The sequence below is a fragment of the Candidatus Poribacteria bacterium genome (assembly GCA_026702755.1).
Taxonomy (GTDB): domain Bacteria; phylum Poribacteria; class WGA-4E; order WGA-4E; family WGA-3G; genus WGA-3G.
Map to the genome: position 1 here is coordinate 1 of JAPPBX010000102.1, position 57,671 is coordinate 57,671.

Below are 57,671 nucleotides of genomic sequence, written 5' to 3' on the forward strand. Positions count from 1 at the left end.
TGAAGGATACCCAGTATCCTGACTTTTGGCAACTATTATTTATGAAACACCCTCAATTAATTGTAGGAGGGATTTGTAATCCCGATCAGGCACACGCCACAGAATTACCCGATTAAATTCTTAATCTTCATCCGTGTGCCGTAGCCGTCTAAGGCAATGGAGAAAATATGAAGAGATTTTGCCTAATCATCTGTCTATTGATGTTAATCTTGAGCCAACAGTTTCTATATGCACAACAACTGCAAGTTAAAGAGGAATCTGTTGAAGATTTTGTTAAATTAGAAATGCCTTTAGAAGAAGCACTCATCAAAACTACGTTTGTCGTTCGGTGGTTAAGTGGAGATGGAAGTACTGAAGTAAATTTTCAAGGTGAGAACGTAATCCGCACCCCTGATTACATAGAACTCCGCATACCGTATGAAGATGATAGCGGCAGGTACAGTTCTTATAAGATTCTAACTGAGTATGCAGTTGAAACGAATCGGTACATTTTTGTCCCTTTAGACGACTGGGGTGGGGGTTCGGGAATCTTTAGGAGTCTCCACGCGATTGACAAAAAAACGCTCAGAACTGTTGAGGAAATCGCGTTAGGGGGTCGATCCGGGATCTGGGGACTGACTGCCGCCGATCCAGCCACGAACACGATCGCTATGACTTATATAAGAGAAGAGGATTGGCGCGGTAACCTTACAGATTCCCTCGATAAAGCAATCACAGGACATCTGAGAATGATAGAGGGTAAACTTCGAGATGTGGCAGGTCCGCGAAGTCCGATCCCACCTGATATGGCGTTCTTTAGGGCAGGCAGATTTTTTAGGATGGGAAGCGACAAGCGGGAAAAAGATGCCGAAACAGATGAGAAGCCACATCACAACGTCCACCTCGATGCGTTCTATATGGACAAATACGAAACGACAAATGCACAATATAAGGAATTTATTGATGCGAACCCACAGTGGCAGAAAAATCGTATCCCAAAAAAATATCACGATGGAGATTATCTGAAGCATTGGAATGGAAATGATTATCCACCCGACAAAGGCAACCACCCCGTTGTTTATGTGAGTTGGTACGCAGCAATGGCTTATGCAGAATGGCGCGGGAAACGCCTGCCGACAGAAGCAGAATGGGAGCGCGCAGCACGGAGTTCTTGGCATTGGCGTGCCATTAATGCGGACACAGCAAACTATGGTGAAAATGTCGGCGATACGACACCCGTCGGAATGTATCCTCTGGACGCAAGCGGGTTATACGATATGGCAGGCAACGTCTGGGAATGGTGCCTTGATGAATACAATCCCGACTTTTATTCTGTTTCTCCACCTCATAATCCTGTTTCCGGTGGCACTGTGGATACTATCGTATCTGATTGGATGAATATTAAAAGCGTTCGTGTGTTGCGCGGCGGCTCTTGGGTTAGTGATGCGAAGTTTGTGCGGGTTTCTGATCGGACAAGGTTCACGCCGAAAATCACGAACAAGGCTCGTGGATTCCGTTGCGTTAAGCCTGTAACACATTAGTGAGGAGTTGGCGAATTGCGAAGAAACCAACATCTTGCAATTAACTGTCCAGTAGAGTATAATTCAATTCTATAAGGAGGATGCAACATAATGGATGTTAAAGACGCGATTCTTTCACGACGGACTATTTTTAAGTTCAAACCGGAACCGGTGCCGAACGATGTCATTGAACAGGTTTTCAGTTTCGGAATATGGGCACCCAATCACCATGTTACGGAACCGTGGCGTTTCACTGTGATCGGTGAGGAGACAAAACTAATCCTTGCAGACCGCTACCGAGAGATTAAAATGGAGGATACACCCGACCACGTTGATGCTGAGAATCTCGCCAAAATCGGTGAACTGGCTTACGAGAAGTTTATGTCTAAGCCGACGATTATTGCGGTATCATGTATACAAGAGGGCGATGAACAACGCCGCCGCGAAGACTACGCCGCTGCCTGTTGTGCGATGCAGAACGTGCAACTCGCTGCATGGGATGCTGGGGTCGGGATGCAGTGGAGCACCGGTAGAATCACATTTGAAGAACAGACGTATCAGTTGTTAGGCATTGATTCGTCACAGGAGTATATCATCGGCTTCTTCTACACGGGTTACCCCGCCGACATTGGGCAACCGAAACGGCAACCGGCGGGCGAGTTTATCCGCTGGGTCGCATAATGTGTTACCGCAGTTGACATTATGTTTCAACGTATTAGAGACACTCTCAAAAGAGAGCGAGAACTTAAAGCCCAAGTCAGCGCGGAAGCCAGAGCGGAAGGTAGAGCCGAAGGCAGAGCGGAGGCTTACCGAGAGATGGCTGAGTGGAATAGCCGAAGGTTGGCAGCGGAGGCGCGCGGTGAGAAATTCACGGAGCCGCCTCCCGGGGCACCTTAAATCACTAACTGGTACGCTGCCTTAGCATTCTGCCAAAAATACTTGGCTTTCACTGCGTCGCCTTTCGCGCTGAAATAGTCGTTCACAATCTGTTGCACGACTTTATATGGGGCGAAGCGTTCGGATACGGGCCAATTGCTTCCGTAGATGAGTCTATCCTCACCAAACGCCTCCCATAAGACATCGATTATTGGGGTGTAATAGGCGACATCTGTCGGTGCGGGGATTTGTCCGGTATTTTCTGCCAGAGCCGAAACTTTGCAGTAGATGTTTGGATAGCGAGCGACTTCGTTGATTGCGGAGACCCACCCCGGATCGGGTGGCTCTTCTGATATGCGCGCACCAGCAATGTGGTTGATAACGAGGCGCATCTCCGGTGTATGTTCAACCAGTGTCGGCAGTGTTGATAACATTCCGGGATTAATCAGTAGATCCAGGGTGAGTTCTTTGGCTGCCAGTTTCTCAATATTCGCTAAGAACGTGCTGTCACCGATCGCCTGTAGATGTCCGCCACCGAGGCGTATCCCGCGGAAAAGTGGATTTGCAGAAAACCGATTCAAGTTATCCTCAAAGTCTGGGTCGTCGGGTTCTAAGTGTCCAACGAATCCGACGATGAAAGGCTCGTCTGCAGCGAGATCCAGAATCCACTGGTTATCCTCAAGCCATTTGCTTGCCTCAACAACGACGGTGCCTGTCGCTCCTTCAGGAACTGCGAGTGCTTTGTAATCGTCTGGCATGACGCGTCGGTAAAGCACATCGTCATCCGGATTGGGCCATGGCACACCTTCAGGTCGTGTTGGATCGTAGAAATGTGTATGTGTATCAATAATCATAGATATTCCTCGGAAAGTTTGCAAATGTGTGAAAGTTTGGAAGTTTGCAAGTTGCAAGGGTTAAAGGATTGGAAGATTGGAGGACAGCGTCTGCCCATCCTTCCAACGAAGTTCTTTCCATCTTTTCGCCCTTCCAATTTTTTCCTTTCTTGTTTTTGCGACTTTGTACCTTTGGTAATCCTTTTAATAGGTTTGCTGTTCGGCTGTAATCCGTCTGATCAGACGCAGCAGCAGAGACGGGAACTTCAACGTGATGCCTTAAAACTCAGAATGGGGCAGGCACTTAATCCGACAGATGCGGAGGGACATATTCAACTCGGCAATGTCTACCGTGAGTTGGGTGAATATGAGAAAGCGATAGAATCTTTTCAAAACGCTATCGCGCTTGATGACGAACATCCGCACGCCTATAACAACCTCGGTTTGGTCTATACCGATACCCGCCTATTTGCGCTTGCGATTGATATGTTCCTCGCTGCACTTGAGTTGTCTCCCGGAAATCCCGCCTTCTACAACAATCTCGGCTATGCTTACGACCTAACAGATCAGTTCGAGGAAGCACTCGATGCCTTTCATAACGCCCTTGAATCAGAACCGACCTTTGTTGATGCCTATTACAACCTCGCGGATGCCTATCTGCACCGCGAGATGTATCAGGACGCTATTAAGACTTATGAGGCAGGACTCGAAATAGAAGAGGGCGATGCTGATGTCTATTTTAACCTCGGACTCGCTTACGAGGAGAACGAGGAATCTCTTTCCGCTATCCAATCCTACGAAAAAGGTTTATCTCTTGATGACAGTGACGCGGAGGCTTACTATCGTCTCGCGCAGGCATATCAAAAAAATGGCGATCCACTTATGATGCGTCGTTATTTAGAGATATTCTTGGAGCGGGCAGAGGGTCTTCCTCATCTTGAAGAGCAGGTCCGCACTGCTGAGCAGCTGGTTGATAAGTAGCATCCCTCCTTAAAATCAGCAAAAATTCCGACTTCATTCCGTCCGGGTTCTTATTCTTCCGTGCGCCGAAGAGTTTCCGGGTTTTAATCCTGTCCTCATAAACTTTCTCGAACACAAATCCACGCTCCGTGAAATACTCCGCCAATATTCGCCAGAGTTCAACCGTTATGCCATCAATCCGTGGGTTGCCGACAAAGATGCAAGCAGCTGCGTTTGGTTTCAATTGATTCATCGAATTTTCAAGGGCATTGATTGTATGGCAGAAATAGGAGTCAAGCCGTTTGTGGAGGTCGTCCCGAGTGAGCATTTCTCTGACTTTGTCCAACGTTTCGGTCTGAATCATCCTATCTGCCTTCCGATACGGAATCTCAAGCCGTGATAATTCTTGAATCTCCTCCTCAGTATGCCCTAACCAAAAGAGGTCCATCTTCGTAGAGCGGATATATTCTTGTGCTTGGAGGTAGGGCGGTGATGTGATTAGCGCGTCACATTCTCTTGGCACAGTGGCATAAGATGAATCAACGCCTCCCTGCCAGTGTACCTCTGGGGATCCCTCGTTTTGATGTTGCTGCGTGTGCATCACGAAGTCGTTAAGGCTTTTTAATGTTTTCAGGGAGAGGCTGTAAAGCATCTCATCTAACTTTTCTCTCCAATTTTCCTTGAGCAGTTCTTCTATGGCACTTAACTTACGCTTGGATTTGGCAAGTTTCGGTGTTCTGTCCTCTGTATAGGAGAAACGTTTGCTCGCCTTTAACAGTGCTGATTTGATAATGGTAGAATAGACCCCACCGTCCGTGTTATTGATGAAACCCCAATAGCATGACAAGACCTCTAACATTTCAGGGGCGTACCAGTAGGCAACATTTGACCAAGCAGGTGTGAATTGGTGACGACTCTCTTGCATTCCCTCTAACAGTTTGCACAAATCCGCTTCATTTAACCTATCTGTCCCGCGATAAATTTTCAGTGGCATGATATGATTTAAAAGTAGGTTGAGATCGAGTAGAACGGCGTTGCGTTTGCACAGATACGCCTCGACACCCACTGTTCCTGAACCTGCGAACGGATCAACAATCCAATCCCCTTCTTTTGTATAGGTTTTAATCGCGTACCGAACGATCTGTGGGATAAATTTCGCAGGATATGCGAAAATAGCGTGTGTCAAGTAGCCGGTATCGTTGATTTCAGGGACGAGTTCTCGGAACGAAACCAACTCTACCCCGTCAGAGGTCGTTTCCTCTTTTGAGGTTTCAAACTCGGTATCTATGGGAAAGAGCGTGAATTGTTCTTCCAAGTTTCGGTTTTTCATGTGCAAACGCATCAAAAAGTTATTGCGATTCTCCCACTTCTCTTGCGCCTTCAATTTCTTCCTCTGTCAGTTGGAAGTCAAACACCTCCTCCGCTTCTTCCGTTCCCTCAATTTCTTCTTCTGTCAATTGAAAATCAAAGACTTCTTCCGCTTCCTCAACCGCTTCCGTAGGCACAGTGTTTTCGATTTCGGCTGTGGGTTGTGGTGCTTCTTGTGTTTCAAGTTTCGGTGAACTCGCACCGAGGATTGTCAGTCCTACAATTGCCACAACAGAGACACTTGTGACCGTCAACGCGATTGGGCGTTTCCAGAGGACAGCGCGCTCGCTTCTGTCTAAGAACGGGAGGAGGAGCAGTAGGACCATACCGACCGTCGGAATTACAAATGTTCCAATGATTTCAAGGGGACCTTGGAAGTACTTCAGCAGTTGGAATAGGAACAGAAAATACCATTCGGGGCGCGGGTCGTAATCAGCGTTTGTCGGATCGGCGACATCTTCAAGTGGAACAGGGACGAACAGCGCGACGCATGCTAATACCACAAAGAGAATGAGCATTCCAACAACGTCTTCAAAGACCTGATGCGGATAGAAGGGTTTCCCCTCCTCTATAGGTTGAGAAGGCATTTCTTCTGGCGTATTCTGGGGTATGCCTGAGGAGCCGTAATATCGGACGAAGAAGAGATGCACGCCGACCAAACCAAAGGCTAACCACGGCAACCAGATCGTGTGGAGTGCGTAAAACCGGGACAGTGTCACCGCGCCTATCTCCGCTCCGCCGCGTAAAACCTTCGCTACGAAATCGCCGAGGACTGGGGCAGTACTGGCGATTTCGACCCCTACGACCGTCGCCCAATACGCTTTCTCATCCCATGGAAGAAGATAGCCGGTGAACCCAAAGCCGAGTACGACCAATAGCAGCAGAACACCGAAGATCCATGTGAGTTCACGCGGTGCCTTATATGAACCGTAGAGAACAACACGGAGCAGATGCAGAAAGACGATAATGACCATCGCGCTGGCACCCCAATGGTGCAAGCCACGCACGAACGCGCCGAACGGAACCTCTTCGCTGATGTAAGTTACCGCGTTATGGGCATGCTCCGGTGAGGGCGAGTAGTATAGTGCTAAAAACGCGCCCGTAGCCGCCTGAAGTAGCAGCAGAAACATCGCCAAGCTACCCAGTGAGAAGAGCAGGTTGATGTGTTTCGGTAAAGGTTTGCGTAAATGCTCGGAGAACTCCGTTAGCGGGAGGCGTTCTTTGAGAAATTCCCTCATTACGTTTCCTTTACATATAAAATGCCTGCTTCGACTTTGGTTTCGAGTTTCTGCAAGGGTTCCGGCGGCGGACCAGCGACAACTGCTCCATTCTTATCAAATATGGCACCGTGACATGGACAGAGAAAGGAATCCTGTTTTTCGTCCCATCGGACGAGGCAACCGAGATGTGAGCAGGTTCGCGAGAAAACGCTCCACTCCCCGTTACCAGTATCGGTTACGTAGACGGAGCGTTTCTTCGTTGCTTGGACCCAGCCGTCTTTCGCAGTGAAGGTATAGTCTACCTTTTTAAAGCGGCTGTTTTTGAGCCGATCGGCGAGACCCAAGTCAACCCATTTTGACTCCCCTTTTTTGAAAGCGGGCGAAATCGCAAAGCCGATGAGGGGAATGCCTGCTGCGAGGCTTAGCACTCCCCCGATAATAGCACTTGCGATTCCTAAGAATGAGCGTCGGTTTCCCCGTTTCTCCATCCGTTTCCTCCTTTTGATTAAACATCTCGGATGTGTTGCGAGCTCCATTTGCACACGCTAAAGACAAGGATAATAGCACAAACTTTGCGGATGTTGCACATCTGGCACAAACTATAAAGTTTGCGCTACATTTATCAAACTCACGTTACTTCGCTTTTTTAGGCTTTTGCCACGTTTGCCCTTCAAATGGTCTACGCAGATCGTATTTGCCTTCGACTAAGACGGGGAGCGTGCCGTCGTTAACCATGAGTTCAAGGGGTAACTCTTTCGTTTCCATCGGCATTGTAACGACATTTTTGATGCGCAACGATTCATAGATAGCCATCATGATTTCAAGCGTGTAGCGTGCTTGAACGCCGCTGCCGCGATGGTCAGAAATGTCCCCTTCGATCCACTCGATGAGTTCATCGTACTGATTTTTCATTTGTGGAGGTGGTGTAACGCTTTGCCAACCCTTCGCGTCTCCGTTTTGGAGCAGAATTGTGCCGTCAGGTCCGTTACGAATTTGTCCCTCTGTTCCAGCGATTCTGGGCATGGAGACTGACGGTTCCGGCAGATCGCCTTCGTAGATACCGCGTGCGCCGCCTTCAAAACAGACCAAGCCCATACAGAGGTCCTCACAAATCGTGCGACGTTCCCACCGATCGCTCTCGCGGGAGGTCTGTCCGATGACCCACAGTGTTTCAGGATCAGACAGAATGAATCGCCACCCATCGATGGCGTGTGTGCCTGTATTCAACAGTCCTGCGTGCCTTTTGGCACTGTGGTGGACAGTTGTTGGTTCACCAATCGCTCCGGCAGCGACGAGTCTGCGTGTCTCTATATTTCCAGGCGCGAACCTGCCTTGGTGACCGATGACAAGCTTGACATCGTTCTCTTCACAGGCAGCAATCATAGCGTCAGCTTGCCCGAGTGAAGCTGCCATGGGCTTCTCACCGATAATCCCTTTCACACCTGCTTTCGCTGCGGCGACCGTGGCTTCCGCCCTCGGTCCCTGCCATGTTGTAACGCTGACGATGTCCAAATCCTCTTTTGCTAACATTTCGTCAACGTCGGTGTAGACAGCGGATACATCGTACTCGTCTGTGATGCGTTTTGTTGCCTCTTCGTAGATGTCCATTATTGCTACGACTTCTGCCCTGGGATGTGCCGTCCATGCTCTGGTGTGGGACCTGCCCATTCCGCCGCAGCCAATGATTCCGACACGGTATGTCTGATTTGCCATCTGTTAATCTCCTTATTTTGGTATTCAAGCAAATTCCTAAAACCGTGCTGACTATTCTATCACTCCCTCACTGTTTTTGTCAAATTTTTCCCTAAGATTCCCGAGACATCCATGTTTTTATCTCTTAGCCTTGTCCCTATTTTGTAGGCGAAGGATCAGCCGCTACCCGTTATTGGGAACGGGTGGCTACTAATACCATATCTGATTGACTATTTCTCATCAATATGTTATTCTCTGCTACATGATTTCTAAAGGAGTGAAGCGTCGATGAATAAAAAATTGCCAGACATTGGGGAAATCCGCAAAAGCTCCCTCGCCAGCGGCGGTGGGGTGTTTGTTCCCTGACGACCTGTAAACATATTTTCGGATTTTACTATAAAAACGATAACACTTTTCGCCAATGCTCGTTAAGAACAATGGCGAATAAGTTTCAATCCCCATATATTTTTTGGGAAGTAATTTATCGAAAATTTTGACGGTTTTTCGGAGGAGTGCCTATGAATCGAAAAAAAATTGCGGTTATTGATTTGACGACTAACAAGAGTCGTCATTCTTTATACGGACGTGTTATGTATCCGAACTTTGCAAGTATTATGCCTCAAGCAATAGCGGTCTGGTGTAGGGCAGAAGGACACGATGTTACATTTGTATGTTATACGGGTCATGAAGATTTAATTGAAGATTTGCCAGATGACCTGGACCTCGCAATTATCGGGACCTTTACGCTCGGTGCACAACTTGCTTATGCCTTAAGCAACCGCCTTAGGTCGGAAGGTGTCATCACTGTATTAGGGGGTCCACACGCGCGATGCTACCCGGAGGATGCACAGCAATACTTTGATTACGTGCTGGGTTTTACGGATAAAACCGTCATTAGAGAAGTCTTATCTGATTGTTCAAAATATCGTCCGATTGGTGCCTATATGGCTGCGAAACAACAACCGGTGGAACTTCCGAGCGTCCGTGAGCGTTGGTCGTTTATTGAACCGATATTGCAAAAAGCATGGCTTTTCAAGGGCATCCCGATGTTAGGAAGTCTTGGATGCCCGTATACTTGTGCTTTCTGTATTGATGCGGATATCCCGTATCAACCGCTCGATTTTGATGTTATCAAGGAGGATCTCCGTTTTCTTTTGGCTCAAGTCAAGCATCCTATAGTCGGCTGGCATGATCCGAATTTCGGGGTTCGATTTGATGACTATATGGGTGCGATTGAAGAGGCGATACCGCCAAATAGCATCCGTTTCATTGCCGAAAGTAGTTTGTCGCTGTTGCCTGAGCGACATCTCAAACGTCTCCAGAAGAATGGGTTTAAAGCGATCCTACCGGGTATTGAGTCGTGGTTTGACCTCGGCAACAAATCAAAAACAGGTTCAATGATGGGGATGGAGAAGGTCCGAAAGATCTCTCATGAGGTCAATACTATCTTGAGATATATCCCTTATGTTCAAGCTAATTTTGTGTTCGGACTCGATACCGATGAAGGTGCGGAACCTTTTGAATTGACGAAACGATTTGTAGATATGACTCCCGGCATATATCCAGCCTACAATATCGTTACCGCTTATGGAAGGGCCGCAGTACTGAATCTCGATTACCAACGTGCGAATCGTGTTATACCGATACCGTTTCATTTCATGAACAATTTATGCACGAACGTAAAACCGAGTAATTATTCATGGACCGAATTCTACACATATATGATTGATTTAAACGATCACGCGTTCTCATGGAAATCGATTGTAAATCGTTGCAGAGTCAATAAGGAGCCGATTCCACGATGGACGAATGTTGTAAGAGGTATAGAGGCGCGAGCTGGTAAAATGAAGATGCATAGAGAAATGCTTCGGCAATTTGATACCGATCCGAAGTTTCGCGCTTACTTTGAACAGGAAACAACAGAACTCCCGCAGTTCTATGTAGATCGCATACGAAATGACCTGGGTCCGTTATGGGAGTGGCTTCCAGAGGGTGCTTTGCATTACGATCCGAACGCTTATCTCAAATCGGAGCAGAGCAGGGCTTTAACTATAGCAGACAGCCCGACGGGGCAAAATCGGAAGGAGATATGAGGAGAATGGTTGTCGGTTTTCAGAAGAATAGCCGTCAGCGGTCAGTAAGGGAACGCGGTATAGACTTATAGACTACACGGAAAGAGAGGACATCATCAAATGGCAGACTATGAAGATAAGGGTTCACAGATTCGAGTGACAAACCTTGAGGCTTTCCCGATGGGTGTGAAAGCCTACGTCAAGATTGAAACGAACATGGGTGTTACGGGGTGGGGCGAGATCAATAATATGGAGACAACCGTCACCTGTGCGTTGGCGCGTTCGTTGTCGGAAATGATTATTGGTGAGAACCCGACGCGTATTGAACATCACTGGCAACGTCTGTTCCGCGCGCATCGCAACATCCGGGGTGGTGGGTTGATGGTGCATACGATCTCCGCTATTGATATGGCGTTGTGGGATATTGCCGGAAAACTCTGGGGTGTGCCGGTCTATCGCCTACTTGGAGGTCCCTGCCGCGATAAAATTTGGAAGTATCCGAGTCCGAAAGCGATTAAAACGGGACCGGGAGGTTCTAAGCCGTTTGCAGGTTCCCCTGATGAGATCGCGGATCTCGTTCAGCGGGTGCGGGACGCGCGGGAGAGGGTCGGTTCCGACGGTGCTGTTATGTTTGATGCGCATAGCTGCTTGCCACCACCTATCGTCAAACAGTTCGCGAGTTGCTTACAGCCCGATGACCTCCTCTTTTTAGAGGAAGCGTGGGTTCCGGGCAATATCGAAGTGATGCGCAAAATCAGGGAGTCCGTTCCTGTACCACTGGCGACAGGGGAGCGCGACCGCACAATATGGGAGGTTCGTGAAATCCTTGAGGCGCAGGTGATTGACATCCTTCAACCCGATGTTGGACACGGTGGGGGCATTACACAGGTTAAAAAGGTCGCGGCACTCGCGGAAGCGCATCACGTCCCGATCGCACCGCACTGCACGATGTCCTACCTCGGTCTCACTGCGAGTTTTCACTTATCCGCTGCTGTGCCGTTTTTCCTTATCCACGAAGGCTATGAGAACGTCCTTCCAGAGGGTGTTGCTCGCAAGACGTGGGAGATGGACGAGGAGGGCTATGTGTCGCTTCCTGAAGGCCCCGGTTTAGGGGTCGAGGTGGATGAGGCAAAGGTTATTGAAGTCGGACAGGAGGAGGGTAGACGTTTCACTTGGCCGAACAGTCGATTGGCGGATGGCTCCATCGCCGATTATTAGAAGCGTAAACGCTTCTTCTTTGCTGGCGAGGTTTCCTGTAGAGGCACCCCTTGTGGGTGCCCGTAAACTTGCTCCACTACAATTTTTTTTATATACCTAAGTTGCCACCTGTTTGTGCACATAGCACTCCGCTGGAGTGCAAGAAGTTGTGGATCCCGATTTCTATAGATATACCACCCCGCTGGGGTGAGGAAAATACCTAAAACCGTCGTTGGAACGTTCAGAATTTGTTAGTAGCAACTTAGGTTTTTATATAAGCACTTCCTTCCATTTTCTCCACAATAACAAAAAATTTTTGCATAAAATGCATTTTATGCAACCTTTCCTTCCTTAAAATACGACATAACGTCACAAGGCAATTTCGGCGAAACTTGCAAGTCGAAACTTGTTATCAGATGGCTTTGGAGGATTGTTATGAAAAATGAAGACGTTACGCTGATTCAACGCGTCTTGTCGGGTGATGAAGGTGCGTTCACCGTGCTGATGGAAAGACATCGGAAGTGGATTCATTCGCTTGCATGGCGTGAGATCGGTGATTTCCACGCGGCACAAGAAATTACGCAGGACACATTCATTCAGGCTTTTAAGTCACTTCCAAATTTAAGAGACACCAATCGTTTTTTAGGATGGTTATATGTAATAGCAAAACGTCAGTGTATTGAATGGCTGCGGCGGAAGCCGATTACCATGCAATCACTGGATGCGATGCCGAAAGCCGAGTTAGAAACGGTATTCTATACGCAGTATCTTGAGAAGGAGCAGACGCAAGCATCAACGGATGGATTGCGTGAAGTTGTGGAACGCCTTCTTCAGAAGTTACCAGAAGCAGAACGTTCAGTGATGGTATTGCACTATTTCAACGGCTTGACATGTGAGGAGGTAAGTACGCGTTTGGATGTAACTCTGAACACAGTGAAAAGTCGACTATATCGTGCACGAAAACGGTTGGAGCAGGAGGAGTCGATGCTTCGAGAAAACTTAAGTCCAAATTTATTGAAAAGCGAACCGCGATACATTGGTGTTCAAGCCACCGCGGCAACCGAAACCGGTCAACATTTAGCGGAAGGCGGTTTCGACCTCAGTCAAACCGATAAGGTTTTCACATCTATCGGTTCTCGTACGACAGGACTCAGAGGTGACTACCCGCTACCAATGTACATGTTGCTACACTATATTAACCATCGTCGTAATGAGATAAACCTCTTTAAATTCCCTTTGGTTATTGGAAGTCGTTGGGAGCAGGAAGGTCCTCACCAATCGAAGGCAACAATAACCTTGGAAGGGTATGAAGATGTCGAAATCTCTGCTGGGAGTTTCGCATCGTGTCTGAAACATAAAACTGTCTTCGCAGACGCTGACGTGGAAGACCCCGATGCTGAAGACGGGAACGCATATATAAACGGCACGCGTTATCTGTGGTTTGCCGAGGGCGTTGGACTCGTGAAGATGCGCTATGAGCATTCCAGTGGTGTTATTACAGAAGCCGAGTTGCTTGAATATGAAATGCCTGTCCAAGAACAAGAATATCTACCTTCGCAAATTGGCACGCAGTGGACATACAAATGGCACAACGATTATCGCGATGAAGCGATCGTTGAAGAGTGGCACGTCATCCGGAATTTCAGTCATCCCGCGAATCTTGATAACCCAATGGAGCTTGCTTCAGCGAGATATGAGGTTAAAATAGAAGCCGCTGAACGACGCGTGGCGGATGTCAAGTGTGTACTAACACCGAAAGTTAACAACGGCGCAAGAGAGGACCAAAAGCCGTTGCTGTTATCTATGAGTCGCTTTGGGGCGGAGTGGGTATATGATGGATATGGTCGGTATCTTCGAGATTTGACCGTTACCGATGCAAAAGGTGAGAGGTTACCGGTAGAGGAGATCGGCAAAACACAGTGGTTAGTTGAAACACGAGATGAATCCCCTGTAACGTTGCGTTACAAAGTGTTGCTGAATCACGATGAACGGGAGTGGGCACCGGGTCCAGATGAAGCCCCTTATGTCCAAGAGGACTGTATTTTCTGTCCGGGGTATGCGCTGTTTGTTGTCAGTGAGGTGAGCGATATTGAACTGTACCTTGATGTTCCTAATAATTGGCATGTCTCAACGCCTTGGGAGCGGATTGAGTCTGATGGACACCGTTTCGTTTGCAAGGATCAGGACGACTTGATGTTTGCGTATCTCGTGATTGGTGAACACTGTGAGCATCTGGCGAAGGTTGGGGATACCGAGATTGTGCTGGCGGCTGGTGCACACTTCAAAGCGTCTATGAATGAAGTCCAGGGTACTGTTGAGGCACTGCTGAACGCATATTCAGGGATATTTGGTGGCACCCCGAGCGGTAAGCTGTTATTTGTCGCAAACCCATATCACGAAAAGGGAAGCATGAGTGGCGGTGCGTCCGGACGCAGCATCAGCGTGTTGATCGGTGGTGAATTGGATGAAGCGAGCAGACGTTTTTGGTTACCGCTGGTGGGATACATGGTTTCCTCTCTCTGGATTGGCGGGCAGATTCTCAATTTTAAGGAGCAGGAATATTGGTTGGGCGCGGGTTTCCCGAGATATTATTCAGATATTGTTTCTGTCCGTCTTGGACTTACTTCTGAAAGCGAATTTCTCAGGAGTTTTGAACGCAGGTGGGAAGCGTATCTATTCCAACAGGGGGAGTTGTCTATCCGAGAGGCAGGGAAAGATAAATCTGCTAACCGAGAACTCGTTTATGATGGCGGTAGTTTAGTCGCTGCGGCTTTGGACTTGCAAATTCGCAATCTCACGGAAAACCGAAGCAGCTTAGACGATGTGATGAAGCAGATGTATCGAAAATTCGGTCTTACCGACAGCACGTACACGATGAACGATGTCATCAGGATCGTCAGCCAGATTACGGGTAAAGATTTTAAACCCTTCTTCCACAAATATGTGGCAGGGACAGAGCGGTTGCCGTTAGAGGCGTATCTTAAGGATGCCGGTATGGATGTTGAGATAGACTTTGGTGAAAGACTTCCGAGCCTTGGATATATTCTTTTTGAGATGCTTCAGATTAATTCTCTTGGGGGGCCAACAGATGGTGGTATGTTCATCCACCATTCACCGCAGTACCAAGATGACGATGAATTGATAGGTATCAACGGCACACCGGTGAAGACATTTGACGACATCAGGAAGGTTGCCAAAGGTTGGAAATCCGGTGATGTGGTGGATTTAACCATTGGGCGAGGAGGCAAAGAGATTATCCTGCCTATAACATTAGCAGGTGATGCTTCTAAAAAACCGCCTGTAGAGACGGGAGTTATTGATGTTACGATCACGAAAAGTGAAGATAGCACGGAATCGCAACGCGCCATCTGGTTGGAGATGTTAGGCAAGGAGAATTCTAACTGATGAAAAAAACGGTTAAATCCAAACGCAATATTGTCCTGGGTGCCAGTGCCGCTACGGAAAGTGGTGAGCATTTGGCAGAAGGGACTCTCAGTTTCAAGAAAACCGATACCGCTTTGGCATCTACCGGTTCTCACACGAGAGGAAACAGTGGCGGCTATCCGCTGCCGATGTACATGTTGCTACACTATGTTAGTTATGGTGGTAATGTTAACCTCTTTAGATTTCCTTTAGTTACTGGAAATGGTTGGGAGCGGGAGGGTCCTGGTGGATCAAAAGCAGCCGCGAGTTTGGAAGGGTATGAGACGGTCGAAACCTCCACTGGGAGTTTCGCATCGTGTCTGAAACATAAAACTGTGTTCACAGACGCTGACGTTTCGGGTCCCAATGCTGAACTGGGGAAGGCGTACTTAGACGGCACGCGCTATCTATGGTTTGCCGAGGGCGTTGGACTCGTGAAGATGCGTTATGAACATTCCAACGGTGTTGTAACAGAAGCCGAGCTGCTTGAATATCAAATTCCTGCCGAAGCACAAGAATATCTTCCCTCGCAAATCGGTAATACATGGACCTACAAATGGCAGAACGATTATCGCGACGAAGCGATTGTTGAGAAGTGGCACGTCATCAGAAATTTCAGTGCGCCTGAAAATCTTGATAATCCCATGGAACTTGTGTCGGCGCGGTATAAAGTTAAAATAGATGCTACTGAACGGCGCGTAGCACACGTCAAGTGTGTCTTAACGCCGAAAGTAAGTGGTGATCTAAACGGAGATAGAAAGCCGTTACTCTTGTCCATGAGCCATTTTGGTGCTGGGAACTTATACGATGGATATGGCAGATATCTCCGCGATTTAAGAGCTACCAATACCAATGGCGAAAAAATACCGGTCACAGAGATTGGCAAAACACAGTGGATGGTTGAAACTGAGAATGACGCACCTGTGACACTGGACTACAAAGTATTGCTAAATCATGATGAGCGGGAGTGGCAATTCGGTAAGCCTGAAACCCCTTATCTCCAAGAGGACTGTATTTTCTTGCCCGGATATGCGGTGTTCATTGTCGCGGAAGTGGGGAATATCGAACTTTATCTTGATGTTCCTGAGCATTGGCGTGTCTCAACGTCATGGCAGCGTATTGGAAACGAAGGACACCGTTTTGCTATCACGGACGAGAACAATTTGATGTCTGCTTATCTCTTACTTGGAACGCATTCCGAAAGGATAGCACGTTTATCAAAGGAGGCGGATGGGACAGAAATTGTGCTTGCACTGGGTGGACGCTTCAAAGCATCTATGGATGAAGTTCAAAAAACTGTTGAATCACTCCTACACACGTATTCCGGAGTTTTCGAGGGCACGCCAAAGGATCGTATGCTGTTTGTGGCAAACCCCGATGAGAAACACCGCGGAGGTGGTGTTTCTGGACGCAGTATCAGTGTTCTGACGAGTGGATCTTTGAGTGAAACGGATAGGAGTTTTTGGGGGCCGCTGGTTGCGCATGAGGTTTTCCATATCTGGCTCGGAAAAACGATCGGTTTTAAATGGCAGGAATACTGGTTTAGCGAAGGTTTCACCGAATACTATTCAAGAATTGTCTGTACCCGCCTCGGATTAACTTCTGAGAGTGATTTTCTCAGAGATCTTGAAAGCAAGTGGGAATCGTATCTATCCCGACAGGGTGAGTTCTCTATCCGAGAGGCGGGCGAGGACAAGTCCGCCAACCGAGAACTCGTCTATCAAGGAGGGAATCTGATTGCTGCGGCTTTGGACTTACAGATTCGCAGTCTCACGCAAAACCGGAAAAGCTTGGACGATGTGATGAAGCAGATGTATCGGAAATTCGGTCTCACCGGAAGCAAATACACAATGCGTGATGTCATCAGAATTGTCAACCAAGTTGCGGGTGAGAATTTTGAACCCTTCTTCTGCAAGTATGTGGCAGGGACAGATCAATTGCCTCTGGAAAAATATCTCAGGGATGCAGGTGTGGATGCAAATGTGGAATTTAGCGAAGAGCTGCCACGTTTTAGCTATATCGTTCATGAGATGCTTGGTATCAGTTCAATCGGGGGCCCGACGGGCGGCGGTATGTTTATCCACGGGTCCAAGCAGTATCAGAATGACGACAACTTGATAGGTGTCAACGGCACACCGGTGAAGTTTTTTGACGACATCAGAAAGGCTGCCAAAGATTGGAAACCCGGTGATCTGGTGGAGTTAACCCTTGAAAGAGAGGGAAAAGAGATTATCCTGCCCATCACGTTAGAAGGGGATGCGTCTAAAGAACCCCCATTGGAGGCGGGTCCTATTGATGTTACCATTACGAAGAGAACGGATAGCACAGAATCGCAATGCGCAATCTGGTCAGGGATGTTGGGCAATGGAAATCATCCTTTTCAGGAGGAAACTCATGAAAGAAACAATTAAATCCGAACGCAATATTGTCCTTAGTGCCACCACCACTACAGAAAATGGAGAACGTTTAGCGGAAGGAGATTTTAGTTTTAAAAGAACTGATGATGTTTTGACCCTTACAAATTTTGGCTCCAGCGGGACCGGTCGAGCCGATCCATCGCCGAGATATATGTTGCTGTATTATATTGGTCACCATGCAACGGATCTCTTCAGATTTTCTCTGGATGTAGGGGATACCTGGATACAGGAGGGTAGTTCGCACGCATGGCACGCGCAGATGAAGACAAGCTTGGAAGGTTATGAACAGGTAGGCGTTTCCGCAGGCGTTTTTTCAGACTGCCTGAAGCATAAAACTGTCTTCACAGGTGCTAAAGCAGGTTCTACACTGAGAAGTGCGCTTGTGAACGGTACACGTTATCTGTGGTTTGCTAAAGGGATTGGGGTTGTGAAGATGCGATATGAGCATTCCAACGGTGTTATTACGGAGGCCGAATTGCTTGAATATGAAGTTCCTATTGAAGCGCAAGAATACTTCCCCTTGCATGTTGATAATATGTGGCGATATAAATGGCAAAACGATTATCGCGATGAGCCGGTTATTGAAACATGTCACGTTGTCAGCAACTTCGGTGCGTCCGACACTCTTGAGAACCCGATGGAACTTGCGTCAGCGAGGTATGAAGTTAAAATAGATGCTGACGAACCGCGTGTGGCGCATGTTAGGGGTGTCTTAACCCCGAAACATGACAACGGCGAAGGGCTTCTATTGTCTATGAGTGAGTTTGGCGCGAACGGGATACACGATGGATATGGCAGGTACCTCCGAGATCTGTCGGTCACGAATGCTGACGGAGAAAAACTACCACTGGTACTTCTCGGTAAAACGCAGTGGGCGGTTAAAACAAGGGATAAGTCGCCTGTGACGTTAAGTTACAAAGTATTGCTGAACCATGATGAAATAGAATGGCCCCCTGGTCGCGATGAGGCTCCCTACGTCCAAGAGGACTGTATTTTTTGTCCCGGATATGCCTTGTTTGTCGTTGGTGAGGTGAGCGATATTGAACTGTCTGTTGATGTACCTGATGATTGGCACGTCTCGACCCCTTGGCAACACGTCGACGATAAAGGACACCGTTTCACTATTGCAGACCAAGACGATTTGATGTATGCATATATGGTGCTTGGTACGCATTCTGAGAAGATAGCACGTTTGTCAAATAGGGAAACCAATGAAGCAGAGATTGTATTGGCAATCGGTGGCAGTTTTAAAGTCGCTGCTGATGAAATCCAGCGCACAGTTGAAGCACTTTTACATGCGTATTCAAGGGTTTTCGGCGGGACCCCGAAAGAGAAGATGCTGTTTGTTGCAAACCCTTATGGCGGAAAGGGTGAAACGCGGGGCGGCGTTTCTGGACGCAGCATCAGCACGCTGATGGGGGGTCCCTTAGATGAAAATAGTAAAAATTTTTGGGTGCCGCTGGTTGCACATGAAGTTTGTCATATTTGGATCGGGACAGCCATTAAGTTTTTTGACGAGCAGGAATACTGGTTTATGGAAGGGTTCACCGATTATTATTCAGAGATTATCTCTGTTCGGCTCGGGCTTCTATCTGAAGCCGATTTCTTCAAAAACCTTGAACGGATCTGTGAATCGTATCTACGTCAAGCTGGCACACTCTCCATGCGCGAGGCGGGAGCAGACAAAATGGGAAACTCGGGTTTGGTCTATTGTGGTGGCGGGCTGGTTGCTGCCGCATTAGATATGCAGATTCGTAAACTCACACACGTCTCAATGGACGCGGGGCAAAAGAGTCTGGACGATGTGATGAAACAGATGTATCAGGAGTTTGGTACCACCGATGAAAAGTATACGATAGATGATGTCATCCGCGTTGTCACTGACGTTGTGGGTAAAGATTTTGAGCCGTTCTTCCGCAAGTATGTTTCGGGAACGGAAAGGTTGCCGCTCGCTGAATATTTCGGAGAGGCGGGTCTGGACGTGCAGATAGAAGATGCGCTTCCTGAGCTCGGTTATGTCCTTAAAGAGATGCTCGGTATCAGGTCCCTTACACGAACACAAGGGGGAACTCTAATTATTGATAAATCCCCGGCGTTTAGAGATGGAGATAATCTGGCTGCCATCAATGGTACACCTGTGAATTCATTTAGCGGCATGGCGAAACTTGCCAAAGATTGGAAATCTGGTGATGTGGTCGAATTAACTCTCGAAAGAAGTGGTGAAAAAATCACATTGCCCGTCACATTAGGCGGAACAGCTGGGGAACTGCCGATAGAAGAGGAAGTGGTGAGTGTCGCAATAAGCAAAAGCACAGGTGGTACAAACTTCCAACGCTCCATTTTGGATGGTATTTTAGGCAGCAGTCAGTGATTTTGTCATGAGATGGTTCGGGTCAAGGCGAGTTCTAAAAAAGCAATTGCCTGTTCCCGAGAAACCGAGGGGAACCCTTCAAGAAAATAGTCAAGGCTCTCTCCAGCTTTGAGATGATCAATAAGTGCCTTTACAGGAACACGGGTGCCCGAAAACACCGGTGTCCCTCCATGAATCTCAGGATCTTGGTTTATCACGTGTTCGGGTTTCATTTTGAGGGTCATAACCTCCGATAATTTTTATGTCTGATTTGTTATGAGTATACTACATTTCAAACCTTATATCAACGGGAAAATGTTTTTATCCATCACAAAAAGAATGAATAGCACGGACTTCTAACACGCCATCCTGTCCGAAATTTTACCGGAAAATAAACATCACGGATGAAAAAAGTTGCCTAAAGATACATTTTATGCAACCTTTCCTCCTTTAAAACACGACACAACGTCATAAGGCAATATTCTTTGGTGGAGTGAGGAAAATGTGCCTGGTTCGCCTACCGGTGTTACCATCAGATACTTTGAGGATATGATGTGTGAAGAGATAAGGAATTTTTAGGTGTATCGGCAAATACGATTAAGAGTCATCTCCACCAATCGCAGTAACACTAAAAAATAAAAAGGAGAAATCCATGATTCGACAGGCACGAGACAGTTTCCAACTGTCAATAAATCTAACTGAGAAAATTATGTGGGCAATTTCCCGCATCAAATTGTTTTTTTCGCGGATAATCACCATTTCAACCGTTCTTGCGGTGATATTAATATTAGGCATAGAGCATGGATTTGCCCCGATAGCAAATCAGGTTTTATGTGCTGCTGCACACGCGGGTGAATCGGAAGAACCCACTGCTGCTAATGAAGGGAATCGTTACATTACACTCAGTGCCAACACTGATGAAGAAAGTGGAGCACCTTTAGCAAGCGGAAGTTTCTATCTGACGAGGACAGATGCAGCTTTAATCTCTGCAGGTTTTGGGACGCAAGGGACTGGTAAAGGGGACCCAAATCCGATGTACATGTTGATGTATTACATTTTCCACTATAATACTGATCTTTTCAGGTATCCTTTAGTTGTGGGGAATTCTTGGACGCAATCAGGACACTGGGGATCGCAGGCGGAGACGACCATGGAGGGTTATGAACAGGTGGAAATTACCACAGGGACTTTCCCAGACTGCCTTAAGCATAAAACTGTCTTTACTGAGGCTAAAGCAGGCACCCCCCTCAAGAGTTCTCTTGTGAACGGCACGCGTTATTTATGGTTTGCCAAAGGCATTGGCATCGTGAAAATGCGCTATGAACATGCTAATGGTGTCATAACCGAAGCAGAATTGCTTGAATACGATGTTCCAGTCAAAGGTGAAGTATACCTCCCTTTACAGGTAGATAACGCTTGGACCTACAAATGGCAAAACGACTATCGCGGTGAAGCAATTATTGAGAAGTGCCAAGTCGCCGAGAATAGCGATAAGTCTCCAGGTTCTGATGAGGATATAGTGATCCCTGAGTCCGAGAAAATGGTGCTTACGTCCGCGAGATATGAAGTCACAATAGAAGCAGATGAACGGCGTGTGGCACACGTCAGGTGTGTTTTAACGCCGAAAGAGGACACTGGGGAGACACTTCCGTTATACATGAGTCGCTTTGGCACTGAAACAGTACGCAACGGCTATGCTGAGTATCTCCGAGATTTGGCGGTTACCACTATTGACCAAGGAGAATTGCCTATAAAGAAACTCGGCAAAACTCGCTGGGCGGTTAAAGTAGGGAATAAATCACCTTTGGTACTGGATTACAAAGTATTACTAAACCACGACGAAAGGCAATGGCCCCCCGGCAGGTCTGAAACACCTTACGTTCAGGAAGATTGTATCTTCTTGCCGGGATATGCACTATTCGTCATTGGTGAGGTGGACGATGTTGAACTGCGTGTTAATGTTCCTGATGACTGGTACGTTTCAACCCCTTGGCACCAGATCGGAGACGAAGGACATCGTTTTGCTGTGAAAGATCAGAATGATTTGATATATGCGTATATGGTGCTTGGTACGCATTCCGAAAAGGTGGCAAAATCTGGCGAAGCGGAGGTTATTGTAGCAGTCGGTGGAAGTTTTAAGAGAGCTGCTGCCGAAATACAAAGCACAGTTGAATCCTTCTTGAAGGCATATTCGGGAGTATTCAGCGGCACACCGAAGGGCAAAATGATATTTGTCGCGAATCCTTATGGCGCGCGAGGACGCTTAGGAGGTGGCGTATCAGGACGCAGCATTAGCGTTCTGATAGGTGGCGCGCTGAATGAAGCGAGCAACCGATTTTGGGTGCCACTTGTCGGACACGAGGTTTTCCATATCTGGAACGGGACAACTATCAATTTTAGTGAACAAGAATACTGGTTTAGCGAAGGATTCACTGAGTACTATTCAAGAATTACCTCTGCCCGACTCGGTTTTACCTCTGAAAGCGATTTTCTCAGAGATCTTGAACGCGCATGTGAATTGTATCTGTCTAAGTCAGGGAAACTCTCTATGCGAGAGGCAGGGAGAAACAAATTTGCCAACATGGATTTGGTGTACCAAGGGGGGAATCTAATTGCTGCTACTTTGGATGTACAGATCCGCAAACTCACACAGAATCAAAAGAGCCTTGACGATGTGATGAAGCAGATATATCGAGAGTTTGGTACCACCGGCGAAACGTATACGATAGATGATGTTGTCCGCATTGTTACTGACATTGCGGGTAAAGATTTCGAGCCGTTCTTTCGCGAGTATGTTTCCGGAACAGAAAGGTTGCCACTCGCCGAATATTTCGGAAATGCGGGTGTGGATGTTAAGATAGAATTGGGTGAACAAGTTCCGAACTGGAATTACGTGGTCTATACGATGCTTCATATCAATTCGCTGACACAGACAAATAGGGGGTTGATTATCCATAGGTCTCCAAGGGTTGGCTATAAAGATGAAGACAACCTGATTGGCATTAACGGTGCACCAGTGAGAACGTTTAACGACATCAGGGACGCTGCCAAGGATTGGAAGGGTGGTGATATAATAAAGTTAACGCTTGAACGGGATGGTGAAAAAATTACCTTACCTATCACATTAGGTGGACCATCCCATAAACCGCCGATGGAGGCAGCAAATATTGATGTTACCATCACAAAAAGAGCAGATAGGACCGATTCACAGCACTTGATCTGGTCGGGCATATTGACGAACAGCCGGTAATTTCGTTACAAGGACTTACGCAACGCACAATAAAGCGCGCGACTACGAACCACACAGAAACCTTTGAGAAACAGACGTATTTCCAAGGTGTATCTATTGGTAGTAAAGTGATTTATCGCTGGTCTGCGTAAGTCCTAACACATTTTAATATATTGCGTAAGTCTTACTTGAATTAAAGGGGTATGGAGTTAAATCCACTGATTCTGGTGGAAAGTAGACACCACAGACAAGGAAGATTGCCTAAAGATACATTTTATGCAACCTTTCCTCCTTTAAAACACGACATAACGTCATAAGGCAATATTCTTTTTCTGAAGTTATTCCTTGAGATTCCATCGATTTTCAGGAGAAGTTAGGAGAAAACAAAAAATGACAAACGGTTTCGTCTTTTTGGTAGTGTTAATAGTCCTCTTGTTCGGGGCATCAAGTGCTATTTGGGCGCAGTTAGGTACAGTACTATCCCGTGATTTTGTTCGCATCACAGGCACTGAAGACCTGGATTTTTCAAAAGGGTTGACTGCCCGTGTGACAGCAAACCCGGCAGCGGGATTTTCCTTTCCTTATTATCTGTTTGTTCCACAAGAAATAGATTTCGGCAAACCCGTTCATTTGCTGGTAGAACCGTGTAATACCGGAACGACCAGTGACGACTTTGAATCCCACGATAGCAAGGCAAAGTCCTTAGCGTTAAAAAGATCCTCCCACGCCAACAAAATTGCACGTAAGTTAAAAGTTCCGCTGCTTGTTCCTGTTTTCCCGCGACCAGGTGGAGAGCGGTGGCGAATCTATACACACGCCTTGGATAGAGACACCTTATTGTTTAAAGAGGGAGACCTGAGAAGAATAGACGAGCAACTTATCAAAATGATAGCGCACGCGCAACAACTCCTGCGGCACAACAACGTAAAGGTAAATGAGCAGGTCTTCATGAACGGATTTTCGGCTTCTGGAACATTTACGAATCGGTTTGCGATTTTACACCCAACACTTGTTCGTGCTGTAGCGACTGGTGGAGTCAACTGCATTCCAACCTTTCCAACGGATCAATGGAACGGGACCACAATGCGTTACCCTGTTGGAATTGCTGACATAAAAGAGATCGCTGGTATTGATTTTGACGAAGCGGCATATAAACGTGTTTCCCAGTACATTTATATGGGTGCCTTGGATAACAACGATACCGTTCCTTACCGAGATGGCTATGATGAAGTGGATGCCGAGTTAGTCAAAAGCCTCATTGGCGCGAAAATGATGCCGGATCGGTGGGAGATGAGTCAGTCAATATACAAGGCACTTGAGATTCCTGCCCAATTTGTCACGTATGAGAATACTCGACATGAAATCAGGCGGGAAATAATTGATGATGTCGTCGCGTTTTTCAAGGCGAATTCGGGTACCGATATAGTTGAAATTAACCCGTATCAATATTCAGATGAACGCACCATCGTTCTGAGTGCCAGTGCTGCTACCGAAAGCGGAGAACATTTGGCGGATGGCACTGTTACGCTCAGGGAAACCGATACGGTTTTGACATCCGCAACTTATGGAACCCGTGGGATGGGTAAAAACGATCCATCGCCGAGGTACATGTTAATAAGTTATCTTGTGCACCATCCAACAGACCTGTTTAGATTTCCCCTGATTGTCGGAGATACTTGGACACAGGAAGGGGATTGGGAAGCACAAATAGAGATAACCTTAGAGGGGCATGAAGCGGTGGAGGTCTCCGCAGACATTTTCACGATATGCCTGAAACATAAAACCGTCTTCACTGGTACTGATACCGGTTCTGAACTTAAGAATTCGCTTGTGAACGGTACACGTTATTTGTGGTTCGCCAAGGGTGTTGGACTCGTGAAAATGCGCTATGAACATGCCAACGGTGTTGTAACGGAAGCCGAGCTGCTTGAATACGACGTTCCAGTCAAAGGGGAAGAATACCTTCCCTTGCAGATTGGCAACACGTGGACATATAGATGGCAAAATAGTTATCGGGACGAGGCGGTTATTGAGAAATGGCAAGTCGCCGACTTTTTTAGATACGACGGGGCCGATGTGGCGCAACAAGGGACAACACCGCCAAAAGTTGTAAAGACTATTCCGGACGTATCTAAAAAAGTTTCTACGGATCTAAAAGAGATACGGGTCGTCTTCAGCGAGAGGATGCAGGGAATGGATGTCGGGTTTGCTGGGGTTCCAGTCGGCGATATCCAGTGGGAAGATGACAATACAACCCTCGTTATTTCGTTTAATCAACGTCTATCACCTTCAAAAATTTACCGGCTTATATTGGGACGCAATGAAGGTTACAGGGATATGACTGGAGTTCCGCTGGAAGAGTATATCCTAACATTTACAACGGAAGGCACCGATCCAGTTACGCCTACTTTTGTGGATATGATACCTATTCATGTAACAGGTATTGAAGAATTAAACCTCTCGAATGAATCGCTTTATCGCATTTCAGCCGACCTCACAGAAGGGTTTGCTTTTCCGTATTATCTGTTTGTTCCACAAGGAATGGATTCCAGCAAACCGGTTCATCTACTGATAGAGCCTTGCAACACCGGAACAGTTAGCGACAATTTTAAAATCCACGATAAGAATGTGAAAGGATTAGCAGAGGCATCTCATGCGACTGACATCGCAAGGAAACTGAAAGTACCACTGCTTGTGCCTGTTTTTCCGAGACCCGGCGGCGATCGGACGCATATCTACACGCATGCTTTAGATAGAGATACCCTCCTGATTGAAGAAGGTGGGCTTAGGCGGATCGACTTGCAACTCATCAAAATGATAAACCATGCACAGCAACTTCTGCGATACAACGACCTAAAGGTAAATGATCAGGTCTTCATGAATGGATTTTCGGCTTCTGGGACGTTTACAAATCGGTTTACGATTTTACACCCGACGGTGGTCCGTGCGGTCGCGACGGGTGGCATCAACTGTATTCCGACCTTCCCAACGGATCGCTGGGACGGGACCACGATGCGTTACCCAGTTGGGATCTCGGATGTGAAGGAAATCGCTGGTATTGAATTTGACGAGATGGCGTATAAGAAGGTTTCCCAGTATATTTACATGGGCGCGCTTGACGATAATGACACCGTTCCCTTCCGAGATGCTTATGATGAGGTGGATGCTGAGTTAGTCAAAAGCCTCATTGGGGCGAAAATGATGCCGGATCGGTGGGAGATGAGTCAGTTGATATACAAGGCACTTGGGGTTCCTGCCCAATTTGTTACTTATGAGGATACCCGGCATGAAATCAAAAGTGAAATGATTGATGATATTGTCGCCTTTTTCAAGGCGAACGCTGCGGATGAAATTGTTGAAATCGTTCCGCATCAATATCCGATTGGAGAGTGAAAATGAAAGGGATACTATTTCCTTTGGTTCTTGGGCTATTGGTAGTGGACTTCGTCTCTGCTGGGTTGGATGAGGACCTTGTTGTTTATTTTACCTTTGACAGTGTGGAAGGCAAGAAGATTCTTGATGCCTCCAGTAACGATCTCCATGCCGATGTCATCGCAAATACCGATTTTGTCAAAGGTCGATATGGAGATGCCATTCATATTGCCCGTGATGCCCAAAGAACAGATTGCATCAATGTTTCTTCTGATTCTATACTAAAAATCGAAAGTAAGATAACCATGATGGCGTGGGTGTACCATGAAGATTGGAACGAAGCTTCGGGCCAGTGGTTTGATAAAGGCTCTCATGTCCAACCTTTTGGCTATGGCATGGGAGTATTCAAGGATATTGAGGGTTTTGGTTTCAAAGGTTTTGAAAAACAGATTGGGTTATTCCTTGGCGGCGAAGGCACATGGAAATTCTTTACTGATAACCCGATAGCGGATAAAGGTTGGCATCACATCGCTGGCACCTACGATGGTGAGTTTGCGAAAATCTATCTGGATGGCGAGCTCATCTCTGAAGATGAAAGTATATTTAAGCTCGTCACTGCTAATGATATGGACATGCGTATTGGTTGTGTCAAAGACCGTCCGCAATTCAACTTCAGAAACGGTTCTATTGACGAAGTGGGTGTCTGGCGACGTGCGCTCTCTCAGGCTGAAATTAAGGAGGCGATGAAGGATTTTCTCGCGGTTTCATCGAAAGATAAGGTCGCCACCACTTGGGGAGATATTAAGCATAGGGCAATTACTGACGAATAGGTATCGGTTCCCCAAGGGATATAGTACAATCTGAACATAAATTGAGGTTGTAAGGGTTGCGTCTCTATACAAAATTATCGGAGGAAATTGCCCACGTATTAAAAACCAACACAAAAAATCTTTCAAAAGGAGAAATAATCATGAGATTTCCAAACTTCAGACACCCGCTTGTGGCTCTCGTTGGGATTTTAGTACTTTTGCTTGTTGCACCATTGCTTAGTAGGGGCGAGGTAACCTCGCCCCTACAAGAGGACGCGAGTACCCTCTCAGGGCGCGTTGTCGGTATGGCGGGGAATCCCGTTTCCGAGCTTACGTTGGGAATTCAACCGATTGATATTATTGATGGAAAGATGTGGCAGATACCCACACCGATGCAACAATCTCGGACCAATTCAATCGGTAGTTTCCGCATCGGCAGCATCGTTCCGGGGCACGCGAAATTGGTGGTGGTTCCAAAGTCAGGAACCATTGAACCCGATACGGAAATTCGCTCCATCGACATTGGCGGCTTGAGTTTCTTACCAATTGACATGCCAAATTTCCAGATATCGCATGAGCAGCGTATTAGGTTCCTTTCTACTTTTGAAGTCGAACCGAAGAAAGTGTCAACTGTGGGTGGTATCCCACTTTACATCAAGTCGGGGGTGGATATTAAAGACATAACAGTAACCGTGCAACCTCGAATGCACATCCGTTGTCGGGTCCTTTTGGCGGATGGCACACCCTTAACCGACGCAACCGTAAAACTTCACCTAAGCTATCGGAGTTTAGATGATGTGATGAGCGGGAGTTTCAGCAGGAGTCCAACCTATACAGATTCGGGTGGCTACATTGTGATGTATGTGAATTTGCCAGCGTTTTGCACAGTGTCTGTAGAATATCAAGGAGACACGGCAACAGCGGAAACGTTTAAGATCGCAGAGGGGCAACGCCGTCATGATTTGGTTTTCCGGTTGAGCGAGGCTTCAGTTCCGCCTGTCCCGAAGATGCCGATGCCGAACCCAATGGAAGCGTGGGTCGTGAATCCTGCCAATGGGCACGCCTATAAAAAGATTCGGTGTAAAAGTTGGGAGGATGCCCACACTACGGCGGCTGCCGAAAGAGCACACTTGGTGTCGATTAACGACGAAGCAGAGCAGAAGTGGCTTGTGGAAACATTCGGGGAAGAACCGTTTTTAATCGGGTTGACTCAGCTGGCAAATCAAACCGAATGGCAGTGGACGAGTGGTGAACCGGTTACGTACACGAACTGGGCACTTCAGGAATCGAAAATGGATCAAGGTGCGCTTGTGTTTGTGGATATGATAAATGGAAAATGGCATATCGGGACATCTGAGAGTTTACAACGTATCGGCATTGCGCTCCTCGAAAAAGAGGACGGCAATGCTGAAGTAAAGTAGTCGACGGTCGTCAGCAGTCAGCCCTCAGTAAGATCGGTCTGTGGCAGAAAGCAGGACGCAACCGCAGCTACTCTATTATAATTAGGACTTACGCAAATTGAACAGACAAAATATGTTTTTTGCTGAAAAAGTTGTTATTTCGGTGTCTTTAACCCCCTAAATCCCCCTTATCAGGGGGACTTTAAGAGGAAGCGCGTAAGTCCTAATAATAAAACCCGTAATTACCTATATACCAACACAAGGGCGAGGTTGCAAACCTCGCCAGCGGCGGTGGGGTTTTTGTTCACTGAGGAACTGTAAACATATTTTCAGATTTTACTATGACACATATCGGGCGAGGTGACCTCGCCCCTACGACAACTAACAACTGATAACCATTCAGAGGTAAGTTTATGGCTATGCTTTGGTTGATTATCCAACGAGAATTCGTTTCAAATGTGTTAACATCCCGATTTATGATTGGGTTTATCGTGTGTGTGCTTTCAACGGCTGTCGCGGTTTTCGTCCAGGTGGATGATCACGAAAAGCGTTTGGTGGGATATAACACGGCTGTCCGGGAATCTCAGGCGGAGGTGCAGAATTGGAAACTCTACACGGATATTAGCGCGAAGGTGCACAGAAAACCGAATCCGCTCGGCATTTTTAACATCGGGATGGAAACCTCTGGTGTAAATACGGTCGTTGTTGAGCCTGACAAACCGATTTGGACACGGGATAGCCGTTCCCCCGGTTGGGGCGAAACGACTCAGAAAATGGGAGCAGACAACCCTTTTCTCGCAATGTTTCTCTCCGTTGATGTGGTTTTCATCTTCAAGATCGTACTCAGTGCGTTAGCGATTCTGTTTGCTTACAACACAATTTCGGGCGAAAGAGAGGATGGCACACTGAAACTCGTGTTATCCAATTCGGTACCGAGGGATACGGTCGTTTTGGGGAAATACCTCGGTGGTATGTTGTCGCTGTTCCCTATTGTTGTGGTGAGTTTGATTGTGGCACTGTTAATGGCAATCTCTTCACCTGATGTCGCCTTTGATGGAAACGATATTGCACACGTTATCCTGATATTCGCTGTTTCGCTGTTGTACGTGTCAACGTGGTATCTTTTAGGACTGCTCTTATCTGTTTGGACGAAGGAAGCAACAACGACATTAATTCTTTCGATGTTTCTCTGGGTGATCCTGACGAGTGTTCATGCGAACGTGGCGACATTTGCGGTGACGAAATTTTCGCCACATAAACCGGACTCGGAGGAAAAAGTTTTTCAACAGACGATTCAACTCTGGAAGGATTTCAGAAAAGAACGCGACGATTACCTGAAAAAAAGGGGGTACGATAGTCCAACGAAGACGGTCTCTTGGCACCGCGATGAAAAAGGTAGAAGTGGTGGGTCTGCTGGTACTTCCTCTACCTCTGCGGAATGGTTTGTTACAGAGAGTTATCGCATTGGAAATATGAAGTACGCCGACGTTTCTGTTCTCCAGGAATTTTTAAGTTATCAGGAACCACTTCGGATTGCGTATACGGATAGGGCGGAAGAAATTCTCAGAAAAGCTGCGGACGACCGAGAGCGGAACGCAAAGTTCGCAGATTTTCTCTCCCGTATTTCCTTCGCAGATGTGTACCGCTTTGCTGTTGGGGCAATAGCAGGGACCGACCGGGAGAGTTATAATGACTTTCTTGAGAGTTCCAGGACCCATAAGCGTGAGGTTGTTGAGTATTTGAAAGATAAAAAGGCATTTTCTTCGCGAGCGTGGTTTTCGGATGACCAGGGTGCTGCGGATTTGACGGATCTGCCGGTTTATCGACATCAGCGGTTCTCCCTCTCCGAAAGTTTCTCACGCGCTTCTGTGGATATTCTGATCTTGTTAGCATGGAATATCATTCTGTTTATGTTGGCTTATGTGTCTTTTCTGAGATATGAGATGAGTTGAAAGGAGGGTTATCGGTTTTTAGTTTTCAGTTTTCAGTTAAGAGGCGTTTTGTAATACCAAATCTAAAAAATAAAGTCGCATTTCAGTGGTTTTGAAACGCATTAAAAGTTTCTGCATGTAAGAGCGCAATGAATTGCGCAACTACGAACCGGCTTTTCGTTATTGTTACCAGAAACCTCTTGTGACTGATGACTGTTAACTGACTACTATTAACCGACAACTATTAAAAATGATTTTACACATTGCGAAGAAAGAGATTCATCACAATCTCACAACGCTCCGGTTCGCTTTGATGATAATTCTGCTACCCCTTCTGATGATAGCAAACGCGTTGATATACGGTTATGGTGATGATGGATACATAACACGGGTCAATGCTTACAATAAGCAAATAGAAAAAAAGTTATCTCATGTTGAAACGTATGCCGCCCAGGGTTTAGGGGAATTGGCGGTGATAGGCCCCGGGGATATGCCGAAACGTCCGAGTCCTCTGAAATTCTCCGCCAATGGGGCTGATGAAGTGATACCGCGTTATGTCATCATGCAGGAGTACGGATATGCCAGTCGCAGTGATAGGTCTGGTGAGTTTGAAGCTTATGCATGGAAGGGACCCTGGACGTTAAGGTATCCGTTGAATAGTTTTGATGAAGGAAGTGCAACCCGCGGTATCAAAATTGACTGGGTTTTCATCGGTGTGCTGATGAGTTTTTTCGCCATCTTGTTCACTTTCGATGCCGTCGCTGGGGAACGATCGAGCGGCACACTCAGTTTGATGATGTCCAACACGGTCTCGCGCAGCCAAGTGTTGTTGGGAAAATCCGTCGGCGCATTTCTGACGCTCATGGTGCCACTCGTAATTGGCATCCTGATGAATCTACTACTTATCCAACTTTCTGGGAGTCTTTCCTTTGATTCGGGAACCTCTCTCAGAATTCTGGGTATGATAGGACTTTTTGGGTTGCTCATTTCTGCTTTTATTTTCGTCGGCTTGTTTTTTTCAAGTCGCGTCTCAAACGCCATTACAAGCTTGGTATGGCTCTTACTCACTTGGGTTTTCCTTGCGTTTGTCTTTCCGAATCTACTCGGGATTTTTGTCGGCAACCTGAATCCAATTCCATCGGTTGACGAAGTCTCATTGCGAAGAGATGCACAATTGAAGCAAATTAGTGAACAATTTCAGCCTTGGGGTGCGTACGGGCCTTGGGACGTGTCCGGCGAACCATCGAGTAAGTTGAACGAAGCACCCTCCACCGAAAATCCATCAGCGACGCGACAGTGGGCAACATATTTTACAACGCAGAAGGGAATAGAAACAAAAAGTCTTGATGAACATATTGATAAGCAGTTTAGACAGGTGCAGCTCGCCCGCGACCTTACCCAAATCTCACCAATAGCGACTTTCCAGTATGCGATGGAAGGACTTGCAAATACGGGTATCGTGAGTTATATGAATTTTGTGAAACAGGCGCGCCGTTATCGGCAGACGTTCATAGACTTCATCAAAACCGAAGATCGGAGTGATCCAGAGAGTCTCCATATCTATCCTGTGAAGGAGGGATTGTCGCAGAAACCTGTGGATCCGGACGCTGTGCCGGTTTTTGAGGAGCAGATTTTTTATCGGAGTGTGTTATCGCAGGTCGGGTTGTTGGTGCTGTTTAATCTGCTGTTCTTTATTGTCGCGCAGGTCTCTTTTTTGATGAGCGAGATTAAGTGATTTGTAGGGGCGAGGTAACCTCGCCCCTACCGGGTTTGTGTATTTTTGGTGCGGTTAGGAAACCGCACCATAGGTGTCAATTTAAGGATATTTCGTTGTATTTTATAGAAACGTGCCAACAAATGCCGCCCGTACGGGGCTTTATCTTTTTTTATTCCCATTTCTACACAGATACCATCCCTACGGGATTCAAGAGGTTTTTGAACGCTTCAAAGTTTCTGTGTAAAACTCGGTTCGGTTAGGAAACCGAACCTACCGGATATGGTGCTCAAGCGGTTCGTTTTGGAGGTAGGGGCGCAGCATATTTTGAAGTTTTTTTCGGGCATGATGCAGGGTCGTTTTAACAGTGCTCTCCGACTTGTTCATGTGTAAGGCAATTTGCTTTATCGGGAGTTCATGAAAGTACCGCAAACAAAACACTTGACGTTGGCGAGGTGGCAATTGCTGCACTGCCCTACGGATAGTGTGCCCAAGTTCCTCCTTCTCAAGGATTTGACAAGGCGATGGCTGCATCTGAATCATCGGAAGGACATCGTCTGCGTTTTGGGGTAATGATTCGCAGGCGAAAATGATCTGTTTCTTTTGTTTCCGCTTGCGGAGGAAGTCAATACTGCAATTGACAGCAATTTTGTAGAGCCAAGTATAGAACACAGATTGTCCCTTAAATTTTGGCAGTGCTTGCCATGCCTTGAGGAATGTCTCTTGGCAGAGGTCTTTCGCTGTCTCACGATCATGAACCTGACGGTAAATCAGACGATAGATTTTCTGCTGATATTTGCGCACAAGTGGGTTAAACGCATCAGCATCACCATTCAGAACACGCGTGACAAGTTCCTGCTCATCAAAATGGTTGGGTTCAGCGTGTATTGTTGAAGCACTTTTCATATTTTTCTCCATGTGGATATCTTATTGGATCCATTGCATTGTTTCTCGGAGTTTTTCCTTCGCCTCCGCGTAGTCTCGGCGTGTTTGATAAAAGACGCGTTGTGCCTCTGTAAATTGTGCCTGTGCTTGAAACGCGTCGGTGAAGGTCAGACCTTGATAGCCCGGTATAGGTATATCAAACGTGACTTCATCAAGCACGCGCTCTATTGTCCGCAGTTGTTGTTCACGGATACTCAATCGTGTCTCCTCGATCTCCATCCGTTCTTTCGCATTCGCCACGGCGCGGTAGTCCCGTCTCACAGCGACCCGAATCAATTTCGTTTTTTCAGTGTGTTCCAGCTGGAGTCGTTCCAGTTCCGCGAGTTCTACAGAGCGAAGGTTGGCGGTCTTTTTGCCATCATATAGCGGGATATTGAGGTTGAAGCGGACCTCCCATCCATCTTGTGTACGAGGGTTCGTCTCAAAAATGCTGGGCACATCTCGTTCCCGATCAAATATCACCGGATCGTAGAGTGCCTTTGCGTCCCAGGTTCGGTTCTGTTGGTGTTGTTCCAACAGCAGATGGAGATCTTTGTAGCGGGCTTCAGCCGAGAGTTCGGGGAACCGGTTCCATAGTGTCTCTGCAGCGAGGCGTTCTTGTCGGATAATATCACCACGTAAGTCGCGCAAATCAAGGCTGTTTACAAGTGCGAGTTCAACAGCGTCATCCAATGTTATATCATCATCAGGGAGGGATTGTGAAAGCACGACCTGTGCGAGTGGGTCGAGTCCAGTGAGTCTAATGAGTTCAGCGGTATCTACATCGAGCCGTCGCTGAAGTTCGTTAAGCGCGAGCCGCTGTTCCGAGAGTTCAAGTTCCGTATTGAGACGACTCAGGTAGCGGATTCGTTTTTCTTCATGCTTGCTTATCGTGCCTGCTAATTTTTCATCCAGTTCAATCTCAATCGTACGGCGTTGTTTAATTTCTTCCTGTGTTAAGATGATATTGTGCCAGAGATTCCGAACAGCGTGGACGCTCTCCTTTTTTGCGCGTTCGTGGTCAATCTCTGCTTTACGTACCTCTTCTTGTGCAATATCGAGTGCTTCAGGAATTTCACCGAATTGGGCGAGAAGCATACTCATCTGTGCCCGGGTGAGATAGTCTCTTTCATCGATATCGCCATTTTTTTGACGTTGATATTCGCTGGTGACACCTACCTGGGGTAGGTAAATGGCTTTGGACACACGGAGGTTCGCCTTGGCACGTTCTACGACCTTTTCTGCTTTTCTCACCGTCTCGTTGTTCTGTAAAGCGAGTTCTATTGCGCGTGCTGGCTGGAGCGAGATCAGTTGTTGTGCTGAGACAACACCGACGATAGAGAAAAGAAGCCAGACTGCAAGTGCCATCAACCTTTTGTTTATTCTAATTTTTTTAATCATGCCTATCTCGTATTGTGTTTTGGGTGGTTGTCATTAATTTGAAAATTAACGTCGGCTGATGCGGATTGTGACGATAACGATCGCAATCATAAGGAGTATCAATGCCCCAAACAGCAGTGTTGTCACCGACATTTGCGTCTTTGACTCGACTTGCACCGTAATTGATCGGTCGCGTGCCTCAAACTTACGGTTATCAACGGTGACTTCTGCGTTCAACTTCGCTTGATATTCACCGACCCCGATATCCGCAGGTGGACTCAGCGTCAGTTGTATTTCCGTCTCCTCGTTCCGTCCGAGTGAACCGATGACTTCTGGGATAACGGTGTATTTCCAATCCGTGTTGACATCAACAACCATGCGGATGTCAACCAAATCACGGGTACCGATATTTTTTAGCGTCGCTGTCATGTTGACCTCTTCGCCGATTTTAATCGTCTGGAACGCATTCGGCACGAACACCTCAATCTCCGGCACACCCTTTGGAATCAATTCAAATCGCTCGACACCGCCTTGTATACTCGCAATCCTATCAGCGGGTAGGTCCAACCGATTGTTGACACCACCGAGTTCGTTGGCTTCCGTTTCGTCAAGCACAGCGACGTGGAACTCAAGGGTACTGTCAAGATAGGAGGCATCCAATTCTTCTGGTAGGTAGACAATCAACGACAGATTCCGTTTCGACTGCTCCTGCGTAAATTTCACCTGGGACTGCCGAGATTTCGTCTCCGGATCCTGGAATTCAAAGTTAAGGCGGTTGAGTAGGTTAATGACACGCAACTGGAATGTATTTTCGGTTTCCGCCAACCGGTCGAGCGTCAAATCATAAGTGATGCTGCTCCCCAAGTTGCCTTCCTGCGAAAATCGGAGCGAACTGACATTGACGACATCCAGCGCAGATTCTTTTTGCAGGTAGATCAGTCGTGTATCAGGTTCGGCAAGTTCGGGATAATTTAACGATACCTGTAGACTCTCGACGTCTTTCTGGAGTTGGAAGGTCAATTCCACGGTTTCGTTGTAGCCGAGGACTGGGATCTTCTCTTCATACGGTTTAACGATGTTCGTGCCATCGAGGACATCGAGTAAGGAGACATAAATCGAGCGAATCTCATTCGCTGCTGCAATCTCTTCAGGGGTCGCATTGATCGACATCGCTTCAGTTGTAGATGTATTCTTTAGTTGAAGCGTTACCATCATCTGGTTGTCGACGCGAAACTTCTTCGCACTCAGGATAGAGATATGGCGCGTGTCCTCCTCAAGATGGATTTTATACGGGATTATTTGTTCAAGGTATGTGAGACTAATAATGACGCTGTCCACATTCCGCCGTAGTTCAAAATCGAGGGTTTTCTCTTCACCGTCTTTCAGTGTCGGAATACGGTGTTCATAAGGGAAACCGATGATAGCAGCGGTGTCGTCTTTGATAGAGACGTAGATGTTATTAATTTCTTGTGCTGTGGTCTCTATTTCCGTGGTGGTGTCTATTTCCTCTGTTTCGGTACTTAACGCACCGTACGTGAGGACGACTTCCAACCGTCGGCGGTCACCCTCTTTATAACGCCTCGCGGACACGACAGAGATATACGGATCCTCCTGTTTGAGGTGGATATTTTTCTTTTCCTCACGACCCGAATACTTCAACTCTACGACGACATCTCGTATGTTCTCTTTGATGAGTTCAAAGTCCAAAGTGACAGATTCACCCTCTTTGAGTGTCTCAATGCGTCGTTCATAGGGTTCGGTGATAATCGCCCCACTTGAGCCATAACTTTCCTGCTCTCTAATGGTGACGAAGATGTCATCAATCTGTGCACTGATGATAATATCTTGCCCGACGACTTCGGAGCTTTCTACAAGTTTGACAGGAGATGAACTGTTCTGCAGGGTAATTGAGAATCGCTCTCTACCATCCTCAGATTCATAGAGGCGGGTCTTTTCAACGGTGATGTGCCATTCATCTTGTAGCGATTCAAGTTCGACCTGTTGCAGTGTCAGCTTCGCCTGTTCATATTCAGAGACAGCTGTTTCGTAGTCTTCCTCTGCGGTATTTACTTCGGCGACGGTGACGATGTTGTTTTCCTCCGTCATCATCGCCTTGAGTTTTTCGAGCTCAATCAACTTTTTTGTCATCAGCCTTTTTGCTGATTCCATCTTCTGACGCTCGATTTCTATCTTGATATGACGATCCTGTTCATCTCTGGTTCTCGTGCTTTCTCCATTAGGCGGGACAGGCTCTTCCGTCTGCGCTGATAGTTGAACGGGCATTGATAGCCCTATCGCGCCGATGAAAACCAGCAAGAACGTTAAAGCTTGGAAGCTTGGAAGCTTGGAGGTTGGAAAGTTGGAAGTTTGGAAGCTTGAAAGCGTGTTGCTCCCTTCTATCCATCCGTTCTTCCACGCATCCGTCCAGCCATCCATGCTTCCATCTTTCCGTTTTTCCTTCCATCTTTCCATATTGTTTCACCCTTCCCTGTTTACTCGGTCGCGTCTTCCGCAGGTTCGTATCCGGCAACATAATGCAGATACAGTGCCTCGAGGTCCTCTTCTTGAATCTCCTCACGCGTCAATTCTCGTTCAAGGTTGCCCTGCACGAGAATGCCAATCCTGTCGGCGATCTCTTTCGCTCGAAAGATGTCGTGCGTGGACATGAAAATGGCTTTGCCTTCCTCTTTTAGTTCACGGAGCAGATTCAGAAAATCGGCACCGCCCTTCGGATCGAGTCCGGAAGTCGGTTCGTCGAGTAGGACGGCTTGTGCGTTCTTCATAATCGCAATCGCAATGCCCAGGCGTTGGCGCATCCCTTTGGAGAAGGTCTTGACGCGCCGTGTAAAGGCTTCCTCGGGTAAACCGACGCGTCCAAGGGTCGCATCGAGTTCTTCATTTGATACCTTCTTCCGTCCGCCGAGTTTCGCAAAAAAAGAGAGGTTTTGTCGTGCTGTAAAGTTGCGATAGAGTTCCACGTTCTCGGAGACGTAGGCGAGATGCTTCTTTGCTTCGAGTGGAAACTTGGGGATCTCAATGTCACCGATCAGGGCAGTACCGCTCGTCGGTTCGATGAAGTTCAGCAGCATAGAGATGGTCGTGCTTTTTCCAGCACCGTTCGCGCCGAGGACGACATAGATTTCGCCGTCGTCTACTTTCAAATTCAATTCGTTGACGGCTAACACGCTTTCGTTGTAAACTTTCGTGAGGTCACGAGTTTCTAACATCGGGTTTCTCCTCCGGTTGATTTTCCGCTATATAATACCAGAAGTCTAAGGCGTTTTCAAACAAGACTTACTGGTTTAACCTAAGAGACGTTGTATTCCTTCATTCTATTTTTTTGAAGTTTAGCCACGAAACGATATTTTGGCTTATGTTATAGTGACGCGTTTTGAAGGTGAAAAGGTTGCATTATTTTCAAAAGAATCGTGAAAAATATGAATTTTAATCTGAAATGAGTTGTTTCAATCCGCTCCGTGCATTTTGAGGTTGTTGTTACTACTACAAACGAGTTTCAAAAAAGTTGTGTTTTATTTTATTTTTAAATTTTGAAAATTGAGGGTTTGTCTGTTAGAGACCCTTCGTACGGTAAAAGATAGTAATAATTTTACCTATACACCAACACAATGGTGCGGTTCCTATGGGAAATCCGCAGAAATATCCAAGCGAAAACACCTCTTTCCGTGAAGTGGTGTATGATCCCCTTTTATAATTAAGGATATAAGTTTGGGACGAAAAGGGTGCATAAAACGAAGAATACTATCAAGACTTACGCAATTTTTTTACCAATAGGGACTACCATACGCCGCTGGCGAGGTTTTAAACCTCGCCAGCGAGGAAGCAGTATGAACATACAAGATTTGGTATTTCCACAGTCTAATTACACACTGTTTCCTCAGAGAAGTTCCGAAAATAGTGGAGGTTCACACATCTGAACGGATGAAGACGAGGAAGGCACCTGAAAGAAACACACCGAGCAATAAAACGAGGAGTAGCATATCCACTATCGCTGCATTGAACGTATCACTAAAAGTGATCTTATCCTCAAATCTTGGAAGTGCCTGTGGTGAAATCGGTTTTTTAGACATTCCCTCGGGGACTCCGATGATATGGAGGCTTTCTGTATCGGCGCGATCGGTTTCAGTGATGAAGTCTCGGAACTGTTTGATATGAATATCCACACCTTTGAGGAATTGCAAATGCCGGTTCAACCCTGTGCCGGTCATTGATTGAAGGGCGTATTGGACAATCGCTGCCGGTGAGAATCGGGTTACCATCCTTGCACGCTGGACCTGCGCGAGTTGTGCGCTTAAATGCTCGCGGTTCAGCCGTTCCCGAACCTCAACATCTCTGTTGATGAGCTCAGCCCTGATGCGCAATTCCTCCGGACCTGCCTTTTGGGATGCCAATTGCGCCACCGCTAATCTGAGTTCTGCCTCGTTCTCCTTCGCTAATTTTTCTGCCTCTTCAGGCGAGGTTTTCCAAAGTTCCTCGAGTTCATTGAGAAGACTGGCTGCAGGTGACTGTGCCTCTCGTTTGTTCCTCATTCGCTCGTCAAAATCTTCGTTAATCTGCTCAAGCGCGCTACTTCTTGCCATTTTCCGTTGGTGAGCGGTCTGGACAGGGGACATCCATTTTGTGGCAAGCGTGCCGAGGGTAGAAGGCATAAAGACGACGAGTGCCACCCAAACAATCAATAGCACAACGAGACTGACTCGGCTATCCCGCGTGCTGGCGGAGACCATCAACCCTACTGCGATGAAGATGCTGGTATAGCCTGAAGCGATCAGCATAATCATTCCCAAACGTCCCCAGTCCGCTGCCCCGAGCTGTGTCCAACTATCTAAAGAAATCACTGCCAGATTCAGCAGAACTGCAAAGACGAAAGGAATGAGAACGGTTATTAGAGTCCCTAAAAATTTTCCGACTAACAACGCGGGGCGAGAAATTGGGTTCGCGAGACACAACCGAAGCGTTCCCCTTTCTCTTTCGCCGGAGAGGGCATCAAACGTAAACAAAAGCGGGATGAAAGAGAGCAGATAGGTGATAATGAATACCCAGTCTATCTTGGTTGCTTTGGGACGAAGGTTCCGCGCATTCGGATTGGCAGTTGGATAGTCCAGCGACCAGATACTCCTTACCTTTCCGCTGGATCCTGTAGTTCTACTCCAAGACCCCCAATTTGTCGTTCCGCGATTCGGTAGAAAGGCATCCCCACCGTCTGCAATGAAAGTCAGTGCGGATGGCTGTTTGTAAAGTGTACCGGGCCCCTCTTTCAGGAGTTCATAGAGTTCTGTCCGGGACTGCAATTTGTTTTGGTCGGCGGTAATGTTCTCAGAGTACCTTCGGACTTTGTCTGGATGGCTCTGAAGATGCACCACAGCGTTCGTTACCATGAGTGCTGCCAGAATAAGCGTGGTTAAGGCGAAGCGGAGACTGTTGAGATGGTCAAAGAATTCTCTTTTAACAATATGTCCGATCATCGTGTTTCTCCAATTTTTTTATACTTCAACTTTGATAAAAATCAGGAATGTCACTATAAACAGGATCAGATTCATGAGAAAAAGGAGTAACACATCTGCTAAGGCGCGTTGTGCGTTTTCCGAGACATCCGTCCGTTCAAAGCGAAACTGGGGCAAATCCCACCAATCTACGGTGCCTTGATCAGAAGCGAACCATTGCCGACTCGCAAGCGCGTCTTTATCATGGAAATAGTCAATCAGCATCTGGCGGTATCCTTGGGTGGTACGACTAAAATCTAACATGCCATCTAAATCGGTGCCTGCCCAGGCGGAGGTTGCAAAGGTATAGAGGCTTGCAGGACTGAATTTCATCAACCGTTTATCCCACGTTGCTTGCCGGATGTCTGTCCGTGCCAAGCGTTGTTCGCGTATCAACGCAGCTTTTTCTGCCAGGCGGATGTGCGTCGCACCGATGAATGCCTGATAGTTTTGGAAATGCGGGACGGACGGTTCTGACTCCTCGTTCACTTTGGTCATGTTAAACTCATACCTTCTGCCGCTCCAAGAGCTTGACCCTGAATATCCTATGTTAAACTTAGGGGGATCCCCCTCAAGCGGACTGTTTGCTAAAAATCGTTGTTCTTCCCGGTCTGCTTCTTCCCAAATTTGGTCAATCTGTTGACTCGCGGACTGTCTTTCGGCGCGCATATCGCCCACCGGATTAATGGAAAAGCGACTCCAGTTCGGATAAACGAGGACCAAACCGACCCATAAGAACATACAGAGCATCAGGGATGTAGCCGTGCGCCGGGTTGTTGTGGAAATCAATAGTCCGATGAGGTAGAAAAGGGATAAGTAGACAATCGTCGTCCAGACTATCCCGCCAATCCGGAGCAGATCCGCTGTGCTGAACTGGATCGAACTGGCGAGGGAGCACAAAATCAACACCATCAGCAGACTCATTAGCACAGGCAGCAGCAAGCATATCATGGCAGCGATATATTTCCCAAACAGAATCAACCCGCGCCGCACGGGATGTGAGATAACCAGTCGCAAGGTACCGCTTTCCCAGTCGCCGGCAATTGCATCGTAAGCGAAGAGTAGGGACAGTAGGCTTAGGACGACTTGAAAGATGGATACCAAGTCAATCTGCGAAAAGAGATTTAGATACGGATTCTCCAAGTTTCGTGCGGAGACACTTGAAATCATCGGTACCTCTCCGTGATAAATTTCGACGGTGGTTCCCAACTGCTTGTCCAACCCTGCACTAAAAAGACTTAGGGGGTTCGGAGGACGTTCAACAAAGAGTTCCAACCTTGAATAGGTTTCCGCTGCCACCGCTTTCTCACGATGAACTTTCTCTTGCTGGCTATAACTCGCCACGCGGTTTTCGTGCTCGTCAATTAGCACAACTGTATTGGCGACGACGAGTAGGAGCGTAATAACGACCGCGGCGAGGAAGCGCGCGCTCATCATAAGGGATAGAAGTTCTTGGTTTATCAGTGTGCGTAACATGTTTGAACCTCAATTTACCTAACTATTTGGTTTGATTGATGGATTCCTGAATGGAGATTCGTGCTCGAAAGGCATTGATACCTCCTTTCTCACCGACCCAACCCCCGGTAGCCCTCAATTGAAAAACCTGTCCTTTGTCAAATTGATATGTGATTGTTCCTGTTTCACCGGGTTGAATCCCCCATGCCTGTGCAAGTATGCTCTCGGGTGTTTCTTCTGTGGGGGGATCGCTATTGCCATCAAACAGATCGAACGAACCTACAGGGGCTGCGCGACCGACGTGAATATCAATGGTGAGTGTGCCACCGTTTTCAAACGCTGTGGCATCTATTTTAATAACGGTGTCATCTTGAGAACCTGCCACAGGTGCCTGAAAAGTGTCTAATACCTCTATTGAGGGTTGCGCACGATCAAGCACAACGTTCAGACTGCTTGATAAAGCGACAGGGTCTTTCTCGCCCAATCCGGGACGTTTTCCTTCCAATGATTCCACAAGGAACAACTGATAATGTTCTGCCTTCATGTACCACTCGTGCCTGGAGAGTTCGTTGACGGGTTGCCTGCCCATGATTCCAAGTTCAGGCGAGATAATCAAGCAATCTGTAGGTGAGTGTCTCTTCCACGCCCGAACGATTGTTTGGGGCAAAGGAAGCATTTCGTCAATACCTTTTGCATCGCGCAAACGTTTCATATCGGTATTGAGCACCCATGTGTTGACGAAATTTTCATTCAAGAATTTGATGTTCCCATCATCAGAGAGGGCAGTTGCCCTCAAACCTTTGCCACTCCCGCCACATGCTTCGTCATCAAGCGGACCATTTATTGAGATAACATGAATGAGCTTCTGTTGTGTCTTTGCTATTTCCAACGCTTCGTTTACCGATACCCAATTGATTTGTTGTGATTTATAAAAACGCAGTGTCAGGACACGTTTGGCTTCTGCTAAGGTTATTGCTTCAGAAAATTGAGTGTCTTGAATTATATTTTCCGTCCCCGTACGGAGTTCGATTTGTGGACAAAAGCCCATATCCGCACCAAAGGAGCGACCACCGGGACGATGATAGCGGTTGACATCAAAATTGATTGTGCGTTTGGGAACGGACATCTTGAAGAAGGCAATTTTCCCTGCTGTCCGGTTGATAACAAGATTCCCAGTAAATTGTGAGGGTGTGAACCAGCCGTTCTCTAACTTAAACTCTGCATGAATCCGCAATACGATATCCGCAAATTCAGCGTTATAAGCGCGCAGACACGCCCATGCCCCGCGAGAGTCTCCCCAATTGAGGTGCATATCCAGATTGGGATTGGGATGAAGTTGTCTCAGCAATTCCAGTAATCCATCTTGTTCAATCTGCCAGACTTCGCCAACAGAAACACTATTTCCTTTTTTTGTAAGATTTTCGTGAGGAGATCTCTTTAATTCCTGCCGAGACGGTTTTTCTCTTCCCTTCTGCAGGCGTGCTTCAGTCGGGAGAAATGCCTCAAACACCGAAGCAGGATGATGCTTTTCAGGTTCGGCGACTCGCAGATTCGCCAGTGCATCCCACGTCAGATGGAAGTTGTCTTGGGTGTACTCAATTGGGGCAATGAAACCCTTAATCAACACTTTGGCGTTGTGGTCAAGCGTGAGTGCAATTCTATTAGAGGTAGATGCCTCATCCGCGAATCCATATTGTAAAGATAGGATAAAAATCAGACAACCGGTACCTAATGTTTTCATTTTAAAATATCCCAAAAAAGATTGAATAGGATTTACACACCCTTTGCTGGCGAGGTTTCAAACCTCGCCAGCGTTGGGTAGCAAGTGTATCTGTTCGAGATTTACCGAATGGAAATTCGTGCGTGAAAAGCATTGATGCTCCCTTTCTCACTGAACCAATCGCCAGTAGCACCCAATTGAAAGACTTTGCCTTGATTGAATCGATAAGCGATTATCCCTGTTCCACCGGGCGGAATTCCCCATTCATGTGCGAGTCTGTTGTTGGGTATGCCTTCTGTAGGCAGCTCACTGGTCCCATTGAACAGATCAAACGAGCCAGATGCTTTGCCGCTACCGACTCGGATATCAATGGTTAGCATACCACCGTCTTCAAACGCGGTAGCATCAATTTTTACAACGGTATAATCCTGATGCTCTCTTTCCGGCGTCCGAAAAAAGTCTAAGACCTCTGTTTGAATCTGTTGTATCTCTTCTATTTCTGCTTTTGTCTCTTGCGTTTGCGCACCTATTACTCGGAGGCTGTCTACTTGTGGATTGGATCTACTATTTTTACCCGATGTGTCTATCTTACCCAGTTGTGTTCGCACAGCAGGTTTCGCCTTGATAATGGGTTTCGCTGTTGCCTCCACAATGTCAACCTTTATAGCAGAGACTGCTTCCAAACTATAGGGTTGTTGGAAATGGGATAGATATTTATTGCTTATTCCGAGAGTGAGTGTCGCCAAAATAGCGACTGACGCGGCTATCGCCCATGGCACTATGGGTTTGCCGTTTGAAGAAGGAACAGGTTTGATGCGGTTGGCTTCTCGTATAATGTTCTCGGTTAAATTGCTGGGCAATTGTACGCTACTGAGCACTTCACTAATCAAAATTTCTTCGCCGCGTGCCTGTAAACGCTTTCGCGCACGGCTAAGCCGACTCTTAATTGTGTTCGCCGATACACCCAAAAATTTGCTAATATCCTTCACTTTCATTTCACCAAGATAATGGAGCGTCACCACCGTCCGTTCGCTCTCCGGCAGTCTTTCCAGAAGTCTTTTGACGATTTTATGCCGTTGTTCAGTCGTTTCCAGGTCGAGTTGTTCCGATACATGATGTGTATAAGAGGCTTCTTCTATTTCTTCCACGGGTGTGTCTTCCAGTGATTGCATCATGTATCTGTTTCTTTGAATCCAATTAATACAAAGTCGGTCTACAATGACATAAAGCCATCCAGAAAACTGATTGGGATTCTTTAGTGTTGAGAGGCTTTTATAGACTCGAAGGAAGGCATCTTGCGTAATTTCTTCAGCAAGGTGAAAGTCCCCAAGTTTGCGCCACGCCAGGGCGTGAACGCTTTTCTGATGTTTTCGGACTAATGCACCGAATGCCTCTTCGTCCCCGGACAAAATTTTATGAATTAGTTGAACATCGTTTTCTTCCATCGGAATACTTCCTTTATGCTTTGGGTTCTTCTACCTGTTCGGGTTGAGGGTTGCGGAATTTTCCCAGTCGCCACTCTCTATAAACGAGGAAACCACCAAGCAAACATAAGCAGCTGTATAGCAAGGGTTTTACCAGGGCAACACTCATTAGGAAATCTCCGATATTCATATTCTGCACTCGCTCACCGGTTATTTCACTCGCTATCCATCGATCCATATATAAACCAAGGACTTGTTCAAAAATCGAATTAAACATTCCACTGGTAAGGAGTATCGCGCTAATGAGTATCAACCCCTTTGACCTCGTCCGAAGACATAAAACCACCAGTAGCACTGCAAGTGCCAACCATACAATAATATTCAGACCGTAAAAAACGCTATTAAACATCGTCAGAACCTCCAACGAGATAGCGAAACCCAACGCAAACCTGCCATGTTTGTAGCGTTTGACCTAAAGAACGTTGGGTTTCGCTGGATTTCTCTATGCATACGCGGGTATATCAGATTTGATGTATTTTGAAATATCTACCTTTGATTTTCAATCCCGCTCAACCCAACCTACGGACCTCTAACAGGATAGCAGCGGGAGAATTCAATTTTGAAATTTGAATCACTTGGCATCATAAATGCGCCAGATACCTTCCACTTTTCGCATCTTAACAGGTACTTCCGGCGGCTGCGCCGTCGGTACTCTTAATCGGAAGTGGAATTCATCACCCACATATTCGCTGCTTACAATCTCCATCTGACTCAACATTTGACGTATCTGAGGACGCATATCCTCTGGCATATCCTCAAAATCACTTTCAAATGTCTCTCTGGCATCTCCTGTAAGCATCGAGCGTATTGTCTCTGAATCAAGATTTTTAAATGCTTCCACGAAAGTGTTCATTACATCTTCCGGAGATTGCCCCGTGCGCGCTGATGACACTTTTCTCGGCTCTGAATTCGGTTCGACAGAGATTTTTGCCCAAAAAGCGTTGACCAACCCTTTCTCGCTGAACCAACTGCCAGTACCCCCCAACTTAAAGAGCTGCCCTCGGTCAAAAGGGTGAACGATTTGTTCACTCATGCCCGGCTCAATATCCCACGCAGAAGCCAACGCATTATCAGGTACACCTGTTGTGGGAAGTTCCGTATCTCCGGCGAATAGATCGAACGAACCCTGCCCTTCGCCATTGCCCACCCAGATATCAATGGTGAGTTTACCACCGTCTTCAAACGGTGTGGTGTCAATCTCAACGGTTGTGTAATCCTGATTACCCCGGCCGGGCGCGCGAAAAATGTTCAGGATCTCCATTGAGGGTCGCTGAGCGTTGAGTGCGACGTGTCGACTACTACTCGGTCCGCGGTGTTTCCCAAGTGCCGCCAAAGCATCCTTTAGAAATGTTTCATACTTTTTCACGTCAATATTGGACTCGCCCGGTTTGCGATAGGGTAAATGACTTATCAACTCTAACTCGGGTGAGAGTATAAAAGTGTTTACCGAGCGACCTACCTTGTGTTGTACCACAGCCTCTTCAAGTGTTGTAGAAATCGTGCTTGCCAATCTACTTACCGGTTCACCCTTCGTCCCGCTCTGAAATTCAGGAAGGTCCCCTAAAAGTACGAATACATTGACAAATTGTTCGTTGAGAAGTCCTATAATTTTTGAATTGGAGAGGACACCTGCCCTCAAAGATTTGCCGCTCCCTCAGCACGATTCATCATCAAATACACCCCATGTCATCAGCACATGAATAGGGCGATCCTTCGCTTGTGCCTGTGCAACAACCTCTTCAATAGGGAACCTCTTGATCTCGGCAGACTTGTAGAAGGCAGCCGCCAACATCGCCTTCGTCTCTTCTTCTGTAATGGCAGTCTCCCAGACAATATCACTCTGATCATCTGCGTTCTGTCCGATAAGTTCCATGCGTGGGACGAAAACCATATCCGCTGCGTTAAAGGCGTTGATGTCAACATTGGTATTGCGAGAAGGGAGATAGAGCCAAAATTCTCGAATTGTCCCATTGTTCCGATTCAGCACCAATCGTCCAGTAAATTGTGCCGGTGTAAAGTAAGCAGGAGCGTCCTTATCCAAGAGGAATTCCGCATGAACTCTGAAAACAATTTCTGCATAATCGGACGATAGTGCCCGTAGACACGCGAAGCCACCGTCCGACTCCATACCACTTACGGCTCTACGATGATCTGCTGTCGTATACCAGCCACCCGGATTTAAATGCATTTCAGCAGTTGCCCCGGGGTGAAATTGACGAAGAAAGGGGACAATCTTGTTAACATCAAGTTCCCATAGGTCTCCGACGGTAACATCTCCGTTGGGGAAAAAGGCTGTGAAAGCGTCTGCTTTATATTCCTGACTTGGATGCGCCGGTGAAAGGTTGTTGAAGATGGCTGCATTTTCCGGTGAGTAATTGGACAGACCCAATGCTGAATCTGCAATAGGTTCCCAATAGGCACGCACTTGTAAAGTTGCCTTCTCATCCAATGTATTCTCCATGTTTATCTTATTAGCGGCACTTTGAAGGGTTAAGTTCAACCCTAAAACCCATATTACTAATATTGAGACAATCAACCAATTCCTTTTCATTATTAACTCCTGGATTTGATTTATCGTGAATGATGAACATAGATGGAGATTTCAAGCTAAATAGACATAGCACTCCGCTGGAGTGCGGTCGCGCGGAGATTATGAAAGTGCTTGTTCGCCTGCTGTATCCTTTTTAGAGGGAGAATGTCTAACAGGATAGCAGCAGGAAAACTAAATTTTGAAATTTGAATCACTTGACATCATAAATGAACCACACGCCCTCCACTTTTCGCATCTTAAAAGATTTCTCCGGCGACTGCGGCAGTCTTAATCGGAAGTGGAATTCATCATCTACATATTCGCTGCTCAAAACCTCCATCTGACTTAACATTTGACGCATCTGGGTACGCACATCTTCTGGCAAATTTTCAGTATTCATTCCAAATGCTTCTCTGGCATCCTCTGTAAGCATCGGAAGCATTTTCTCTGAGTCAAGATTCTTAAATGCTTCCACGAAAGCGTTCATTACATTTTCCGCTGAGGTTCGCTGAACGTCGAGAACGTTGAGAGCGACATGTCGAGTACTACCTAATCCGGGGCGTTTCCCTTCTAACGATTCCACGAGAAACCGACGGTAAGCCTCCTCCATGTTATTTATCGCATTGAATAGTTCATTGACCGGTTGCCGTCCCATCAGTTCCAGGTCTGGCGATATTACCAAGCAATCTACTGGAGAATGCCGCTTCCACCCACTAATAATTGTTCGCGCCAAAGGCTGCATTCCGTCAATTCCCTTCGCTTCACGTAATCTTTTCATATCAGTGTTCAGCACCCAAGTATTGACAAATTTTTCGTTTAGCGATTCGATGATTCGGTCATTGGAGAGGACAACTGCCCTCAAGGTTTTTCCGCTCCCTCAGCACGCCTCGTCGGTGAGCGGTCCATTGATCGAAACCACATGAATCGGCCGTTGTAGCGACTTTGCTATCTCTAACGCTTTGTCCATTGCTACCCATTCGATTTGTTCCGACTTGTAGAAACGGTGTATCAGCCTACGTTCCGCCTCTTCCTGGGTGATGGCTTCGGTGAATTGCGTGTCTGACGTGATAGCCTCTGTACCCGCAAGAAGTCCTATTTGGGGACAGAAGCCGGCATCCGTACCGTAGGAGGAACTGTTCTTGTGTTGCCGGTTCACATCGAAGTTGAGTGTGCCTTCAGGGACGGACATCTCAAAGAAGGCGACCTTAGCCTCGGCACGGTTGATAACCAAACGCCCAGCAAACTGGGACGGGGTGAACCAACCGTCCTCTAAAGCAAATTCTGCATGAATGCGAAACACAATTTCGGCAAAGAGATCATTGTAAGCGCGAAGCGTTGCCCATAATCCTGATGAATCCACAGGACTGTGCATCTCCACGTATGGGTTGGGGTGAAGTTGCTTCAGCAATTCCAGAACGCCCTCCGGTTTAACTTGCCACAGTTCGCCAACGGAAACAGGTTGATGCGGCAGAAATGCGTGGAAAACAGACGCTGCATATCGCTTTTCTGGCTCGGCGACTTTCAAGTTCGCTAATGTGTCCCAATTCAGATGAAAGTTGTCTACTGTAAACTCAATCGGGGCAATGAAGCCTTTGACAGAGACTTCTGACATGCTATCAAGGTTAAGTGTGATTTTGTTAGGTATGGCGTTCTCATCAGCGTTGAGTTGTCCACTCATCATCACCAGAATGAGAAGTCCAATCGTTAAAGTTTTCATTTTTAATCTCCTTAGTCATAATTAACATTCTACACTAACAGCACTTATATAAAAAGTTGTTGCTTACATAGATTTTATAGTAAAGCCCAAAATTATCTGTGGGAGTTCATTACCCTTTATAATTAAAGACCCAGTTTTGCGCAAAAAGGTTGCATAATGTTAAAAAATGGGAAAATTTCAATTTTATTGGGGCGGGAGCTCGTTCCTAAAGAAAGATGGGAGGCGGCGCAGATACATCAACGGAATGGCGAGGTTATAAACCTCGCCAGCGGCGGTGAGGGTATTTTGGCAATGTAATACTAAGGAACGGATTTAGTCTAATCCCAGACTATAGTGACCTCTAAAAATAATGAAACACATTTTGGAAGGCGGACGAGGAAACCTCGCCCCTACGAACCGGCTTCTGTTAAAGATGAAGTGTCTATTTAATTGTTGGTTTTACTATAAATCCAGTATTTCTGCGTATTTTCGTCGTTTACTAACCGACTGTCAACATATTTCGGATTTTACTATAGCCTGCTTTCACTTCAGGCGAATTTCACCCGTAGAGGCGTGCAATTTCAGTAAGGGTCCACCACCGTTCAGTGTTCCCTTTAGCAGATTTTCTGTAATTTCATCTTGAGGTTGAAGAGAGAAATCGCTTGAGATTTTCCCTTGGGTTTGAGCGTCTATGTCAATGGCAATATGGGGGCCGAGCGTAACATCTATCGCTCCACCCATTGATGCGTGCAAAGTCCAGGGATGTTGTGGTTGCATTGTCATTTCCGCACGGATATTTCCCATACCGGTTGTCAAGTTAACGCTACTTTGACACCCTTTGAGAGTAATGTTCCCACTCAAACCGGTTTCTCCCCAGACTTCGTCTTGGATTTTTCCAAGATAAATATTACCGCCTAAAGCCTCTGCTCTAACTGACCCTATCAGGTCACCGACATGAATATCTCCGCTGGATGCAGTTTTGAGCGTGACATTATACTGACGTGGGACTGTTGCTTGAATTTCAACTTTAAACCACTTCAATCCGTCTTGCCAATATTCCCGCCCACGCTTGAATTTTCCCACGACTCGGATATTCGATTGGGTATCCAGCCCTTCGTATTCAATCGTAGTTTCAAAATCCTCAAACAATTCGTCCCGCCATCCGACAAGTTTCGGTCGCATTATTAGCAGTCTCGATCTCCATATTTTTTTAATGGCGATATCGACGTGATTGTGATCTGTGGTTTCTATATTGATTGTACCAAACTCTGTGTCAACTGTTAAATGTCCGGTAGGATAAACGTTGTGCCCTTCTGATCTCGAGCTTGATTGGCTGATTCCTGATGAGAGTAGACCAAGAATAATCAATGATAGGAACAGAAGCGGAAAGATCACAAAAGCGACGAACCGCTTGGACTTTGTCATCTGAGTCTCCTTTTGTTAGTATCCAATTCACCAATGGGTTATTTAATACTATGCCTATCTGGCATACTTGTCAAGAAGATAAGCGGTGCCACTCTTGCGACTGCATCAAGAAGCCTTCCTGTCCCTCTTATACCATTTCTGAAAGTAGATATTGCATGAACAACTTTTCTGAAAGGGGCACGGTGGCACAGACTAACAGTCTATGCTACATGCACATTGAAAGGTATTCAATTAGAAATGGTATTATGCGAGGATTCGGGACAAGAAGGCTCCTTCTACAAATATTAACCCAAGTTGTCGTTTGGGTTCTCAAACAGCAACCTCAGCAGAATAAAATTACTGGCTATTTCCCAAAATACCTAACAGGATAACACACCGTTAGCTGTTGTTATTCTGACGTTTGATTGATGATGGACCGGAAGTTACTTATTCGCTTCCCGAATCAGCCGATTTGACTTCATACTTCTTTAATTCCAAGTTTAATTCAGGGGGCTTGACTGTAGGCAGAGCTCCAACTTCAGGAGGCATAGTCGTAGAGATAGTTTTCAGAAAAATATCCTCGGCCTTTTGATGAAGCTTGACAATCCCGATATTGGGTGCTACCCACAGCGTTGTAACGGATTCGCCGGGCGGATCTGATCCCGTTTCCGGTGAAGGCACTGCTGCTACCTCTGTTTCTGTTCGGTATTCAATTTTCAAACAGTCTTCAAAAGTGCCAGCGGGTGTCTCAACGTTTTCTCTGCCCACCACGGTCCCTGTTTCGACAATAGTGAATTCGAGTGTGATTTCTGGAGGATCTTGGGGAGGAACAGGTGTCAGTGTGATTTTGGCTTTTATCTGCGTTGCCTTCCACTTTTCGTTGAAGGTGACAGGGATCGGCAGTGCATAAAACGGGTCTTGTGCCTCTATCTCAATATTATAGAGCATAATAAACGGTGCCCCCATTTTCTGCAATAATTTCAGAAAAGCCTCCATCTCTTTGGTAAGATGTGCTTTGACGGCTTTCTCTGCCTCATCACCGACCCAGAACGTGACCTTCTCCTCACCGATCCGATAGAAATTGGGATGGATGTGATAATCATAGTCTGCCCAATCCTCGAAGGCGGGTTCATAGTTGAAGGCATGATACGTCTTACCCTCAATTTCTTTTTTCTCTACAGCACGGCGTGTCAATTCATTGCCATCCTGATCTTCGTAAACCCAGTAACTCCCTTGCACGTGTGGAAAATAGGCATCTTTGCTTTCCGCCGCGAACAGCGTTGTACTGAAGCTAAAAATGAGCAGTAGACTTAAAACGAAACGAAATCTTTTTAACATGATAGGTTCCTCTTTATTAGTAAGGTGAGTTCTGTATTTGTAGCGCAAACTTTTAGTTTGCGCCTTATGGGACACAATCTAAAAGATTGTGCTACAAAAACGCCGCCGATTCTGAAAAGGACACGCGATGCGTTTCTGATGGTTGATGGTTATTCTTTGGCATTTATACTTCTGCGCGTATGAAGATAAGAAATGCCCCCGAGAAAAATACACCGAGCAGTAAAACGAGCAACAGCAGATCTAAAGTCGCGGTGTTGAACGTATCGCTGAAGGCGATCTTATCCTCAAATTTCGGAATCGCTTCACTTGAGAACGGTTTCTCGGACATGCCTTCAGGGATGCCGATGAGGTGGCGACTTTGCATGTCTGCTCTGTCGGTTTCGACGATGAATTGTCGGAATTGTTTTGTGTAATCGTGCACGCGTTCTAAGTATTGCAAGTGGCGGTTGAAGCCGGTACCTGCCATTGATTCAAGGGCGTATTGGACAATCGCCGCTGGTGAGAACCGGGTTACAACCCTTGCGCGTTGTACCTGTACGATTTGTGCGTCTAAATACTCGCGGTTAAGGCGTTCTCGGGTTTCTATGTCTCTGTTGACGAGTTCCGCCTTGAGTGCCAGTTCTTCATCACCTTCTGTTTCCCACGCCGCCATATACTTTTCCGCTTCGGCTCTGGCAGCTTCAGGGTCAGTTTCAAAAAGTTTCTGAAGTTCACTTAAGCTTGGAAGGTTAGGGGTCTTTTTTTCTTTGATTGCGTTCAATCGATCATTATAGTCAGCGTCAATCTGACCAAGGGCTGCGTCTCTTGAGGCATGAAATTGATCGATCGTTTGGACGGGTGGCATCCATTTTGTGGAAAGGGTGCCGAGGGTTGACGGCATAAAAATCACAGTGGCTACCCAAATCAATAGAAGCACAACGAGACTTATCCGAGGCTCTCGCGTGCCAGCAGAAACCATCAGTCCCAATCCGACAAAGATACCCGCGTAGCCGAAAGCAATCAGTAGAACCAATCCTAAACGTCCCCAATCGGCTGTACTTAGTTGTGTCCAATTGTCAGTCGAGATCACCGCCAGATTCAGCAATACTGCGAAAACAAACGGAATGAGGACAGTTATTAAAGTGCCTAAGAATTTACCGATCAACAGAACAGGGCGCGAAATCGGATTCGCGAGACACAATCGCAAGGTTCCCTGTTGTCGCTCACCTGAAAGCGCGTCGAAGGTGAATAAAAGCGGAATAAAGGAGAGCAGATAGGTGATGATGAATACCCAATCTATCTTTGTTGCCTGCGGACGCAGGTCTCCTTCATCTGGATTCGCGGAGCCGTAACTCAGCCACCAATTGCTTTTCGCCTTCCACCCTGGACCACTTTTGGACCAAGTCCCCTCGCTCTTCGGTGTATGTCCCGGTAGATAAGCGTTGCCGCCGTCTGCAATGAAGGCAAGCGCAGAGGGACGTTTATGGAGGTTCCCTGGTCCCTTTTCGGCTAAAGTATACAACTGCGTCCGAGATTTCAACGTATTGAGGGACTCGGTAACATTCTTGGAATAATTACGGACCCTTTCTGAGTGTGTCCGAAGATGCACTACGGCGTTGGTGACCATTAAGGCGGAAAGTATCACAACCGTTAGAATAAAACGCAGGCTATTGATGTGATCAAAGAGTTCTCGTTTGATAATATGCCAAATCATTTTTTTAATTTTCCTTGCGGTTTGATGTGGTTCGTTTGGTATTAGACTTCAATTTTGGTGAAAATCAGAGATGTCAGCGTGAACAGAACCAGATTGATTAATAGGAGTAAAAACAATTCGGGCAGTGCCCGCGTTGTGTTTTCCCAAACATCCGCCCGCTTAAAACGGAACTGTGGCAAGTCCCACCAGTCTACTGTGCCTTTGTCAGAAGCGAACCATTGCCGACTGCCGAATGCATCTTTGTCGTGGAAATAGTCAATGACCGTACGCCGGTAACCCTGAGCGGCTTGCACAAAATCAAACATGCCCTCCAAATCCGTGCCTGCCCAAGCGGAGGTTGCAAACGTATATAAGCTGGCAGGACTGAGTTTCATTAAACGTTCATGCCATATCGCTCTCCGGAGAGAGGTGGTATCTAAAGTCTGTTTTCGGACTAAAGCGATCTGTTCTGCCGAACGGATGTACAAGGCACCCATAGTCGCATGATAGTTTTGAACGTGCGGCACGAGGGCATCTGATTGATTTCCCAATTTCAGATCTATTCCATATCGTCTACTGAGGTGCCCGCCTGATGAGAAACTATTTGACTGCTGAACATCCAGATTAAACTTTCGAGGTTTGCCTTCGAGCGGACTGTTCGCTAAAAATTGGCTTTCCTCTCTGTCAACCTCCTCCCAAATCTGTTCAATCTGTTGATTCGCCGATGAATGTATTGCGCGCGTATCACCCACCGGGGTGATGGCAAATCGGCTCCAATTTGGATAGACGAGTACCAAAGCTACCCACAAAAACATACAGAGCATCAATGATGTGGCAGTCCGGCGCGTTGTTGTGGAAATCAACAGTCCGATCAGATAAAAAGCAGACAAATAGATGGTTGTCGTCAGAACTATCCCGCCGATCCGAAGGAAATCTTCTCCACCCAATTGGATTGAACCGACAGTAGATAACAGGATCAGGACCATCAGCAGGCTCATCAGTACGGGGAGCAGCAGGCAGGCCATAGCACCAATATATTTGGCAAGTAGAATGGATCCACGCCTCACTGGATGGGAGATAACCAGGCGTAAGGTGCCACTTTCCCAGTCTCCTGCAATTGCGTCATAAGCGAAAAGCAGTGCCATCAGGCTCAAAACGACTTGAAAAATGAGGACGAGATCAATCTTTGAAAAGAGGTTGAGAAACGCGTTATCGAGACTTCGCGCCGAACCATCTGAAATCATCGGGACGCGACCGTAGTAGATGTCAAAAGTACTTCCAAGCCGCTTATCCAATCCCGCGCTAAAGAGACTTAAGGGGTTCGGCGGACGTTCAACAGATAGTTTTAGCATTGAGTAGGTTTTCGCTTCCTGCGCTTTCTGACGATGAACATTCTCTTGCTGGCTATATCTCACCAATCGACGCTCGTAATCTTCGAGAAGCACAACGGCATTGGCGAAAACGAGGAGAAGCGTAATCACAACAGCAGCAAAGAATCGCGCACTCATCAAATGCGTTAGAAGCTCTTGGCGGATCAGGTTTCGTAGCATGATGCTTCCTTAAAAATTTGGGATTTGTCTATTAGAGACACTTTGGAGAAAAAAGGATAGTAAAAACTGTGCGGGATAGTGAAATGGGGGAAATGTTGCTGTTAGTAGTCCCTGTGGTGGGAGAGGTAGGTTAAGCAAGTTGAAGTATTAACATTGAAGTTTTGCATTTCCAAGTGGGTTGGAAAGTTGGAAGGCGGGAAGGTTGGAAGATAGGGGGTACGATGTTGCTGCCAGTCTTCCTGTCTTCCACCCTTCCTCAAAACCTGATTCTGGTATTCTCCTTATACCGTTGACAAACCTATCTTTACCTCTATAGCGGTGGATAGGGTGACCTCTTCCGCATGTTCCGATTTGGTTGCTGGAGTGGGATCGGGTTCTGGAAACGTTCTAAAGCCTCTTGGGCACGTCTGAGTTGTTTTGTAGCGTGCTCAATCTGTTTTCTGGCGTGTTCAACTTGTTTCGGATTGGGTTGTTTCTTGGCGCGCGCAATCCGTTCCTTGGCACTCTCAATTCGTTTCTTGGCGCGCTCCATTTGTTTCTTGTGGTCCTCAACCCGTTTGGCTACCAGTTTATCAATATAAGCGACTTTATAAGCGTTCTGATTATCCATTAAAGGCATGCCAAGAAACCCGATTTCCTGCAAATCTGGATTGTCCTCCAAAAATGCCAAAGTATGTCGCTTTGACAGGTAGATCCTATAATCGTCGAAATCCTCTATAGTGATACCTCTCTGCAAAAGCATCTGAAGCCACTCTATTCGTGAATGTCTCGCGTCTATTTCACCGCTAATTGCAAGCTCGCTACTGTAAACAACACCATCCTCACAGAGTGCTATCACCTTCGCCTTTGAATACTTTTGGTTGTATGCCGCATCAAAGGCGTTCATCAACCCCTTCACGGTTTGCAACCCTTCATACTTTTCAGGAGTGGTATCTGGTGCTGGGTGCTTGGCTTCTATTGATTCTATGAAGGTATTAACTGTTTGCGAGTTTGCTTGGAAGCCAAAAAAAGTAGTGAACCCGAGAACTATCAAAATTATGAACATTCGCACGGCGTTTTTACGTGTCATTTCGTTGCCTCTCCTTCGTTAGTCTTGTTTTGTGTAAACTTGTTGAGGTAATTCGCTATTGTCGTCGTGTCTTCTAATATTAATGATCTAATTTGTGGACGAAAAGGGTGCATAATTTCAGATTTTGATGAGATAACTTGTAAGACCTTCGACTAATAGTATGCGAACTGGTGTGTGCGTCAAATATCCAATCTAAAAAATTTCAGGAACGCCACGGTTGTCAACACCACTGATAGGAAACAGAGCAGCAGTAAATCTACTACAGAGTGTCGAAGGGTTTCTGATAAGGAGGTTTCTGTCATGTCTGGCGGCGGGGCAATCTTCTTGGGTTCAGCTTTACCAGATACGAATCGCGCCATTGTGGCAAAGTCATCGTCCGTAATTTCACTGAAATACTCTTCTTCAAGCTGAATGTAATAACGATTGCCCGCTTGAAAGTAGGTGTTTCTTTTTATTTTCCCGGTCTCGGCTAAATTCATGGCGAGGTAAATCAAGGAAGATGTGGGAGTGATTCGAGAAAGGGTTTCTCCAACCGATTCTTGCCGCTTTTTTTCACGCTGGTATTCTCGCTCGAGTTTGTCGACTTGCTCCTGAAACTTCTGTCGATATTCGGCATCGATTGGTTCCCTGAGTTCCTTGATTTTTGGGAGAGTCTCGTTGAGACTAAACGAAGTCCCTAAAGTTTCTGTTATTTTTTTCCCAAGCACTTGTTCCTTTTCTGCATTAAGGTTATTGCGAATCGCAGTTTTTTCCATGTGGACGCTCTGAATCGCGCGTGTTGGGGCGATAAGTTTAGCGGTGAGAAACCCAACGCGTGGGGCAATCAGCACGGCAAGTACCCAGACGGTAAAGGCAATAATGAGTGCTGTTTTCGAGTTGTCTAAGTAGGTGGAAATTACGGTCCCTATTGCAAAAAATACACCGATGTAGAGCAACGAAACTAACGTCAAACTGAGCACACGTAGGAAGATGTCAGATTCACCCAAAGGAAACCCTTGCGAAACAAGCAGGAGTAAACCTAAGAGAAACGCTACGAGGAACGGAACAACAAACACGATATATCCACCAATTAGTTTACTCCACAAGAACAAATCTCGTGGTAAGGCATTTGCCAGAGTTATCCGAAGCGTTCCAGCCTCTTTTTCACCTGCGACAGCATCAAACGTAAACAACAGCGCAAGTAGACTGAAGACAGTGCTAACAACGAACAGAAAATCGAGGTTCCCTAAAGCGGAGGAGAGAGGGGCTTCTGCAACGGACGTTGAACCCTGTTTTACACCGTTGCGTGTCATTCCAAGATAACTGGGAAGCGATTCCTCTAAACCTTTCGCGAAGACGCTCAAAGGTGTCGGTTCAAGAAAGAGTTTGGAAACTTCCAGGTCCGGGGCTGGGGAATCTGGCAGTTTCTCCTCGGTTTCTGCGTCCGATAGTTTGATGGATTCTTGATAATTGACTTGGTTTTGAAGGTAATTGCGGTAATTGATGTGTAGGGTGAGCGGAACAAGCAGGAGACACATCAACAGGAGCGCGACGAACCGGACGCTCAGAATATGATGCATCATCTCTTTTTGAATTAGCGTCATTAA

General features: G+C 46.7%; 40 protein-coding genes (1 of these 40 running past the window's edge). 15 read left to right on the forward strand and 25 right to left on the reverse strand.

Going from position 1 to position 57,671, the window contains the following annotated elements; all coding sequences use genetic code 11:
* Window positions 1–167 precede the first annotated feature (167 nt).
* The 3 genes from OXH39_20270 (at window position 168) to OXH39_20280 (ending at window position 2,396) form a co-directional block, all read left to right on the forward strand.
* Window positions 168–1,520, forward strand: a complete 1,353-nt coding sequence (locus OXH39_20270) for a formylglycine-generating enzyme family protein (protein MCY3552801.1) — start codon at window positions 168–170, stop codon at window positions 1,518–1,520.
* Window positions 1,521–1,610: 90 nt separating this feature from the next.
* Complete coding sequence (locus OXH39_20275; GenBank protein ID MCY3552802.1) at window positions 1,611–2,180, forward strand: nitroreductase; 570 nt, start codon at window positions 1,611–1,613, stop codon at window positions 2,178–2,180.
* Window positions 2,181–2,201: 21 nt separating this feature from the next.
* Complete coding sequence (locus tag OXH39_20280) at window positions 2,202–2,396, forward strand: hypothetical protein (GenBank protein ID MCY3552803.1); 195 nt, start codon at window positions 2,202–2,204, stop codon at window positions 2,394–2,396.
* Here the strand turns inward: OXH39_20280 and OXH39_20285 are convergent.
* A complete protein-coding gene (locus OXH39_20285; protein ID MCY3552804.1) occupies window positions 2,393–3,229 on the reverse strand; it encodes an amidohydrolase family protein in 837 nt (278 codons plus the stop codon). The two genes, OXH39_20280 and OXH39_20285, sit on opposite strands and share 4 nt — an antisense overlap.
* A gap of 171 nt (window positions 3,230–3,400) precedes the next feature.
* On the opposite strand from OXH39_20285, the gene OXH39_20290 reads away from it, so the two are divergent.
* Entirely contained in the window at window positions 3,401–4,189 is a 789-nt protein-coding gene (locus OXH39_20290) for a tetratricopeptide repeat protein (protein MCY3552805.1), read from the forward strand.
* On the opposite strand, the gene OXH39_20295 is transcribed toward OXH39_20290, so the two are convergent.
* The 4 genes from OXH39_20295 to OXH39_20310 all read right to left on the reverse strand — a co-directional run bounded on the left by OXH39_20295 (window position 4,089) and on the right by OXH39_20310 (window position 8,469).
* Window positions 4,089–5,498, reverse strand: a complete 1,410-nt coding sequence (locus OXH39_20295) for a DNA methyltransferase (protein MCY3552806.1) — start codon at window positions 5,496–5,498, stop codon at window positions 4,089–4,091. The genes OXH39_20290 and OXH39_20295 overlap by 101 nt on opposite strands.
* A 19-nt stretch (window positions 5,499–5,517) precedes the next feature.
* Window positions 5,518–6,774, reverse strand: a complete 1,257-nt coding sequence (locus OXH39_20300; GenBank protein MCY3552807.1) for a cytochrome bc complex cytochrome b subunit — start codon at window positions 6,772–6,774, stop codon at window positions 5,518–5,520.
* Window positions 6,774–7,244, reverse strand: a complete 471-nt coding sequence (locus tag OXH39_20305) for a ubiquinol-cytochrome c reductase iron-sulfur subunit (GenBank protein ID MCY3552808.1) — start codon at window positions 7,242–7,244, stop codon at window positions 6,774–6,776. The genes OXH39_20300 and OXH39_20305 overlap by 1 nt, the downstream gene beginning before the upstream one ends.
* Before the next feature lie 145 nt (window positions 7,245–7,389).
* The gene (locus tag OXH39_20310; protein MCY3552809.1) at window positions 7,390–8,469 is read right to left on the reverse strand and encodes a Gfo/Idh/MocA family oxidoreductase; all 1,080 of its coding nucleotides are present in this window, start codon (window positions 8,467–8,469) and stop codon (window positions 7,390–7,392) included.
* A gap of 497 nt (window positions 8,470–8,966) precedes the next feature.
* On the opposite strand from OXH39_20310, the gene OXH39_20315 reads away from it, so the two are divergent.
* The 5 genes from OXH39_20315 (at window position 8,967) to OXH39_20335 (ending at window position 19,928) form a co-directional block, all read left to right on the forward strand.
* The gene (locus tag OXH39_20315; GenBank protein ID MCY3552810.1) at window positions 8,967–10,541 is read left to right on the forward strand and encodes a radical SAM protein; all 1,575 of its coding nucleotides are present in this window, start codon (window positions 8,967–8,969) and stop codon (window positions 10,539–10,541) included.
* A gap of 99 nt (window positions 10,542–10,640) precedes the next feature.
* Complete coding sequence (locus OXH39_20320) at window positions 10,641–11,738, forward strand: mandelate racemase/muconate lactonizing enzyme family protein (GenBank protein ID MCY3552811.1); 1,098 nt, start codon at window positions 10,641–10,643, stop codon at window positions 11,736–11,738.
* Between the two features lie 414 nt (window positions 11,739–12,152).
* Window positions 12,153–15,122, forward strand: a complete 2,970-nt coding sequence (locus OXH39_20325; GenBank protein ID MCY3552812.1) for a sigma-70 family RNA polymerase sigma factor — start codon at window positions 12,153–12,155, stop codon at window positions 15,120–15,122.
* On the forward strand, window positions 15,122–17,551 hold the full coding sequence (locus OXH39_20330) for a M1 family aminopeptidase (GenBank protein ID MCY3552813.1): 2,430 nt from the start codon (window positions 15,122–15,124) through the stop codon (window positions 17,549–17,551). The genes OXH39_20325 and OXH39_20330 overlap by 1 nt, the downstream gene beginning before the upstream one ends.
* A complete protein-coding gene (locus tag OXH39_20335) occupies window positions 17,535–19,928 on the forward strand; it encodes a hypothetical protein (protein MCY3552814.1) in 2,394 nt (797 codons plus the stop codon). Before OXH39_20330 ends, OXH39_20335 begins: the two co-directional genes overlap by 17 nt.
* Before the next feature lie 5 nt (window positions 19,929–19,933).
* On the opposite strand, the gene OXH39_20340 is transcribed toward OXH39_20335, so the two are convergent.
* A complete protein-coding gene (locus OXH39_20340; protein ID MCY3552815.1) occupies window positions 19,934–20,140 on the reverse strand; it encodes a DUF433 domain-containing protein in 207 nt (68 codons plus the stop codon).
* 419 nt (window positions 20,141–20,559) lie between these two features.
* Between OXH39_20340 and OXH39_20345 the strand changes: the two genes are divergently transcribed.
* The 6 genes from OXH39_20345 to OXH39_20370 all read left to right on the forward strand — a co-directional run bounded on the left by OXH39_20345 (window position 20,560) and on the right by OXH39_20370 (window position 32,383).
* Entirely contained in the window at window positions 20,560–23,157 is a 2,598-nt protein-coding gene (locus tag OXH39_20345) for a hypothetical protein (GenBank protein MCY3552816.1), read from the forward strand.
* 369 nt (window positions 23,158–23,526) lie between these two features.
* Entirely contained in the window at window positions 23,527–26,529 is a 3,003-nt protein-coding gene (locus OXH39_20350) for an Ig-like domain-containing protein (GenBank protein MCY3552817.1), read from the forward strand.
* 2 nt (window positions 26,530–26,531) lie between these two features.
* Entirely contained in the window at window positions 26,532–27,338 is an 807-nt protein-coding gene (locus OXH39_20355) for a LamG domain-containing protein (protein ID MCY3552818.1), read from the forward strand.
* A gap of 140 nt (window positions 27,339–27,478) precedes the next feature.
* Window positions 27,479–28,738, forward strand: coding sequence for a lectin-like protein (locus OXH39_20360; protein MCY3552819.1), 1,260 nt, complete (start codon window positions 27,479–27,481; stop codon window positions 28,736–28,738).
* 392 nt (window positions 28,739–29,130) lie between these two features.
* On the forward strand, window positions 29,131–30,669 hold the full coding sequence (locus tag OXH39_20365; protein MCY3552820.1) for an ABC transporter permease: 1,539 nt from the start codon (window positions 29,131–29,133) through the stop codon (window positions 30,667–30,669).
* A 229-nt stretch (window positions 30,670–30,898) separates the two neighbouring features.
* The gene (locus tag OXH39_20370; protein MCY3552821.1) at window positions 30,899–32,383 is read left to right on the forward strand and encodes an ABC transporter permease subunit; all 1,485 of its coding nucleotides are present in this window, start codon (window positions 30,899–30,901) and stop codon (window positions 32,381–32,383) included.
* A gap of 252 nt (window positions 32,384–32,635) precedes the next feature.
* Here OXH39_20370 and OXH39_20375 read toward each other — a convergent pair whose 3' ends face one another.
* The 19 genes from OXH39_20375 to OXH39_20465 form a co-directional block, all read right to left on the reverse strand.
* Window positions 32,636–33,268, reverse strand: coding sequence for a sigma-70 family RNA polymerase sigma factor (locus OXH39_20375; GenBank protein ID MCY3552822.1), 633 nt, complete (start codon window positions 33,266–33,268; stop codon window positions 32,636–32,638).
* A gap of 21 nt (window positions 33,269–33,289) precedes the next feature.
* Entirely contained in the window at window positions 33,290–34,687 is a 1,398-nt protein-coding gene (locus OXH39_20380; GenBank protein MCY3552823.1) for a TolC family protein, read from the reverse strand.
* A 45-nt stretch (window positions 34,688–34,732) separates the two neighbouring features.
* A complete protein-coding gene (locus OXH39_20385; protein MCY3552824.1) occupies window positions 34,733–37,138 on the reverse strand; it encodes an NEW3 domain-containing protein in 2,406 nt (801 codons plus the stop codon).
* Window positions 37,139–37,158: 20 nt separating this feature from the next.
* A complete protein-coding gene (locus tag OXH39_20390; GenBank protein ID MCY3552825.1) occupies window positions 37,159–37,893 on the reverse strand; it encodes an ABC transporter ATP-binding protein in 735 nt (244 codons plus the stop codon).
* Between the two features lie 696 nt (window positions 37,894–38,589).
* On the reverse strand, window positions 38,590–40,149 hold the full coding sequence (locus tag OXH39_20395) for an ABC transporter permease subunit (protein MCY3552826.1): 1,560 nt from the start codon (window positions 40,147–40,149) through the stop codon (window positions 38,590–38,592).
* Between the two features lie 18 nt (window positions 40,150–40,167).
* Complete coding sequence (locus tag OXH39_20400) at window positions 40,168–41,643, reverse strand: ABC transporter permease subunit (GenBank protein MCY3552827.1); 1,476 nt, start codon at window positions 41,641–41,643, stop codon at window positions 40,168–40,170.
* Window positions 41,644–41,665: 22 nt separating this feature from the next.
* Window positions 41,666–43,363: a hypothetical protein gene (locus OXH39_20405; protein MCY3552828.1), complete on the reverse strand. Its 1,698-nt coding sequence runs from the start codon at window positions 43,361–43,363 to the stop codon at window positions 41,666–41,668.
* 101 nt (window positions 43,364–43,464) lie between these two features.
* The gene (locus OXH39_20410) at window positions 43,465–44,787 is read right to left on the reverse strand and encodes an RNA polymerase sigma factor (GenBank protein ID MCY3552829.1); all 1,323 of its coding nucleotides are present in this window, start codon (window positions 44,785–44,787) and stop codon (window positions 43,465–43,467) included.
* 13 nt (window positions 44,788–44,800) lie between these two features.
* Entirely contained in the window at window positions 44,801–45,175 is a 375-nt protein-coding gene (locus OXH39_20415) for a hypothetical protein (GenBank protein ID MCY3552830.1), read from the reverse strand.
* A 222-nt stretch (window positions 45,176–45,397) separates the two neighbouring features.
* Window positions 45,398–46,465, reverse strand: a complete 1,068-nt coding sequence (locus OXH39_20420; protein MCY3552831.1) for a hypothetical protein — start codon at window positions 46,463–46,465, stop codon at window positions 45,398–45,400.
* A gap of 15 nt (window positions 46,466–46,480) precedes the next feature.
* Window positions 46,481–47,377: a hypothetical protein gene (locus tag OXH39_20425; protein ID MCY3552832.1), complete on the reverse strand. Its 897-nt coding sequence runs from the start codon at window positions 47,375–47,377 to the stop codon at window positions 46,481–46,483.
* Between the two features lie 190 nt (window positions 47,378–47,567).
* Complete coding sequence (locus tag OXH39_20430; GenBank protein ID MCY3552833.1) at window positions 47,568–48,218, reverse strand: hypothetical protein; 651 nt, start codon at window positions 48,216–48,218, stop codon at window positions 47,568–47,570.
* 15 nt (window positions 48,219–48,233) lie between these two features.
* On the reverse strand, window positions 48,234–49,073 hold the full coding sequence (locus tag OXH39_20435) for a hypothetical protein (GenBank protein MCY3552834.1): 840 nt from the start codon (window positions 49,071–49,073) through the stop codon (window positions 48,234–48,236).
* Between the two features lie 522 nt (window positions 49,074–49,595).
* Window positions 49,596–50,477 (reverse strand): hypothetical protein, encoded by an 882-nt coding sequence (locus OXH39_20440; GenBank protein MCY3552835.1) that lies wholly within the window; start codon window positions 50,475–50,477, stop codon window positions 49,596–49,598.
* Between the two features lie 426 nt (window positions 50,478–50,903).
* Window positions 50,904–51,794, reverse strand: coding sequence for a hypothetical protein (locus OXH39_20445; GenBank protein ID MCY3552836.1), 891 nt, complete (start codon window positions 51,792–51,794; stop codon window positions 50,904–50,906).
* A 163-nt stretch (window positions 51,795–51,957) separates the two neighbouring features.
* Complete coding sequence (locus OXH39_20450) at window positions 51,958–53,487, reverse strand: ABC transporter permease subunit (GenBank protein MCY3552837.1); 1,530 nt, start codon at window positions 53,485–53,487, stop codon at window positions 51,958–51,960.
* Between the two features lie 41 nt (window positions 53,488–53,528).
* Window positions 53,529–55,016 (reverse strand): ABC transporter permease subunit, encoded by a 1,488-nt coding sequence (locus OXH39_20455; GenBank protein MCY3552838.1) that lies wholly within the window; start codon window positions 55,014–55,016, stop codon window positions 53,529–53,531.
* Between the two features lie 310 nt (window positions 55,017–55,326).
* Complete coding sequence (locus OXH39_20460) at window positions 55,327–56,085, reverse strand: hypothetical protein (GenBank protein ID MCY3552839.1); 759 nt, start codon at window positions 56,083–56,085, stop codon at window positions 55,327–55,329.
* 179 nt (window positions 56,086–56,264) lie between these two features.
* Window positions 56,265–57,671, reverse strand: the 3' portion of a protein-coding gene (locus OXH39_20465; protein MCY3552840.1) for an ABC transporter permease. The gene runs 3 nt beyond the window's last position; 1,407 of the gene's 1,410 nt are visible here — the last part of the coding sequence; the start codon falls outside the window, past its right edge; it ends in the stop codon at window positions 56,265–56,267.

Bases quoted from the DNA above. Each gene is read 5' to 3' on its own strand.
- OXH39_20330 (MCY3552813.1), top strand. From the start codon at position 15,122: ATGAAAAAAACGGTTAAATCCAAACGCAATATTGTCCTGGGTGCCAGT.
- OXH39_20345 (MCY3552816.1), top strand. From the start codon at position 20,560: ATGATTCGACAGGCACGAGACAGTTTCCAACTGTCAATAAATCTAACT.
- OXH39_20415 (MCY3552830.1), bottom strand. From the start codon at position 45,175: ATGTTTAATAGCGTTTTTTACGGTCTGAATATTATTGTATGGTTGGCA.
- OXH39_20380 (MCY3552823.1), bottom strand. From the start codon at position 34,687: ATGATTAAAAAAATTAGAATAAACAAAAGGTTGATGGCACTTGCAGTC.
- OXH39_20275 (MCY3552802.1), top strand. From the start codon at position 1,611: ATGGATGTTAAAGACGCGATTCTTTCACGACGGACTATTTTTAAGTTC.
- OXH39_20395 (MCY3552826.1), bottom strand. From the start codon at position 40,149: ATGATCGGACATATTGTTAAAAGAGAATTCTTTGACCATCTCAACAGT.
- OXH39_20355 (MCY3552818.1), top strand. From the start codon at position 26,532: ATGAAAGGGATACTATTTCCTTTGGTTCTTGGGCTATTGGTAGTGGAC.
- OXH39_20300 (MCY3552807.1), bottom strand. From the start codon at position 6,774: ATGAGGGAATTTCTCAAAGAACGCCTCCCGCTAACGGAGTTCTCCGAG.
- OXH39_20365 (MCY3552820.1), top strand. From the start codon at position 29,131: ATGGCTATGCTTTGGTTGATTATCCAACGAGAATTCGTTTCAAATGTG.
- OXH39_20370 (MCY3552821.1), top strand. From the start codon at position 30,899: ATGATTTTACACATTGCGAAGAAAGAGATTCATCACAATCTCACAACG.
- OXH39_20350 (MCY3552817.1), top strand. From the start codon at position 23,527: ATGACAAACGGTTTCGTCTTTTTGGTAGTGTTAATAGTCCTCTTGTTC.
- OXH39_20390 (MCY3552825.1), bottom strand. From the start codon at position 37,893: ATGTTAGAAACTCGTGACCTCACGAAAGTTTACAACGAAAGCGTGTTA.
- OXH39_20295 (MCY3552806.1), bottom strand. From the start codon at position 5,498: ATGAAAAACCGAAACTTGGAAGAACAATTCACGCTCTTTCCCATAGAT.
- OXH39_20340 (MCY3552815.1), bottom strand. From the start codon at position 20,140: ATGAAACCCGAACACGTGATAAACCAAGATCCTGAGATTCATGGAGGG.
- OXH39_20385 (MCY3552824.1), bottom strand. From the start codon at position 37,138: ATGGAAAGATGGAAGGAAAAACGGAAAGATGGAAGCATGGATGGCTGG.
- OXH39_20455 (MCY3552838.1), bottom strand. From the start codon at position 55,016: ATGCTACGAAACCTGATCCGCCAAGAGCTTCTAACGCATTTGATGAGT.
- OXH39_20270 (MCY3552801.1), top strand. From the start codon at position 168: ATGAAGAGATTTTGCCTAATCATCTGTCTATTGATGTTAATCTTGAGC.
- OXH39_20335 (MCY3552814.1), top strand. From the start codon at position 17,535: ATGAAAGAAACAATTAAATCCGAACGCAATATTGTCCTTAGTGCCACC.
- OXH39_20435 (MCY3552834.1), bottom strand. From the start codon at position 49,073: ATGAAAACTTTAACGATTGGACTTCTCATTCTGGTGATGATGAGTGGA.
- OXH39_20375 (MCY3552822.1), bottom strand. From the start codon at position 33,268: ATGAAAAGTGCTTCAACAATACACGCTGAACCCAACCATTTTGATGAG.
- OXH39_20315 (MCY3552810.1), top strand. From the start codon at position 8,967: ATGAATCGAAAAAAAATTGCGGTTATTGATTTGACGACTAACAAGAGT.
- OXH39_20445 (MCY3552836.1), bottom strand. From the start codon at position 51,794: ATGTTAAAAAGATTTCGTTTCGTTTTAAGTCTACTGCTCATTTTTAGC.
- OXH39_20320 (MCY3552811.1), top strand. From the start codon at position 10,641: ATGGCAGACTATGAAGATAAGGGTTCACAGATTCGAGTGACAAACCTT.
- OXH39_20450 (MCY3552837.1), bottom strand. From the start codon at position 53,487: ATGATTTGGCATATTATCAAACGAGAACTCTTTGATCACATCAATAGC.
- OXH39_20405 (MCY3552828.1), bottom strand. From the start codon at position 43,363: ATGAAAACATTAGGTACCGGTTGTCTGATTTTTATCCTATCTTTACAA.
- OXH39_20460 (MCY3552839.1), bottom strand. From the start codon at position 56,085: ATGACACGTAAAAACGCCGTGCGAATGTTCATAATTTTGATAGTTCTC.
- OXH39_20440 (MCY3552835.1), bottom strand. From the start codon at position 50,477: ATGACAAAGTCCAAGCGGTTCGTCGCTTTTGTGATCTTTCCGCTTCTG.
- OXH39_20410 (MCY3552829.1), bottom strand. From the start codon at position 44,787: ATGGAAGAAAACGATGTTCAACTAATTCATAAAATTTTGTCCGGGGAC.
- OXH39_20360 (MCY3552819.1), top strand. From the start codon at position 27,479: ATGAGATTTCCAAACTTCAGACACCCGCTTGTGGCTCTCGTTGGGATT.
- OXH39_20285 (MCY3552804.1), bottom strand. From the start codon at position 3,229: ATGATTATTGATACACATACACATTTCTACGATCCAACACGACCTGAA.
- OXH39_20425 (MCY3552832.1), bottom strand. From the start codon at position 47,377: ATGAAAAGGAATTGGTTGATTGTCTCAATATTAGTAATATGGGTTTTA.
- OXH39_20305 (MCY3552808.1), bottom strand. From the start codon at position 7,244: ATGGAGAAACGGGGAAACCGACGCTCATTCTTAGGAATCGCAAGTGCT.
- OXH39_20400 (MCY3552827.1), bottom strand. From the start codon at position 41,643: ATGTTACGCACACTGATAAACCAAGAACTTCTATCCCTTATGATGAGC.
- OXH39_20280 (MCY3552803.1), top strand. From the start codon at position 2,202: ATGTTTCAACGTATTAGAGACACTCTCAAAAGAGAGCGAGAACTTAAA.
- OXH39_20310 (MCY3552809.1), bottom strand. From the start codon at position 8,469: ATGGCAAATCAGACATACCGTGTCGGAATCATTGGCTGCGGCGGAATG.
- OXH39_20325 (MCY3552812.1), top strand. From the start codon at position 12,153: ATGAAAAATGAAGACGTTACGCTGATTCAACGCGTCTTGTCGGGTGAT.